The sequence below is a fragment of the Halococcus hamelinensis 100A6 genome (assembly GCF_000336675.1).
GTDB lineage: Archaea > Halobacteriota > Halobacteria > Halobacteriales > Halococcaceae > Halococcus > Halococcus hamelinensis.
Map to the genome: position 1 here is coordinate 1 of NZ_AOMB01000036.1, position 57,671 is coordinate 57,671.

At 57.8% G+C, this 57,671-nt stretch carries 41 protein-coding genes and 1 pseudogene; 23 read left to right on the forward strand and 19 right to left on the reverse strand.

Annotated features, from left to right (window positions below):
* Positions 1–576: mandelate racemase/muconate lactonizing enzyme family protein (locus C447_RS12925; RefSeq protein ID WP_007694571.1), on the forward strand; the 576-nt coding region annotated here is incomplete at its 5' end.
* Positions 577–789: 213 nt separating this feature from the next.
* On the opposite strand, the gene C447_RS12930 is transcribed toward C447_RS12925, so the two are convergent.
* Positions 790–1,554 (reverse strand): IclR family transcriptional regulator, encoded by a 765-nt coding sequence (locus C447_RS12930; protein WP_029601979.1) that lies wholly within the window; start codon positions 1,552–1,554, stop codon positions 790–792.
* A gap of 1,087 nt (positions 1,555–2,641) precedes the next feature.
* Positions 2,642–4,093, reverse strand: a complete 1,452-nt coding sequence (arcD, locus tag C447_RS12935; RefSeq protein WP_007694573.1) for an arginine/ornithine antiporter ArcD — start codon at positions 4,091–4,093, stop codon at positions 2,642–2,644.
* Between the two features lie 343 nt (positions 4,094–4,436).
* Here arcD and C447_RS12940 point away from each other — a divergent pair, with 343 nt between their 5' ends.
* Positions 4,437–5,834, forward strand: a complete 1,398-nt coding sequence (locus C447_RS12940) for a DUF402 domain-containing protein (RefSeq protein ID WP_007694574.1) — start codon at positions 4,437–4,439, stop codon at positions 5,832–5,834.
* A 28-nt stretch (positions 5,835–5,862) separates the two neighbouring features.
* On the opposite strand, the gene C447_RS12945 is transcribed toward C447_RS12940, so the two are convergent.
* Positions 5,863–6,519 (reverse strand): hypothetical protein, encoded by a 657-nt coding sequence (locus C447_RS12945; RefSeq protein WP_007694575.1) that lies wholly within the window; start codon positions 6,517–6,519, stop codon positions 5,863–5,865.
* On the opposite strand from C447_RS12945, the gene C447_RS18355 reads away from it, so the two are divergent.
* The gene (locus C447_RS18355; protein WP_193361384.1) at positions 6,512–7,090 is read left to right on the forward strand and encodes a hypothetical protein; all 579 of its coding nucleotides are present in this window, start codon (positions 6,512–6,514) and stop codon (positions 7,088–7,090) included. The two genes, C447_RS12945 and C447_RS18355, sit on opposite strands and share 8 nt — an antisense overlap.
* Before the next feature lie 342 nt (positions 7,091–7,432).
* On the opposite strand, the gene C447_RS12960 is transcribed toward C447_RS18355, so the two are convergent.
* Positions 7,433–7,621, reverse strand: coding sequence for a hypothetical protein (locus tag C447_RS12960; RefSeq protein WP_007694581.1), 189 nt, complete (start codon positions 7,619–7,621; stop codon positions 7,433–7,435).
* Between the two features lie 148 nt (positions 7,622–7,769).
* On the opposite strand from C447_RS12960, the gene C447_RS12965 reads away from it, so the two are divergent.
* Positions 7,770–8,501 (forward strand): SDR family NAD(P)-dependent oxidoreductase, encoded by a 732-nt coding sequence (locus tag C447_RS12965; protein ID WP_007694583.1) that lies wholly within the window; start codon positions 7,770–7,772, stop codon positions 8,499–8,501.
* A gap of 30 nt (positions 8,502–8,531) precedes the next feature.
* On the opposite strand, the gene C447_RS12970 is transcribed toward C447_RS12965, so the two are convergent.
* The gene (locus tag C447_RS12970; RefSeq protein WP_007694585.1) at positions 8,532–9,431 is read right to left on the reverse strand and encodes a polysaccharide deacetylase family protein; all 900 of its coding nucleotides are present in this window, start codon (positions 9,429–9,431) and stop codon (positions 8,532–8,534) included.
* Positions 9,432–9,531: 100 nt separating this feature from the next.
* Positions 9,532–10,518 (reverse strand): asparaginase, encoded by a 987-nt coding sequence (locus C447_RS12975; protein ID WP_007694587.1) that lies wholly within the window; start codon positions 10,516–10,518, stop codon positions 9,532–9,534.
* Between the two features lie 980 nt (positions 10,519–11,498).
* Between C447_RS12975 and C447_RS17340 the strand changes: the two genes are divergently transcribed.
* Entirely contained in the window at positions 11,499–12,950 is a 1,452-nt protein-coding gene (locus C447_RS17340; RefSeq protein WP_080505381.1) for a sulfatase family protein, read from the forward strand.
* A 157-nt stretch (positions 12,951–13,107) separates the two neighbouring features.
* On the opposite strand, the gene C447_RS12990 is transcribed toward C447_RS17340, so the two are convergent.
* Positions 13,108–14,469 (reverse strand): APC family permease, encoded by a 1,362-nt coding sequence (locus C447_RS12990; RefSeq protein ID WP_079255024.1) that lies wholly within the window; start codon positions 14,467–14,469, stop codon positions 13,108–13,110.
* A 291-nt stretch (positions 14,470–14,760) separates the two neighbouring features.
* Between C447_RS12990 and C447_RS12995 the strand changes: the two genes are divergently transcribed.
* The 3 genes from C447_RS12995 to C447_RS13005 all read left to right on the forward strand — a co-directional run bounded on the left by C447_RS12995 (position 14,761) and on the right by C447_RS13005 (position 19,412).
* Positions 14,761–16,416, forward strand: a complete 1,656-nt coding sequence (locus tag C447_RS12995) for a sulfatase-like hydrolase/transferase (protein ID WP_079255025.1) — start codon at positions 14,761–14,763, stop codon at positions 16,414–16,416.
* An 84-nt stretch (positions 16,417–16,500) separates the two neighbouring features.
* Positions 16,501–18,021 (forward strand): sulfatase family protein, encoded by a 1,521-nt coding sequence (locus C447_RS13000; RefSeq protein ID WP_079255026.1) that lies wholly within the window; start codon positions 16,501–16,503, stop codon positions 18,019–18,021.
* 86 nt (positions 18,022–18,107) lie between these two features.
* Positions 18,108–19,412, forward strand: a complete 1,305-nt coding sequence (locus C447_RS13005) for a sulfatase-like hydrolase/transferase (RefSeq protein WP_080505382.1) — start codon at positions 18,108–18,110, stop codon at positions 19,410–19,412.
* 140 nt (positions 19,413–19,552) lie between these two features.
* Here the strand turns inward: C447_RS13005 and C447_RS17345 are convergent, their stop codons facing one another.
* Both C447_RS17345 and C447_RS17350 read right to left on the reverse strand, forming a co-directional pair.
* Positions 19,553–21,670, reverse strand: coding sequence for a beta-glucosidase family protein (locus C447_RS17345; RefSeq protein WP_007694616.1), 2,118 nt, complete (start codon positions 21,668–21,670; stop codon positions 19,553–19,555).
* A gap of 272 nt (positions 21,671–21,942) precedes the next feature.
* Entirely contained in the window at positions 21,943–24,180 is a 2,238-nt protein-coding gene (locus tag C447_RS17350) for a glycoside hydrolase family 3 N-terminal domain-containing protein (protein ID WP_239639184.1), read from the reverse strand.
* Positions 24,181–24,337: 157 nt separating this feature from the next.
* Here C447_RS17350 and C447_RS13030 point away from each other — a divergent pair, with 157 nt between their 5' ends.
* The 9 genes from C447_RS13030 (at position 24,338) to C447_RS13070 (ending at position 37,252) form a co-directional block, all read left to right on the forward strand.
* On the forward strand, positions 24,338–24,700 hold the full coding sequence (locus tag C447_RS13030; RefSeq protein WP_007694621.1) for a hypothetical protein: 363 nt from the start codon (positions 24,338–24,340) through the stop codon (positions 24,698–24,700).
* Between the two features lie 600 nt (positions 24,701–25,300).
* Positions 25,301–27,088: an ABC transporter substrate-binding protein gene (locus C447_RS13035; RefSeq protein WP_080505384.1), complete on the forward strand. Its 1,788-nt coding sequence runs from the start codon at positions 25,301–25,303 to the stop codon at positions 27,086–27,088.
* 193 nt (positions 27,089–27,281) lie between these two features.
* Positions 27,282–29,282: an ABC transporter permease subunit gene (locus C447_RS13040; RefSeq protein WP_007694638.1), complete on the forward strand. Its 2,001-nt coding sequence runs from the start codon at positions 27,282–27,284 to the stop codon at positions 29,280–29,282.
* Positions 29,283–29,288: 6 nt separating this feature from the next.
* Positions 29,289–30,350: an ABC transporter ATP-binding protein gene (locus C447_RS13045; RefSeq protein WP_007694640.1), complete on the forward strand. Its 1,062-nt coding sequence runs from the start codon at positions 29,289–29,291 to the stop codon at positions 30,348–30,350.
* Between the two features lie 19 nt (positions 30,351–30,369).
* Positions 30,370–31,440 carry an oligopeptide/dipeptide ABC transporter ATP-binding protein gene (locus C447_RS13050; RefSeq protein WP_007694641.1) on the forward strand — a complete coding sequence of 357 codons (1,071 nt, stop codon included), beginning with the start codon at positions 30,370–30,372 and terminating at the stop codon, positions 31,438–31,440.
* A gap of 159 nt (positions 31,441–31,599) precedes the next feature.
* Positions 31,600–33,255: a sulfatase-like hydrolase/transferase gene (locus C447_RS13055; protein ID WP_080505385.1), complete on the forward strand. Its 1,656-nt coding sequence runs from the start codon at positions 31,600–31,602 to the stop codon at positions 33,253–33,255.
* Between the two features lie 1,156 nt (positions 33,256–34,411).
* Positions 34,412–35,617 carry a cytochrome P450 gene (locus C447_RS13060; RefSeq protein ID WP_152416163.1) on the forward strand — a complete coding sequence of 402 codons (1,206 nt, stop codon included), beginning with the start codon at positions 34,412–34,414 and terminating at the stop codon, positions 35,615–35,617.
* Between the two features lie 103 nt (positions 35,618–35,720).
* Positions 35,721–36,356 carry a TetR/AcrR family transcriptional regulator gene (locus C447_RS13065; RefSeq protein WP_007694644.1) on the forward strand — a complete coding sequence of 212 codons (636 nt, stop codon included), beginning with the start codon at positions 35,721–35,723 and terminating at the stop codon, positions 36,354–36,356.
* 122 nt (positions 36,357–36,478) lie between these two features.
* The gene (locus C447_RS13070; protein WP_007694646.1) at positions 36,479–37,252 is read left to right on the forward strand and encodes an SDR family NAD(P)-dependent oxidoreductase; all 774 of its coding nucleotides are present in this window, start codon (positions 36,479–36,481) and stop codon (positions 37,250–37,252) included.
* A gap of 162 nt (positions 37,253–37,414) precedes the next feature.
* Here C447_RS13070 and C447_RS13075 read toward each other — a convergent pair whose 3' ends face one another.
* From C447_RS13075 to C447_RS17735, 3 genes and pseudogenes are all read right to left on the reverse strand, one after another.
* A complete protein-coding gene (locus C447_RS13075) occupies positions 37,415–38,623 on the reverse strand; it encodes a cytochrome P450 (protein ID WP_007694648.1) in 1,209 nt (402 codons plus the stop codon).
* 85 nt (positions 38,624–38,708) lie between these two features.
* Positions 38,709–39,329, reverse strand: coding sequence for a TetR/AcrR family transcriptional regulator (locus C447_RS13080; protein ID WP_007694650.1), 621 nt, complete (start codon positions 39,327–39,329; stop codon positions 38,709–38,711).
* A 367-nt stretch (positions 39,330–39,696) separates the two neighbouring features.
* A pseudogene (locus tag C447_RS17735) lies at positions 39,697–39,822 on the reverse strand (SDR family oxidoreductase); the annotation flags it as partial.
* A 47-nt stretch (positions 39,823–39,869) separates the two neighbouring features.
* Between C447_RS17735 and C447_RS13085 the strand changes: the two are divergent.
* From C447_RS13085 to C447_RS13095, 3 genes are all read left to right on the forward strand, one after another.
* Positions 39,870–40,619 (forward strand): helix-turn-helix domain-containing protein, encoded by a 750-nt coding sequence (locus C447_RS13085; RefSeq protein WP_007694652.1) that lies wholly within the window; start codon positions 39,870–39,872, stop codon positions 40,617–40,619.
* Positions 40,620–40,684: 65 nt separating this feature from the next.
* Positions 40,685–43,000, forward strand: coding sequence for a heavy metal translocating P-type ATPase (locus C447_RS13090; RefSeq protein WP_029601652.1), 2,316 nt, complete (start codon positions 40,685–40,687; stop codon positions 42,998–43,000).
* A 351-nt stretch (positions 43,001–43,351) separates the two neighbouring features.
* Positions 43,352–44,923, forward strand: coding sequence for a TrkH family potassium uptake protein (locus C447_RS13095; protein ID WP_029601651.1), 1,572 nt, complete (start codon positions 43,352–43,354; stop codon positions 44,921–44,923).
* An 81-nt stretch (positions 44,924–45,004) separates the two neighbouring features.
* Here the strand turns inward: C447_RS13095 and C447_RS13100 are convergent, their stop codons facing one another.
* The gene (locus C447_RS13100) at positions 45,005–45,754 is read right to left on the reverse strand and encodes an Lrp/AsnC family transcriptional regulator (protein WP_007694659.1); all 750 of its coding nucleotides are present in this window, start codon (positions 45,752–45,754) and stop codon (positions 45,005–45,007) included.
* Positions 45,755–46,011: 257 nt separating this feature from the next.
* Here C447_RS13100 and C447_RS13105 point away from each other — a divergent pair, with 257 nt between their 5' ends.
* Together C447_RS13105 and C447_RS13110 are read left to right on the forward strand one after the other, a co-directional pair.
* The gene (locus C447_RS13105; protein ID WP_007694661.1) at positions 46,012–46,284 is read left to right on the forward strand and encodes an amphi-Trp domain-containing protein; all 273 of its coding nucleotides are present in this window, start codon (positions 46,012–46,014) and stop codon (positions 46,282–46,284) included.
* A 157-nt stretch (positions 46,285–46,441) separates the two neighbouring features.
* Positions 46,442–46,837: a hypothetical protein gene (locus tag C447_RS13110; protein ID WP_007694662.1), complete on the forward strand. Its 396-nt coding sequence runs from the start codon at positions 46,442–46,444 to the stop codon at positions 46,835–46,837.
* Between the two features lie 172 nt (positions 46,838–47,009).
* Here C447_RS13110 and C447_RS13115 read toward each other — a convergent pair whose 3' ends face one another.
* From C447_RS13115 to dhaK, 5 genes are all read right to left on the reverse strand, one after another.
* On the reverse strand, positions 47,010–48,371 hold the full coding sequence (locus C447_RS13115) for a GntP family permease (RefSeq protein ID WP_007694665.1): 1,362 nt from the start codon (positions 48,369–48,371) through the stop codon (positions 47,010–47,012).
* A 373-nt stretch (positions 48,372–48,744) separates the two neighbouring features.
* Positions 48,745–49,560: a DUF6544 family protein gene (locus C447_RS13120; protein ID WP_029601650.1), complete on the reverse strand. Its 816-nt coding sequence runs from the start codon at positions 49,558–49,560 to the stop codon at positions 48,745–48,747.
* A 212-nt stretch (positions 49,561–49,772) separates the two neighbouring features.
* The gene (gene dhaM / locus C447_RS13130; protein WP_007694671.1) at positions 49,773–50,153 is read right to left on the reverse strand and encodes a dihydroxyacetone kinase phosphoryl donor subunit DhaM; all 381 of its coding nucleotides are present in this window, start codon (positions 50,151–50,153) and stop codon (positions 49,773–49,775) included.
* On the reverse strand, positions 50,150–50,851 hold the full coding sequence (gene dhaL, locus C447_RS13135; RefSeq protein WP_007694673.1) for a dihydroxyacetone kinase subunit DhaL: 702 nt from the start codon (positions 50,849–50,851) through the stop codon (positions 50,150–50,152). Before dhaL ends, dhaM begins: the two co-directional genes overlap by 4 nt.
* On the reverse strand, positions 50,848–51,846 hold the full coding sequence (gene dhaK / locus C447_RS13140) for a dihydroxyacetone kinase subunit DhaK (RefSeq protein ID WP_007694675.1): 999 nt from the start codon (positions 51,844–51,846) through the stop codon (positions 50,848–50,850). Before dhaK ends, dhaL begins: the two co-directional genes overlap by 4 nt.
* Before the next feature lie 500 nt (positions 51,847–52,346).
* On the opposite strand from dhaK, the gene C447_RS13145 reads away from it, so the two are divergent.
* Positions 52,347–56,243, forward strand: a complete 3,897-nt coding sequence (locus C447_RS13145; protein ID WP_079254988.1) for a glycoside hydrolase family 97 catalytic domain-containing protein — start codon at positions 52,347–52,349, stop codon at positions 56,241–56,243.
* 271 nt (positions 56,244–56,514) lie between these two features.
* Here C447_RS13145 and C447_RS13150 read toward each other — a convergent pair whose 3' ends face one another.
* Entirely contained in the window at positions 56,515–57,243 is a 729-nt protein-coding gene (locus tag C447_RS13150; RefSeq protein WP_007694678.1) for an MBL fold metallo-hydrolase, read from the reverse strand.
* Positions 57,244–57,671 lie beyond the last annotated feature (428 nt).

Consider the following 57,671-nt stretch of genomic DNA (forward strand, 5'->3'; position numbering starts at 1 on the left):
GTCGGCGACCGTGCCGAGGTGGCCTTCGACTGTCACTGGTCGTACACCGCCGACGGGGCCAAACGTCTCGCGTACGCACTCGAAGACTATCCGATCTGGTGGCTCGAGGACCCGATCCCCCCCGAGAACCACGACGTCCAGCGGACGGTCACGCAGTCGACGACCACACCGATCGCGACGGGCGAGAACGTCTATCGGACCCACGGAAGCCGTCGCCTGATCGAGGAGGAGGCGGTCGACATCCTCGCGCCCGACATCCCCCGCGTTGGCGGGATGCGCGAGGGAATGAAGATCGCGAACATGGCCGACGATTACTACGTGCCGCTCGCGATGCACAACGTCTCCTCGCCGATCGGGACGATGGCGAGCGCCCAGCTCGGGGCGGCGATCCCGAACGTGCTCGCCGTGGAGTACCACTCCTACCAGCTCGGCTGGTGGGAGGACCTGGTCGAGGAGTCGGTGCTCGGGACGGGCCGACTCCCGATCCCCGACGAGCCCGGACTGGGGCTCACGCTCGACTTCGACACCGTCGGCGAGCACCTCGTCGCCGGCGAGACCCTCTTCGACGAGACGTAATCGAAACATCGAATATATCCTTAGTTCTCGCGGGTCGAACATAGACGAAACTGAGACGTTCTCCGAATCGCCGGAGACCACGACTGATCTCCATTGCTGCAACCGACAGCACCCAGATCGAACGACCGACAACCGATACTAACAGCGGAATTTTGAGCGAGTGATAGTCCGCGGGGCGTCGTGGTGGTTGTCCGATAGCTCCAGGGTAGCAGATCAGATACTGATGACATCCAACCGAACTTCGTTTGCGCTGTCGAGGACTTTTCTGGGGAAATCCCGAGTAAAACGTTCGTTCTGGATCCGATAGGACGGTCCCGAAACACCTACCGCACCGAGGACTTGGTCGTCTCCGTCGAGAATTGGCGCTGCAACGCACCGCAGTCCTGCCCGTTCCTTTTCGTCATCGAAGGCAACCCCTCGTTCCCGTATTCCCGCTAATTCCCGAGTGAGGTCATCGTACTGGGTAGAGACTGAACCAGCCTCGGCAGCTGTCGTTGGTTTGTCGATGATGTCGACCACACTCTCCTCGGGAAGATGAGCTAAGATAGATCTGCCAAGGGCCGTGGTGACAAGCGGAAGCCGTGTGCCATCGACGAACCTGGGAGCGATCGCGTTCTCTCCCTCTACGCGGTATAGATACGTTCCGTGACCATCGTCTTCTATCATAAGACTTGCAAGCTCACCCGTAGAGTGTGCCAGGCCATCGATTTTTGGCTTTGCGACGTTGTAGAGTTCGATCTGTCGCTTCGCGTAGGTACCGTACTCGAGAAATCGAATACCGATCCCGTAAGAGGTCCCGTCTTTGACGACGTACCCTTCTTGGACCAGCGTGCTGAGATAGTTGTGTAGCGTGCTTTCGGGAATATCCAAGTGATCAGCCAACTCGGAGGCCGTCCCACCATCCATCTCCTTGAGCGCCCGAATGACGCTGAAGAGAGTCCCCACTGATCGTATCGCGTACTGCGTTCGGTCTCCCACGTTCGGTTGTCTCCCCGAACCATAATGAATAATTCGGCGTTTTCCGGCATCGCTCAAATACGATGAGATGGTTTCGTTCGAATCGCTTGCTACCCAGTGCTACTGATTAGGATATCGATATTTCAGTCGCGTTGGTCCTGCCGATGCTACCGGGCCTCGACTGCCTGAGCCGAATCTCGTGCTCTGCTCCTCGTAGGAGCAGTTGTGTCGCTACTCACGAATCGATTCTTATCGGGAGTCTTCTCGCCACCTATCGGTTATAAGTTATTACATACTCGACTGGAGATGATTGCATCGAGTTCGGGGTACGTTGCACCTCTGAGTTCGACGAAGTCATCGGACGAACGACTCCCGAGCAATCACTCGAATCGCCGTCAACGTTCATCGGACGGATTAGACCACCAAAACGACTCGGAAGGTAGATCCGTTCCATTAGGGTGGCTGTTGTGAGTTCCGTCCGACAGTATCCCTTGATAGTCGCCTGAGCTGTTCGCCGAAGTATCTGTTGAGTTGATACGACTGGTATAGAGCTTCTTTTGGACGAGAATGCGCATTTCGGCTACCCTCTGCTAAGCGAGCTAGCCTTGTTTGTGAGTACAATCATGGCTCGCTGCGTCGCCGACTTTCCTCTGACTCCCCTCAGTACTTGGTCGACCTCTTTCGTAGTGACAGTCGCCAAATTGAGTGCAATGCTGTAAGCGAAAATCAGTAAAGATATTTTGCTGAATATGGTCGTTGAAGGGCTATCGATCGACAGGCGCTTCTAGTTTCTATCCTGATAATGAGCTTGCTGTCGAAGTCAACAACCCCATCAACCGTTCCGGTGATCGTGAGACTAGATTCCAGTGTCGACCTGATCGTGAGAGGGCCGCTTTTGTCGAAGACCCGCACCGACTCCTTCCATGCGGGTTCGGTTCGGCACTTCTCGGGATGGTGGGCACTCATCGAGTTGGTCTCGCAGGTATCCGGACGTGACCGGAGGTCTCCAGAGGGATCTACAGTATAGAAGAAGACGATGATTAACTATTGCGCCTCGAAACATTCCATACGCCGCCAAGATTCCCGTAGTAGTACGGCAGTGAGTTTCTCAGTCGTCCGCTGTCGATACGGTGTCGAGCGATTCGCCGTCTTTGGTCGCTATCCCACGCCCGGTTACCGCCATCACGAAGAGAATGAGCGGCGAGAGATAGCCGAAGAAGTAGTACGGTGCGTACTGGAGCGTTGCCACACCGAGTACGCTCGCCATGTACACACCACCGGCGTGCCACGGTATCAGCGCGCCAGTCGGCGTGCCAGCGGATTCGATGGCCTGTGAGAGTGCCGAACTGTCGAGTCCGTACTCGTCGTAGAGATTTCGGAGACTCATGCCGGGTACGGCGATGCTCATGTACTGTTGCGCCGAGAAGAGATTCACGACGATAGCCGAGATACCGGTGGCGGCGACGAGACTGCTTGCGCCCCGGATCGACCGTTCGAGCGAGCGCGCGAGCACCGCGAGGATGCCGGTTCGCTCCAGAAGTCCGCCGAGCGAGAGTGCAGCGACCACGACAGCGATCGTCCACGCGGAGCCGGTAAGTCCCCCGCTCGCAAGCAACGAGTTCACCGCTTCACTCCCCGTCTCGGGGTTCGTACCGTTCAGAAATACCTCCCATGCAGTAGTGAACGACGGGTCTTGAAGGAAGATTGTCGTTCCCACCCCCGCAAAGACACCGGCGATAAGCGACGAGAGAGCCGGATAGCCGTACACCGCGAACCCGAACGTCACGAACAGCGGGAAGAACACGAGTACCGAGATATCGTACGTACTGGCGAGCGTACTCCGAATTTCACTGACCCGCCCAACTGGAATAGTTCCGATCGTCTGTAGTCCGAGGTAGGCGAAGACGACGACCGAGACCCCGAGGGCGAGGGCTGTCCCGAGACGCATCGCTCGGATATGGTCGTAGAGGTCGGTGTTCGTCACACCCGCTGCGAGGTTCGTCGTATCCGATAGCGGCGACTGCTTGTCCCCTGCGTACGCACCCGAGAGGATAGCCCCCGCAGTCATCGGCGCTGGAATCCCGAGTCCGGAACCGATGCCGACGAACGCGATACCGAGCGTGCCTGCAGTCGTCCACGAGGACCCGATAGAGAACGCGACGATAGCCGAAAGGAGGACTGTCGTTGGGAGGAAGACGGTCGGCGTGAGGACTGAAAGCCCGTAGTACATCATCCCCGGAATCGTCCCTGCACTCACCCAGGTGGCGATGAGCGCATAGATAACGAAGATGATCAGGATGGCCTGTAACCCCATCTTGAGACTGCTCTCGACACCATCGTAGAGACCTTCGAACGAGATATCCATCCAGTACCGACCGACCAACCCAGTCAGAACGATGCTCCAGAGCAGTGGTCCGTGTGGTGCGAGTCCCAGTACACCGGAGCCGATGCCGAGGAAGACGACGACACCGACCAGTGGAACGAGTGCCTGTAGGATCGACGGCTGCTGTCCGCCGAAACGGGACTCATCAGTCAGGAAGTCTGCGTCGAACGAACCCATCTACCTCAACACAATTACTGGCGGGTATTAAGCGGCACGATAATATTCCCATAGGGAATCATGCTCGATCACCACAGATCCGTTCGCTTCCCTAGCTCGACTGAGTGAGAGGCGAGCCAAACGACGTATCGACCTGCGTCGTTTCCGGTATCGAGTACGTGGCCCTAGTCTGGATACTTCGAATTCGACCTTCGATCGGGGCTACTCGTTCACTCCAATCGAAACGTTGCTGGGGACGAGGCAGTTCCATGCTGAATATGGGCGAAGACGAGACTCCCGCGGATCTCGAGAACCGGTTCCCGGACAGATCCCCTCATCAGCATACTAACGTGTATGGCGCGCTATGAAGGCTCGAATTCGTGGCATCTACGCCACTGCACTGACTCGCCTCTTCCGCGAGGCCGACCACGCGGTCGTACAGGCGTCCCCCACTATTCGGGAGCGCTTCGACGGTGCGTTCGCCGTCGAGGAACCCGACGTCGCGATCGAGACGACCGATGATCGACAGGGCATCGGCGTCCACGGCGACTCCACGGCGGTGAACACTGCAGCGACCTCTCTCGCCAGCCTCGAAACGGATACGTTCAGCTGGTCCGCGAATATGCCGCGTGAGGCAGTGTTCACGGGGAAGGTCACGGAGACGGTCAGGGGCGGTGCTGTTGTGGACTGTGGCAGTGGTTCGGGATTCCTTCCCGATTCGAATACGGAGCACCAAATCGAGGAAGGTGACCGACTCAGGGTACAGGTTGTCGACCCTGTGCCGCCGTGGAGCGACGACCGGCCAGTGCTCGATACGCACCTCGAAGTGGGTGGCAGCTTAGTCCAGCTTGTGCGCGATGGGTCCGTAGATACGTCCGCACAGCCGGGTATGGCTGCGAATCTAACTGGTCTCCTCCCGAACGACCCACCGGATGGCTGGCAGGCACGCTGGATGGACGCGAGCGACGACGCGGAGTTCGCCGCGCTCTCGGACGCACTCGCGTCCGCGAGCGACCGGGCTACAGCTATCGATGCGGCGCTCTCCGACGCACCCGAGAATCAGGACGAACCCGGTGTCGTCTGGGACGAGAGTGCGACGACGTGGATCTGGTTCGGCCGTGCATCGCGCTTCGCGCTCGACGACGCTCGCCGGGCAGTCTGCTCGACGATGGCTGGCCACCACCGTATCAAAGCCGGGAGTACGGATGCAAGCGCTGCTGTCGAGCTTGTGGAGGCGGTATGCGATTTGAATGACAGTGCGGAATCCGAGTTCCCGTTCGCAACGATCGCTCGGCAGTTCGGGCCACACGAGGACGATGAGATCCGGATCGTCCACGGCAAGCCGGACGGCCGTCGAATCACGTTGGGTGACGGCATCGTAACCGACCGCGACGAATCGAGTGTTACTATTCGACGGGAGATGACGCCCGGGGGAACCTACGACGCGTTGGGAACCGAACGCCGTGCTGGCGATACTGCGACGACGAAGTTCACCGAGGGGAAGTGGTGGTATCCAACCGTCTATCGGGATGCGAACGGAGAGCGTCGGGGGACGTACGTCAACATCTGTACGCCGGTCGAGGTCTTCCCTACTGCTGCTCGCTATATCGACCTCCACGTCGACGTCGTGAAGCACGCCGACGGCCGGATCGAGCGAGTGGACGACGCCGAGCTCGACAGTGCTGCTTCGGAGGGTCACGTTTCCGAGCCGCTCGCTGAGACGGCTCGCGAGGTTGCGAGCACCATCGAGAACGCGCTCTGACTCCCGATCGTAAGCTATCGAAGGGGCCCTACTCGTACGAGGGCTCTTTCGTCTCCCCCGGTTGGACGGTCGCCCAGACCTCGCCGTTCTGATAGACTTTCAGCGTTGCCGACCCCTCGTTTTCGATGCTGTAGAGTGCACCATCCGTCGAGTACGTATCGACGCCACCCGCGCCGACGAACCCGTACGCCCCTGACACCATGCCCGTGTAATCGGGGTTCTCGGCCGTGGTTCCCGGGTTCGCCTCGCTTTCGTAGTAGAACGGCATCGTGCCGGCTTCCCCGGCCATGAGCGTGTAATTCGAGGCCCCATCACCGACTGCCTCGACCGTGATGAAGTTCTCACCGCTCGACGGGGCGTCGGGGTCGACTCGTTCGCCATCCGTTCCTTGACCCGGTTCGACCGTCTCGTACAGTTCGCCGTTCAGGTACACCTCGAGCGGAACGTCGCCATCGTTGACGAAGCCGAGGGAGGGCTCGCCCGCAATAGTCGGTTCGTACTGGTAGCTATCGACCCCGTTGTCCCCGACGAACCCTTCGGCGTAGTAGGGGTCATCGAGGATCACTCGGTCCTCGTAGCTGGCGGAATCCTCGGTGTCGGCTTCCGCCCCCAGTTCGATGTTCGGGCCCGTTCCCCCGTACATTCGATAGTACGAGCCACCCGAGCCGTCCGCGACGATGGTCACGTTGTACCAGCCTTCGCGGGACGAGTCCGCTTCCGCTGCTGTCTCCGTCCGTGTCGGGGTAGCAGTCGACGTCGGCGTCGATGTCGACGTTTCAGTCGGTGTCGATGTCGGGGTCGCTGTTTCGGTTGCCGTCGGTGTCGGACTCGGCGTCGCTGTTTCTGTTGCTGTCGGTGTCGATGTTGCCGTTTCGGTCGGAGTCGGCGTTTCGGTTGGTGTTGGGGTTGGCGTTGCCGTCTCAGTCGGTGTCGCCGTTGGAGTCGGCGTCGCCGTAGGGGTTGCCGTGTCGGTCGGTGTTTCCGTGGATGTCGACGTTGGTGTAGCCGTATCCGTCGGTGTCGACGTCGCCGTTTCCGTTGTCGGGAGAGCCGTGTCCGTCTCGGTCGATGGGGGTGTGAGCGTCGACGTGCCGTTCGGCTCCGGAGTTGCCGTGCTGATCGATGTCGACGTGGAGGTGGACGTTGCTACTGGTGTTGAGGTTGATGTCTCCGTAGCGGAAGCCATGGAGTCGTTCGATACCATACTCGTGTTGTTCGTTGCTGGGACCGCCGTCGAGGTGCCCTCGGGTGCCTGAGAGAGGAAGCTACAGCCGGTCAGTAGCATCGACACGACCACCAAGACGACGAGGAGAGAGCGGGAGTTCACACTCAGCTCGTCCGTTGCTGTGGGTTGTGCTGGGTGTGCAACCCAGAACTTGCTTCTCCAGTGGTGGGATGCAGGGCGCAAATCATTTGCTTCTGCATTGAACCCACCTCGTATTAGCACTTGGGACTGGGATTTGAACGGCCGATGAACTCCGGGGGCCGACTACCGGTTCGAGACGGCCTCGGTCGTCGAAGACTACTCCTTGGCGAACACGGTTATAGAACGGTTCTCGGGGCGAACGGTTTCGATGCTGGAGATGGCGAGAAGTGGATCAGACGGACTCCTCCTCGTTCTTCGTCGGTACAACCTCCTCCGACCCGCAGTTCGGGCACCGCTCTCTGTTCGTCGCGAACCGCGCCTTACACTCTTTGCACCCGTAGTCCGCGTTCTCCTCCGTATCGTCCATATTCTGTTTGAACCGCTCGGCCTCTCGTCCGAGTTTTCTGAATACATCCCTCATCGCTTCCGAAAGGCGACGGAGTGTGATAACCGTTCGCCGGTGACGAACGAAGAGATCACGCCTGATCGATCCGCTCTTCGTCCAAACCTATCCGCTGGAGGGAGATCGCGAACCGTTTAACCACTCGGTAGTACAATGGGGGTATCAGATGGTCGTGCTCATCACCGGTGCAAGCCGTGGTATCGGGCGCTCGATAGCGTACTCACTCGCGCCGGACTACGATATCGCGGTCAACTATCGAACCGCTGAGGAAGCCGCCACTGGGGTCGTCGACGACATCGAAAGCGGTGGGGGAAACGCGATCGCGGTGAGTGCCGACGTCAGCAACTCGGAGGACGTCGAATCCATGGTCGCGAACGTCGTCGATACCTTCGGCGATCTCGACGCGGTTGTCAACAACGCTGGCATCGTCGACCCGGACCTCGCAACTGATATCGACGACGAGCAGTGGAATCGCGTCCTTGAAACGAATCTTTCGGGGGCATTCTACGTTGCACGGGCTGCGATCCCGCATCTCGAGCCCGACGGAGACGTCGTATTTCTCTCCAGCATTGGGGGAACCGGCGGGACAGTTGATGCGAGTTACGCGGCGAGTAAGGCCGGTCTTCATGGCCTTACACGATCGCTGGCCCGCGAATACGGTGGGGAAGGCCTCCAAGTCAACGCCGTCGCGCCCGGCCCCGTCGAAACCGGTCTCAATGATGCTATCCTCGAGCATCTGGAGGCGATCGAATTCCGCGGGCACGGGAACCTCGACACCCATCTCCCTCAGTACGCCTGCCAACCGGAAGACGTCGCCCACACTGTCGAGTACGTCTTGGAAAACGAGTACCTCCAAGGCGAGATAGTCAACGTCAACGGTGGAATGCAGTTCCAGTGACGCTCTCCCCCTGAGGGAGTCGGCCCTCGCTCAGATATATTCGCCGTGCGCTTCGTAGACGGACGGGTCGTCGTCGTACTTTCGAGCGACCTCCTCTAGCGTGACGAAGTCGGCGTTCTCGTGGCCTTTGATGTAGGTGATGAAATCCTCGAGATGGGAAATCATGTGCGGCAGGCCATGCAGATCGGGGTGGATAGTGAACGTGTAGACTCCAGCACCCCGACGGTTGTAGAGGTAGTCGAACTGCCGCTTGTAGTACTGCTCGTACATCATCTCGGGGTCCTTGTACCCAGCATGGTAGAGCGGCTGTTTGATGAAGAGCATCGCTGGAATGTCGTCGCGATACCAACTGATCGGGATCTCCACGACGTCCGTCTCCTCACCGTACTCGTATGGTGTCGTCCACGTATCGGGGTCCTGGTCGTATTTGATCGGCTCCCAGCTATCGCCTTTCCGCATATAGCCCGGCTCGAACTCCCGTTCCATGAGGCTGCTATCGTAGAGGAAGTCGTACTTCTCGACGAGGTCCGGCGTGTTCTCGCTGAACTCCCACCAGCTTGCTCGGTGACCGACCGGTTTCTCACCGGTCACCTCCTCGACGAGGTCGATCGAGAGCTGGAGGATCTCGTCTTCCTGCTCGCGTGAGAGATCCGTCGGGTTCTCGTGGGAGTAGCCGTGAACGCCGATCTCGTGACCGGCATCGGCAACCGCTTGGATCTCTTCGCGGAACGTCTCGATAGTGTGCCCGGGCACGTACCACGAGGTATCGATGTCCTCGTCTTCGAAAAGCTGGAGCATCCGTGGGATGCCTTCGTTCCCGGCCGAGAGCCCGCGCGAAAGGTCCGCGGGCGAATCCGCACCCCCGTACGATCCGAGCCAGCCAGCGACACAATCCGCGTCAACGCCGATCGCTACGTCGATATCACCCATCGTGGATCGTTTTTCATCTCGTGGGCTGAGCCGATAGCCGTGGTCCTCCTCGCAAATGTTGCTGATATCTGCGCGCTCGACCGGTTGATGCGCCGCGCGTTCAAGCCCCCCTCTCGAAAGCCTCGCGGAGAGCATCGATATCGTCGGTCCCGAGCGCTTCGATGAGCAACAGTAGCTTCAGGCGTGCTTTGTGTGCCGGGAGGTCACCACCCTCGATAGCTCCGTGTGATCGGAGCGTCTCGCCGCCGCCGGCCGTTCCGTACACCGGGGCGACGGCACCATCCTGACACCGAGAGGTGATTACAACGGGAACGTCCGCTTCGATGGCGTCAGCGATGGCATCGCCGAGTGCGCTCGTCGTATTGCCGAGACCAGTTCCTTCGACGACGATACCGTCAGCATCCATTCGAAGAGCGTCGGTTACCTGCTGTGCGTCGACACCGACCCCGGTCTTCACCATCGGAACGGTGGCTGTCGGCCTGCGCGCGTCGACCGAGATCGACCGACTGCCAGGCTCACGGAGAACTCGGATCCCCTCACGAGTCGAGCGCGCAACCGGGCATTTTTCGGGTGAAACGAACGCCGAGAGCTTGCTCGTGTGCCGTTTCGTCACGTCGCGGGCAGCGTGGAGTTCCTCATCGAAGGCGATATAGACACCACCCGTCCCCTGGAATCGCTCGTGACTCGCCATCCGCACTGCCGTGAGTAGGTTGCTCGGTCCATCGGGGCTCACCTCATCCGGCCGCCGCTGAGCCCCTGTGAGGACGACTGGCGCGTCGAGATCGAGCACGAGGTCGAGGTAGTAGGCCGACTCCTCCATCGTGTCAGTCCCGTGAGTGACGATGACCCCTTCCGCTCCGTTCCCGACAGTCGTTCGAATTCGCTTTGCTATCGTCGCGAGGGACCCGCTATCCATATCGAAGCTGGGCGTCTGTACTACTTCCACGACCTCGATGTCCGCATACGAGGTGAGTTCCGGAACGGCCGCAACGAGGTCGTCACCGCTTTTGCTCGGCGTCGCGCCAGCTTCGCCGGACGTACTCGCGATCGTCCCTCCAGTACTGAGGATGGTGAGTGGCACGGACATTGAACTTCGTTCTATCTGGCGGTGCTGATATAATAGCACTTCTGGAAAATCAGGGAACGGATCCTCCGTCTCGCTGGTGTTCGTCTTGTCTGATTCTAAGATAGCGCTTTGGAGATTCGTTCCCCTCTTCGATGAACCTCAGGAGGCTAGTATCGTATAACTCACTGGCACCGCAACTGGTCCATGAAACATGCTTATTCAACAACTAAATGACCTCTCGCAACAGCCTGTCACGTTCTTCAAATCCACTGAGCGAAACCGATCATATGACGAATTTGAACCATACATCGGCCGCTTCAAGTATGATTTCGCCGTGAATAGTCGGAAAGCTTCACCCCATGACATAAGAGTTGGTAGCACGATATCATGTTCGCAATGGCTTGACTGGGAATCGATCAATAAAAAACACTCATCTCAATTGGTTCAAGCCATTCGACCATTCGCTCTCCTCTGTTTTACCCTTTTTCTTACTTATTTTATCTGTATAGAAATCTTATTTGCTTCATGAGTTGAAGTCCAAGTGAATTCCAATTGAATAGGATTCGAGGTCTATTTTCACATGTAACACAAAAGAGCGAGTTTAGCGAAGAATATCGTATCTTTCCTGCTACTGCAGGCAGCGTGGTCTGTTGGGAGGTGAATCGGAGAGCAATCGAAGATATGCGGTCAATCTCGAACGCAGATACGAGTCAACAGCCAGCACCAGAGTTGGGAAAATTATATTGATTGTAAGAGTCTCCTGCAACCGAGATGGATATATCGCGGTTGATACGATACTGTTCGCTCGCAGAACGCCAATAGCCAATTACCGCCGCACGGATCATCGCGCTTAGATGCTCAAAGCTATCGTGTCCGTCGGCACAGATACTCAGGCGACGGTAGGCGTTCATCGGATGGTGCAACGCATCAGGTCAGGTATCATTGGGTTTTGATCTGATATTCAGTATACTCATATTACACCAGCCACAACATCAGATCGAATGCCTGAGCAACCAAATGTGCTGGTCGTACTGTGCGACCAGATGCGGCGTCAAGCGATGAGTTGTGCGGGAGATCCGAACGTTTCTACACCGAACCTTGACCGCCTTGCAGGAAACGGTGTGAGGTTCACGAACGCTAACTCAACGACCCCGATATGCGTACCAGCACGGTTCTCACTGTTTACGGGCAAACATGCACATACTCGCAACGCACATCACCACTGGCGAATGTCACCCGCGGAAGAGACGTTCGCCCATAGGTTCGCCGAGGATGGATACGAGACCGGCTACATCGGTAAGTGGCATCTCGCGGACGTCGGAAGGGATAGACCGGTACCCGAACACTCTCAGGGAGGATTCGAATACTGGCGGGGATTCGAACTCAAGAATGAGCCGTTTAATACGGCCTACTACGAAGATGGCGATACGAAACCACACTCCCTTGACGGTTATCAGACCGACGGGTTGTTCGACCTCGGTGTTGAATTTCTTGACTCCCATGGATCGGAAAACGAACCGTTCTGTCTCACGATCTCGGTAGAACCTCCACATCCCCCGTTCACTGCTCCTGAGGAATTTCTTGAAGAGTGGGAAGATAAGCCACTGGAACTCAGACCTAACGTACCTTATGGGGACTCTGAACCTCCACTCAATATCATTGGCGAACCGTATTCACGATGGGGCGACTTGGAAGCATCTTCGGCCGAACTGTATGAACGATACGACTACCACGGAGAGACGTTTACCGAGGAGATGCGCAAATACTACGCTATGGTCGAAAATCTCGACGAGAACGTCGGTCGATTAATTGAAGAACTCGAACAACGCGGGATTCGCGACGAAACGGCGCTCGTGTTCACCTCCGACCATGGCGAGCTGCTCGGCTCGCACGGATTCATGGCAAAGCAGCATCCATATGAAGAGTCAGTCGGTGTTCCCCTGATCGTCTCGTACCCGAACGGCGACATAGACACGGGTCGAACGATCGATGCCCCCACATGTCTAGAGGACCTCCTACCGACACTTCTCGGTTTGGGAAGCGTCGACTGTGAGGAGGAGTACCCCGGTGTAGACCTAACACGTATCATGCAAGATGAGGAGGAAACACTCGACCGCGATGGTGTTCTGCTGGAATTCGTTCGCGAGGTCAGGCCGATGATGCCATATCACGACGAAACTTGGCGTGGGTTCCGGAGTGAGAGGTACAAGTACACAGTCAAAGGATACGACAACATGAATCCCGGAGCATTTACTGAGTGGGGGGAACCCTGGCAACTGTACGACCTAGAGGAAGATCCATACGAACAAAACAATTTGATCGACGATCCGGACTCTCGGGACATCGCTCAGGAGATGCACGGCCGACTACGAAATGCATTCATCGAGTACGAGGACGACTATGCGCTTGATGCAGCATTTGGGTATGATGAGCTAAATACACCGGATATTTAGCCACAAGCAAGGCTAAACACAGCGGCACGACGCGACACCATCGCGAGATTTTTCCTGAATTGCTGCATAATATCCATCCGTAAACTCTCTTCAAGAATTTCAGGAAGGAAGAGGAGGGTGCGGCTCTAAGGCATCGACACTGGCAGGGCGATCCCGCTCAATCACTACCTGAGACGGATCCTGCTTCCCCGACGCTCTCCGCATCGACATCCACACTCCCCCGCAGTTTCTGTACAGCGTAGATAACAACTCCGGACGAGACGAAGAGCAGGTACCACTGCAACCCAGTCGGACTCTCTATTGCTATGGAGACGACTAATGACCCCAGTACTACTGCCGCTATTCGGGAAAACCACCGGACAGTGGTCCGCGACAAGTACTTCGACTCGGATAGCGGGCCTGTTTCGAAGACCTCGGGTCGAGTAGAAGGTAATCGCGACGCTGTCACGCACGTAACTGTGACGAGAGTGAGGTTCCCCATAGCGGAACCCTGTATCATATCGTTCAAAGGGATGTTGAGGAAAACACCAACGATGGAGGCGGCTCCAACAATGAGGAGGACATACTTCGGTTCGCCGTGTTTGTTCTCCTCACCCAGCCACTTTGGAAGGATACCGTCGTTGGCTGTGGCCTTCATGTATCTGGTGACCATCGAAAGAATAGCGATGTTTGATGTTACTCCCGCAACCATCGCCGCAACTGCGGATACTACGATCAGCTCCGGGCTGAGGTATTCGGAGGTAACGACACGGAGCGTTCGGTTAGCTAATTGGTCGGAAGGGACGATTCCGACGCTTACGAGTATGACGCCGATTCCGATCAACGCAACAGCACCTGTATTCAAGAACAGAATTTTGCCGAATGCCTTCCCAGGGTCTTCGATGTCACCACCGAAGTCAATGATATATAGACCCGAGATGAACGTCGTGAGCATGACGCCCATGACTGAGAGTGTTGGAACCGGGCCCGATGGGAAGACGGGAGTCAGTTGGTTGGGATCGATGTTCAGCACGCCCAATGCGAGGATCGTGCCGATCGCTATAAGGAGAAATGCAGACAAAACTATTTCGAGCCTTCCGACAGCTTGGATCCCGAACCAGACAACACCGACTGTTATTAGCAGTAACAAAACGGTGAATATCTGCGTTGAAACTGCTGGGAAGAAGGTGTTCAGATACGAAGCACCTGCGATAACTAGCACCTGAAGAATCACAAACCCGGACATCAATATCGATGGCCAGAGCACACCCCACCCCGCAAAGTGACTCACCTCCTCATGTTCAGGTAATAGTAATCTCGAATTGTAGAAATAATGACCTGGAGACGCTGACCAGAATTTCGTGAGAGCGAGGTATCCAGGTGCGGCCAATGCGACAACCCCCAGACCCAACAGTGTTACAACGGCGGTCCCCGGTCCCCCAATCGACGCAGCGGCAACTGGTTTTGACCAGAGAGCGCCACCAATGTTCAAACCAAGCATTACAGCTAGACCGCCGATCCAACCCAGCTTATTATCCATTATCGCAATGGAGAACGATGAGAGACCACTATAAATAATTTTGGATGCCGAGGCGCAGGTCACTTCACCAAAGCGTCTAACTCGGGTTCTCGCCTGATTTCATGGTACCTCCCACCATAGTTCGTAATACGATCCGCAAAAAACATCGACCTATCCTACAATCACAATGTTCCGCTAAGAACCAGACGAAGCTACGATGACTGGCTGTGAAGGGCGACTGACGGTATTCGGAGACCCAGAAAGCCTTGGCGGACGAAGGAATTAACCGATACCGAGATAGATCTCTTAATCATGAAGTCGAATCAACCAACAAACATTCTCTGGATATCACTCGAAGACACGAGTCCACGGTTTGGGTGCTACGGCGACGAGCTGGCGGAGACGCCAACCATTGACGAACTTGCGAGCGGCGGCCGGCGCTATACCAATGCATGTAGCACAGCGGGTGTCTGCGCTCCGTCCCGTGCCGCGGTGATCACTGGCCGATATCAAACAACGATAGGCGCTCATCACATGCGGACGAAACATACGAACGAGGACACGCCAAGAATCCCGACGCCGTACTCCGCCGTTCCACCCCACTTCGTCACTGCGTTCCCCGAGTATCTCCGCGCGGCGGGTTACTACTGTACGAACAACGAGAAGACCGACTACCAGTTCGATAATCAGGGCGACGATCCCCACGACTTCCAACCGCCGGCGTCGATTTGGGACGAATGCAACGAGGACGCTCACTGGCGGAATCGCCCGGATGACGACCAACCGTTCTTCGCCGTGTTTAATCCCACACGAACGCATGAGAGCGGGATGTGGGAGGACGCACTTCTGAGTGTTGGCGGCGAGCCGGAGACGGATCCTGACCGAGTAACAGTCCCACCATACCTCCCGGATTCCGACGGAGTTAGGGAGTCGATTGCCCGACAGTACGACAACATCACGCGGTCGGATGAGGAGATCGGTTGCCTTCTTTCCCAACTGGAGGAGGACGGTCTCGCGGAGAATACAGCCGTGTTTGTTTGGAGCGACCATGGGGAAGGACTCCCGCGCGCGAAGCGAAGTCTTTACGAATCAGGGGTGAACGTCCCGCTGATCGTTCGCTGGCCAGGTGAGGTTGAGGGCGGGGAGCAGAGCGACCGCCTCGTTAGCCTCGTTGACTTGGGTCCGACCGTGCTGTCGATCGCTGGGATCGACATACCCCAGTGGATGCATGGTCGTCCGTTCTTGGGGCAGGCAGAGCGTGAGTCACGCAACTACGTGATGGCCGCGCGCGACCGTATCGACGAGAGCTACGACATGGTCCGCTCAATACGGAACCATCGCTACAAGTATATCAGGAACTACGACCAGTCGAACCCACCGTTAGTATGGGTGCCGTTCCGCGCCCGAGGGGATGCGATGCGAGACCTGCTCCGTCTCCACGCGGAAGGCAAGCTGCCGGAGCGTCAGGCTCGTCTCCTCTCCGGCGGACGACCCGGAGAGGAGCTCTACGATCTCCACAACGACCCGCATGAAATCGAGAATTTGGCTGATGACACCGACCACCTCGATGTGCTCGCGGGACTCCGTACCGCGATGGACGAGTGGCGCAAGCGATGCGGCGACGAGGGTATGGTCGACGAATCACGGATGGTCGAACGGATGTGGCCGGATGGCGAGCAGCCGACAACGGCTACTCCAACGTTCGTGCCGAACGCACCGGAGAACCCCATGACGGAAGCGACGCCGGACGGAGATACGTTCACCGCGCCGGCAACGCTGACGCTTCACTGCGACACGCAGGGAGCTTCGATAGTCCATACTACTGACGGCGGATCGGAATCGCGATGGAAACTCTACAACGACGTTATCTCACTTCCAACCGGTGAGACGACAGTGCAGGCGAAAGCGATTCGATACGGCTACCGTGAGAGCAGTGTTCGCAGTGCGACATTCACTGTCACCGACTGACAACTCATCGACCGGTGCCGTTCTCTTTTCTCGCGCCGAGTATCAGATACATTTATGTCCTTTCGGAAACGCCTTCGGTCTTGTATGCGAATTCTGTACATAGACATCGATTCGCTTCGTCCGGATCACTTGGGTTGTTACGGATACGAGCGTGACACCTCGCCCAACATCGACCGGATCGCAGCGAATGCCCGACGATTCACGAACTACTACGTCTCCGATGCACCATGCCTTCCCTCTCGTACAGCCTACTTTACAGGTCGATTCGGGATCCACACGGGTGTTGTCGGTCACGCCAATATCAACGCAGATATTCGCCATCGCGGTGCCGCACGAGGACACTCGAACCGTGGTACGTATCGAACGCTTCCAACTGCATTACGCCAAGAAGGACACCGGACGGCGTTCATCAGTCCGTTTCCACAGCGCCACGGGGCTTGGCACGTTATCGATGGCTTCGAAGAATGGGTCGATACAGGTGAGTTCGGTGTCGAACGCGCTGACGTCGTCTACCCCCACGTGGAGAAATGGCTGGAAGCGCACGCTTCGGAAGAGGACTGGTACCTCCATGTCAACTTCTGGGACCCGCACACCCCCTACGACACGCCGGAAGAATACGGGAACCCGTTCGTCGACGAGCCTGCCCCGAGATGGCTTACTGAGGATTTGATCGAAGAGCAGTATGAGAGCTACGGCCCTCACAGTGCTCACGACCTGCACCATGGTTACTTGACCGGCGACGGTCCCGACGACCTCGAACGGACACCGAACGAGATCGCGAATCGGGAGGATTTTCGTCGCTGGGTCGATGGATACGATGTCGGTATCCGCTATCTCGACGGCTACATTGGCAAGATGGTTGATCTCCTCCGGGCACAGGGTGTCTACGAGAACACCGTAATCGTGATATCAGCAGACCATGGGGAGAACCAAGGCGAGCTCAACGTGTACGGCGACCATCAGACTGCCGACGATATCACATGTCGGGTTCCCCTGCTCGTCAGGGGACCTGGGATCGAGTCCGGCGTCGACAACAATCTCTACTACCATCTCGACTTCTCGGCGACACTTGTGGACTTGATTGGGGGTGATGTTCCGAGCAGTTGGGATGGCCGTTCGTTCCTTCCATCGCTCACCGACGGCGAGACGGTGGGTCGGAGCTTCCTCGTCACTAGTCAAGGTGCATGGGCGTGCCAGCGCGGCGTCCGGTGGAATGACTGGCTCCTGCTCCGAACATATCATGACGGCTGGCGAGACTTCGAATCCGTCGAACTCTACAACCTCACCACGGACCCACACGAAGTAGAGAACGTTGCTACAGACAATCCGGAAGTGGTTGACCATGGAATGGCGCTGTTAAACCGGTGGCATGGACAACGGAGGATCGACGCAGCAATCGGATCCGACGGTGGGAACCCGGACGCTCCGCGTGGACTTATTGACCCGCTTTTCGAGGTGATTCGTAGTGGCGGGTCGTTCTATCTTCAGGGAAACATGGAGGCGTACACGGATCGTCTACGCGAAACCGGTCGCGAGGCACATGCCGAGAAAATCGAGACCTACGACGGAATCACCCACCAAGTCCGAAGCGAACAGCCCCGCTAGCTATATCCATCACGACCGACACTTAACGAACATCTGATGGGTAGATCACCATCGTTATTACGTGACCTACATATACGACACTATCGATGGCAGGAAATAGACCAAACGTTTTCCTCATCCTTACTGACCAGCATCAGGCCCAAGCTCTCGGCGCGGTGGACGGTTCGTTCCACACACCCGCACTCGACGGCCTTGCAGCCGACGGTGCCCGTTTTGAGAACGCCTACTGTACCCAGCCACAATGCTCACCGTCGCGTTCCTCGATCGTCACTGGCCAGTTTCCACATCAAACGGGTGTCCAAGCTCTCTCTAACTGGGGGCCGCATGAACTTGATACAGCATCGAACAGCGTCGGCCGTACACTCCAAGACGCAGGCTACGAAACACTCTGGTCCGGTCGCTGGGATCTCGGTGTTGAGAATGCCACTGAGCTCGGGTGGAAGTACACCCGGAACCTTGACATTACCGGCACTGATGGGACATCGAGCCTCGAATGCGACCGTACAACAGCGACCGAAGTGTCGCGGTATCTACGAGAGTACGACGGTGACACGCCCTTTTTCGCAACGGCGTCCTTCAACCTCCCCCACCCTCCATACTTCGAGGATGAGTGTTTCCAGCAGTACTACGACCGGGAGGAGGTTTCACTCCCGACGAACTTCAACGACGATCTCTCCACGAAACCTGCGTTCCACCGAGAACGCGCGAAAGCCGAAGAATGTGATCTCTCAGAGGATGAGTACCGCGAAGTCGCCTATCGGTACCGAACAATGGTCTCGCGTGTCGACGCTTACATCGGGGTGGTATTGGACACACTTCGCAGCGAAGGACTCTACGACGACACGGTAATCGTGTTCACTGCCGACCATGGCGACATGCAGGCCGCGCATGGTCTCAACAAAAAGGGTGTCCTCGCGTACGAGGAAATCCTCCGTGTACCACTCGTTGTTCATCACCCTCAACTCGACATCGAACGGAACGTGATCCCGGACTTCGTCTCTACCGCCGCCGTCCCAGGAACGATCGTTGAGGCAGCGGGCGAATCAGTTTCACAAGCGTTTACCGGTGGAAGTCTGCTGCCAACGATGGAGCGCTCTTCGCCGCCCGACGATGATCGGGTTTTCTTCGAGCACAACGTCGCCTACTGGGGGCATCACCCCTACCGGGGGGTCCGTACCCCAGATTGGAAGCTCGTAGAGTATCCGAAAGATGGCGAGGGTGAGCTCTATGATATGCAAACGGATGCTGACGAACTAACGAATCGATACAACGACCCCGACTACATAACGGTCAGGGAGGCGCTCGAAAATACCATCGAGAGGTGGTGGAATGCGACTGACGGCGACATGGATGATTGGATTACTGAGCCGGACCTATCGTTCAGTCCCTGACTCGGGCGTACGGCCTGCGATGTTCCGTGACACAACGCGTCCATTCATGGCCATCGGGACTCGTCTTATCGTCTCCCCATAGCTTAGCCCTCTCCACCCCCGACGACCGATACCGAGCAAAGAAGTGGAAGCAAAAACGCCTATTCGGAATACAACTCAGTTACGAGGCGTATATCTCGCGCCGAACGACCGACGACGAGTTCGAATTGGCCTTCGAGAGGCATCCATCCATTGGTCTCATCATAACGTTCGAACGGGAGAAGATCAAGATCGATATCAACTGTCATCGTTTCATTGGCAGGAATAGCAACCGAAGAAAAGCCCGCCAATTCCTGAACCGGTCGATTTACTCCATCGGATTTCTCTGAACGGGCGTAGATCTGTACTACTTCGTTCCCGTCTCGATTGCTTGTGTTCTCGAGAGTGATACGTATCTGCCGTTCCTCAACAACCTCAATTGAATGATACGAAAAAGTTGCATACGAGAGACCATGACCGAAGGGATAAATCGGCTCAATATCGTTTGCATCGAAGTGTCGATATCCAATAAACAGATCCTCCGCGTATTGGACTGTTCCATCCGTTCCGGGAAACGTAGAGGGATCCGCTGTTGGGTAGTCCGACTCGTTTGCGAACGTCACCGGAAGACGCCCGGATGGGTCGACATCGCCAAAGAGAACCGCTGCGAGGGCATCGCCATCGGATTGACCAGGATACCAATTCTCGACTACCGCACTCACATCGTCCTGCCAAGGGAGCTCGACCGGTCCGCTTGATTGAACGACGACGACAGTCCGGTCGTTGACTCCAGCGACTGCTTCGATGAGCTCGTCCTGTTTCCCTGGAAGCCGGAGACTATCCCGATCGAGCGCTTCTGCTGCTGCATCCTGGACGACGACGACAGCGACATCAGCTGTAGATGCGACGTCAATCGCATCTTCGAGACGAGGTTCGGACGATCCGCCGTTTTCGTTTTCATCTCCACCACCGAAGAACGAGACTTGTTCGACTTCCGGTACGCCACGTGCGACGCTAACGTCACCTGTCGCACGCTCGCGAATCCCGTCTGCTGTTGGAACCTCATCAAGTGGTTCGATTTCAGATGAGCCCCCACCACCGGATTTCGCCTCGTGAACACTGGGACCAACCACCGCAATACTCGTATCGTCCGCTAGCGGTAAGATCCCGTCGTTCTGTAGGAGAACTGTTCCACGTGTCGCGATCGTCTCAGAAAGTCCACCATGTTCGGTATCCTCTCGGATGTCTTCACTGCGGTCATCCTCGAAGAGCCCGACTCGTTTCATCTGACGAAGGATTCGGCTCACCATGTCATCGATTCGGGATTCCGGAACATCGCCCTCTTTCACTGCATCGAAGAGAGGCTCCGCGAAAAGTCCCGTGTTCGATGGGTCCGGCATTCCATCCGAAACATCTGTGTTCTCTCCGAAGACGGCATCACTACCGCCATCACTCTCGATCCCGAACGCTTCCCACATCTCATCGCGGTCGATGCCTGGCATCTCCAGATCAAGTCCGGCGTTCGTTGAACCGACAGTACTCTTCGTACCGAACCAGTCAGAGACGACGTATCCCTCGAATCCCCACTCTTCCTTCAGCACGTCCATCAGGAGCCTACGTTTCTCACTCATAGGTTCTCCATTCACACCGTTGTACCCGGACATTACCGAACCTGCGCCGGCATCGACTGCAGCTTTGAATCCTGGCAGATAGCACTCACGTAAGGCAGTCTCACTAACGTCGACGTTCACAGACGCGCGCTTCGTCTCCTGGTTGTTTGCAACGTAATGCTTTGGCGTCGCAACGATGTCCTCCGATTGAATGCCATCGACCATGGCGGCAGCGAAAGCGGCGGTGAGAACCGGATCTTCCGCATAGTATTCGAAATTCCGACCACAGTGTGGAACTCGAATCAAATTGACACCGGGTCCAAGTAGAGCATCCTGACCACGCGATTTTGTCTCTTGGCCCATAGCCGCCCCCTGTCTGCGGGCTAGCTCCGGATCAAATGTCGCGGCCAACGCAATCGATGAAGGAAACGCAGTCGCAGGCTTCCCGTGTGCCCGGACACCCATTGGTCCGTCAGTAAGTCTAAACTCCGGGATTCCAAGCCGCTCAACACCTGGGAGATAACCCGTCGCCAGCCCTTCTGGGTCGGCTGCTCCATGGACAAGTCGAATTTTTTCTTCGAGAGTGAGCTCTTGTAGTTGCTCTCGCACCTCTGTACGGTCGTTTACCATCTCTGAGTACTACTTCGTGCGGTCTCATAAATATAGCTAGGATCATGTCCATATCACTTTTACTGTAACGAGTGGAAATACAGTGATCATCCGGTTGTATATGTATCCAAACGGAACTCACTCGTGTATAACTGTATTGAGCGGCCTGTTCGTATCGACTCTCATCGAATCGACCACGTGTCTGGGACAGACAACAGCCAAACAGGTGACGTAGTGGACCATCGGAACGGAGAGTAGTGCTTTAAAACCGCCGACCGAACATATAAACGTACTCACCTAATTGTGATCTCTCTGGATAGCTCGTTTACGTACAGTTCGAATGGAACTGATTCAACGACCCGTGACCCATCAGGACGCACTACCGCAAGGTCCTCAGAGTCCAGCTCGAACAGTGCGGTCTCGGTTTCGCCAGGCGCTATATCTATCTTCGTGAACGCCAGTAATTCACGAACAGGCGTCACGACCGAACTTTGAAGATGTTGCCCGAAAAGCTGAACCGTCTCGGTTCCGCTCCGATTTCCCGTGTTCGTGACAGTCACTTCAACGGATAGCCCATCGTCGGCCAAAACTCTCCGATCAGACACTTCGAGGGACTTGTACGTGAACTCCGTGTAGCTTAGACCGTATCCAAATTCGAACAGTGGGTTGTAGGATGGGAGATGCTCTTGGCTTCCGATCGGACTTGGGTGGGGGAGCCAGTCATGCCGAACGGGTAGGTCACCGATCGTACGCGGAAAAGAGATTGGAAGGCGTCCAGATGGATTCGTCCGTCCCAAGAGAATGTCCGCGATCGCCCCTCCACCCTCAATACCTGGGAAGAAACCGACCAGCAGACCACTGACCTGATCGACGACGTCTGTTAGGACAAGTGGACGACCCGTGATAACGAGGAGAACGACCGGTGTTCCAGTCTCGCAAACTGTTTCTAGGAGCTCTTTCTGTACGTCTGGGAGTTTGAGCTGATTGCGTGTTGGAAACCCACTTGACGAATCAGTTATCGATTTGGGGCCAAATTCGTGGAGGTACCAAGGCTCACCCAGAACCACGATGGCTGTGTCTGCTGCAGCGGCGCGTTCCGCGATCTCGTCTGGCTGCAGTGTGACATCGCTGACGATCCCGGTTTCGTAGTCGACAGTCATTTCCGGACCCGAGGCACTCACCAATCCTCCATAGATCGTTTGTCCCTGTGAATCGTCCACCCCGTACACAGTCCATCCACCGAGCAAATTATCGATTGAGTCCGCGTTCGGTCCCGTGACGAAGACGTCATCCTCACCGTTCAGCGGGAGTACGTCGTTTCGGTTTTGAAGCAACGTCACAGATTCGCTCGCGGCATCTCGCGCAACCGCTCGGTGCTCGCTTGATCCAACGGTCTCCGAGGCAAGCTTCGGTGGAACGTAGGGGTCGTCAAACAACCCTAGCTCGAATTTGAGCTCAAGAACGCGATAGGTGCTCTCATCGAGACGCTCTTCACTAACAGTTCCTTTCTCAACCAGATCATAGAGCAGTTGTGCATGCTCCGGTCCACCAACAGACGCGATGTCCAAACTAGCGTCCGTGGCTAAATCGACAGCGTCCCGGAGCGATGCGGCAACTTGGTGCCGGTCGGCCAGCATTCGTATACCCAGCCAATCCGAGCACACCACACCACCGAATTTTAGTTGCTTCCGCAGTACTTCATCGAGATAATATTTGGAGCTGTGTGCGGGTTGGTTTCCAATAGCATTGTACGCCGGCATTACTCCGGCTACCCCCTCGCTGACCGCACGCTCGAAGGGCGGGAGATACACTCGCCAAAGCGTTTCTGGAGAGACATCGATCGGGGCCGTATCCTCCCCACGTGTCGGACCGCTACTCGCGGGATAGTGTTTTACCGTCGCCGCAACTGCTGTTGGATCGTCCAGATCGTCACCTTGAAGCCCCCTAATCTCTGCGCTGACAAACTCCTCCACCAGCGTTGTCGATTCGCCGTACGTCTCGTATGTTCGTCCCCAGCGTGGGTCGCGAGCGATATCAGCGGTCGGTGAGTAGTTTTGGTTCGCACCCGTTGCGGACATTTCTGCCGCTGTAACTCGAGCCGCGCGTTTGACGATGTCTGGGTTCCACGTTGCCGCCATACCCAAATTCTGAGGGAAAACCGTGCTGCGCTCAATATTCGCGTGCCCGTGTATCGCATCAACAGCAACCAGTAGCGGAATACCAAGCCGGGTTTCGTTCATAGCAACCCGCTGTAATCGGTTTGCGATCCGCCCTGCCACAGAGACCTGGTTGTACTTCGAAATCCCCGTCCCAAAGGGGCTTACTGAGCCAATGTAGTAGTCACGAATGGCGACTTCGACGTCCGTTATCGCTGTTGTTTCTGTAGCTCGCTTCCTTGTATCCGTGAACGAACCAACATGCATTCCGACGAGTTGACCGACTTTTTCCCGACGGGTCATTCGTTCTAGAAGGTCTACTGTGCGAACTCTTGTAGACTCGTTTGGATCTTTGTATGGAGGTTTGCTGGGCATGTCGAGACATGGGGCAATGTCCATATTAAACTGGGGGGCATCGTGCGAAGCATTTTTGTTCTCTCGTAGATGAGCATTATTGGTAATACCGAAATGAAAAACAAACAGATGGCTGTCCGAAGTCGTTCTTGGAACCATTCGTCGGGGGAAAAAGCGGATGAGTGACGAGACGACAGAACACACGGAAAGCGGAGCACTGGACCACGGCGATTCAAGTGGAGACTACGCGAAACACTGGACCAACAAAGCAGATAACAGGGAGGATCTCCCGGCTGAGAATGTCGATGTGAAATCGGATTGGGTTGGGTTGACGGTCTACCTTCCGGAACCACTCCGGGACGAATTGGAGTTGGTCTTCCGCGAGCATAGCTTAGAATGCAAGCGCTCAACGGACATAGACCTCAAGAAACTTCGTCATTTCTATCCGAGCGTAGTTGCTCTCGGAATAGAACGCCTCGAGAGTATGAATACAGAGGAGCTCACCCCTCTCCTCACGTACCTTTCAGAGGAGTACGAATGATCACACATGGTGACGGGCTGCTCCGGTAGTATTACTAGTAATTTTCTCACTATGCGGAAGAGTTCTGAGCGCAGCCGGTCGTTATCAGAAAAGATTTGTAACACCAATACGCACATTACTACCAACAGAGTATGCACTTATACAGTTGTATAGAACCTTCATGATGTCTCGAAATTGTTAGAAAGAGAGTCATCAGAAAAATACTAGTAAATCTAGTATTACTGGTATCGACCACTACCGGACAGCCACCCTTAGATTGAGGCTGGAGCGAGAGAGTTTCCATAGGGCGGGGTGAAGATCACAGTACAATACATATGTGAATCTCTGATAGCGCTGTTTAGTTGGGATCGAGAAGGCAGAAGAGTTGGTTCCTCATACCACTCAACAGTCTTCCCGGTGAGGTATTTGAAACGGGGGATACTGGCTGTTGGGACCGTGAACGGACTCCTAATCTCGGCCCTCAGATCGTAGCACCGCTGTTCCACCGGATTGGGACTCGCCGCCCCATTGTATGTGATGTCGTGATGCGCTATCCCTGGGGTTTGGTATTGTGAAGGAAAGTTTTAAATATACCATCGACTACTGTGATGGTGGACCTCAATGGTAGATAATAGCAATGGCCGGGCATCCCGGAGGAAGTGGCTGAGAGCCCTGGGAGCAGGGTCAGCAGCACTGCTAGCCGGTTGCTCAGGTGATACACCCGAACCCGGTGGACAGGGGGGCGGTTCCACAGGGAACGGACAGGGAGAAGGCTCCACAGAAAACTCGGTTGACCAAACGTTTTACAATGCGACATGGGCCATCCCGACACAAGCACAGTACAATCAGCAGAACCCGACTAACCAGACGGAGTTCCCTAACTACGTGTTGTTTGGGCGACTCGCTCAGTACAATCAGACGAGCGCGGAATGGGTCCCCCATCTAGCAGAAGAGTGGAACATATCCGGGACATCGGTCACGCTCAACCTCAACGATTCGTTCGTCTGGCACGACGGCGACCCGGTTACGGCCAAAGACGTTGCAACGAAACTGCGTGTAGAATACGCAATGGAAACAACGTTAGCCAACTTTCTCAGCGGGGTTGAAGTGCCAGACGAGACGACGATTGAGATCGAACTACAAGGCGAAACGAACCGGAATCTCCTCTATCAGAACCTGCTATCGCTCATGATTGACACCCCGACAAGCGTTTGGGGGGAGTACGTCTCTGACGTCCAGTTCGACGATTCGGACTATTCGAGCGTACAAGAGGAGATAGTACAGTTCAGTTGGCAAGATCCCATCGGGTGGGGGCCGTTCCAGCTCGACGACCAGACCGGCCAGCAGATCCAACTGACGAAATTTGACGACCATCCACAGGCAGACCAAATCAATTTCTCGACGATGGCCTTCCGGTACGTTGAGAACAAACAGCAGAAAATGCAGGGCTACCTCTCCGAACGCATCAGCGGTGGAGGGATGATCCCAACGAAGTCAGTCTATGACCAAATGCCGAGTGCGTTCCAGAACTGGAACTTCAATCGCGGCGTCGGGTTCGCTCTACACTTCAACCAGAATCGCAAGGTATTCCAGGACGTGCGAGTTCGGAAGGCACTCTCGCACGTACTTGACCGAGGACCAATGGTCGAGAACACGAGCATTGTCGGTCCCAAAACGCTCGAGTTCGACACGGGGTTTCACGGCAACAAGAAGTTTCAGCGTCGGTATATCGGCGACACCCTGAACGAATTTACGCTCTACAACGACACGAAGCGGGCCACAGCGCTGCTAAAGGAGGCCGGATTCACCAAGAACGGCGAGAAATGGACGAAACCCAACGGTGACCCGTTCCAGCTGACACTCAAATCCGCATCCGGCTTCAGTGCATGGCGCGTCGGCACGAACGAGGCGACACGACAGTTGAACGAATTTGGGATCGATGCTGAGTTCACACCGGTCCAAAACAGTACGTACCTCTCGAACACGTTATCGAACGGCGACTTTGACATCGGTGCCTCTTTCGTTGGCCAACAGATCCTACACCCGCTCACGGACCTAGAAACCTCGTTCTATGGATACCCTAGCTTCGCTCCCGATATAGGAACTCCAGACGAGTTCTCGGTCCCGATGCCGGTCGCCAACCCGTCCGGGTCCACGAAGACAGTGAATGTGCGGGATCTGATCTCCCGGATCACGTCCACCTCTGGCCAGAAGAGCCAGGACCTGATAAAGCGACTCTCGTGGGTCTACAATCAGACCATGCCGACCTACGTCGTGTTTACGAGCTACGGGTACAGCTTCCTCAATACGGACAACTGGACTGTTCCCCCGGAGGACGCGGCAACAAACGGTGTGAGTTATCCAGTCGCGCTCATGATGCATAAAGGACAGGTTCGGGCAAAGCAATGACTCCGTTCCTAGATACACCAGACATGCTGGTGATTCGGACACAGATAAGCATATGGAGAAGACATAGCGAACGAAAATCATGGTTTCACGTTCAGTAAAGAAACACGCGGGGCGACTTGCCCAAGCGTTGTTCAGTATTTGGTTCGTACTTACGTTCACGTTTGGTCTCGTTCGGCTGCTACCTGGGGGGCCGATGGCGTACCTCCAAGCGCAACTTGTAGAACAGAACATAGATACTTCGGCCTTACAAGCCCAAGTCAAGGCATATACGAACATCGCTCCCGATGAGCCGCTCACGATACAGTACATCCAGTATGTATCATCAGCCCTCCAAGGGGATTTCGGTCGTTCTATCTGGTACGACCAGTCGGTAGGTTCGATCGTTGCAGGCGCACTACCCTGGAGTCTGCTGCTGGTTGGCGTCTCGATAGCCCTGATATATTTCATCGGCATCGGCGGCGGCGCACTCATGGCCTACAGTGAAGGAAGTCGATTCGATCAGGTTACATCGACGGCTGCGATCGTCTTGAATTCGATCCCCTCATACGTGGCTGGAGTTGTCTTTCTATACTTTCTCGGATATCGCTGGCGTCTCTTCCCAATTGGCGGTCGGATGAACGACGCCACTCAAGTCGGACTGAACTGGCCGTTCGTCGCCGGCGTGATCGAACACCTTGCGCTACCCGTGGCCGCGTTCGTCCTCACCGCATTCGGGTTCCGGGCGCTCACGATGCGCAGCAACAGCATCAGCGTTTTGGGCGAGGAATTCGTTCGCGTCGCACAGCTTCGGGGCCTTCCCGGACGACATATCGCGCTCCAGTACGTCGGACGGAACGCAGTCCTACCGCTTTACACCGGTCTCCTGATCTCGATCGGGCGGCTACTCGGAGCGACCGTGATTATCGAGCAGATCTTCCGCTATCGTGGGATCGGCTACTATATGTTGGAGGCGATCAATGCCCGAGACTACCCGCTCATGATGGGGTGTTTCATCGTGATCACCGTCACGGTCGTTCTCGGGGTGTACATCGCCGACCTCACTTACCGGCTGATCGATCCACGAGCTGACACCCGAAGCGAGACCGCAAACATCACCATGGGTAGCCTCTGGGATCGGCTCACCATTTGGATCAACCAGCGGCTCTCGGGCCAGTCAGGCGGCGCTGACACTACACATTCGGACAGACAAGCGAAGTTGGCGAAGACGGAGTTCGGCACGGTCGCCGACTCCACCGACCCGACCACCACGTCCAGAGGCGGTAGCTTCTATCAGTTCGTGGTCGTGCCGCTCAAGATCATCTGGGACGACTGGCGCACTCGGGTCGGGCTCGCTATTGTCCTCCTATACGTGGCCATTGGACTGTTCGGTCCGTTCGTTATCGCCCCGCCAAATTCCGGACAGGCCCCGCGCGCGCTGCAGGCGTTCCAAAACTTCTCTCACCCCCTCGGTACCGACCAAGCCGGGCGGGACCTCCTCTCGTTGCTCGTTCACGCCACGAGACCGATGCTCGAGATGATCCTCGTCGGTGCCGTCTTCGCGACGACCGTCGCGTCGCTCATCGGGATCGTCGCCGGTTACGCGGGCGGGCTGATCGACCAGTTACTAATGACACTCTCGGACGTTACCATCGCGATCCCAGGCATCCCGCTCGCGATCGTGCTCGCCTTCATCTTCCAGCCGACCGATCCCGCCGTCATCGGGCTTCTCCTCACCGTCAACGCTTGGGGGGGCATCGCTCGCCAGATCCGCTCGGAGACGATTACGATCCGCAAGAACCACTACGTGGAAGCCTCCCAAGTGCTGGGGATTTCATCACCGCGGATCCTATACAAGGAGGTCTTACCGAACGTTCTCTCGTTCATCATGATCAAGTTCGTCGCCAGCGCCCGGCGCGTCATCTTCGCGTCCGTGGGGCTATACTTCATCGGCGCACTTCCCTACACGCTCAACCACTGGGGGGTGATCATGCAGATCGCCTACGAGGGTGGGGCTCTCCTCACGGCTGATCTGGCCTACTGGCTGTTCATCCCCATGGCAACGATCGTCGTTCTGAACTACGGGTTCATCCTGTTTGCACAGGGGACCGACCGACTGCTGAACCCACGGATCAGAGCGAAACACAAACGGAAAAACCGCCAGCCTGAGAGCCAATCCCGGAGCGAAAGCGCTTCTCAGACAGCTACTCGTAACTAACGACCAATGAACCTCGAAAAGACTAACCGACAATCGAATCGGAACGACCGGCGGAAGATCATCAGCGCGCGTGACGTCGCGGTCACGTTCGAAATGGATCGCGGTACTTCACGCGTGCTGAACGACGTCAATATGGACATCTACGACGGCGAGATCGTCGGGATCGTCGGCGAAAGCGGGAGCGGGAAGTCGATGTTCGCCGACGCGCTGTTGAACGCGGTCGTCGACCCTGGCGTGGCTTCCGGCGAAATTCGCTATACCCCTGAGGAGGGTGAATCCCTCGATGTGCTCGGTCTCGAAGGGAAGGCACTTCGAGAGTTTCGCTGGAACGACGTCTCGATGGTATTTCAGGGCGCTCTGAGCGCGTTCAACCCGACGATACGAGTTGGCGCTCACTTCAAAGAGACGCTGAGCGCCCACGGTGTCGAGAAGCGCGAGGGGATGGAGTGGGCGCGCCAGCTACTCGCCGACCTCTACCTCGACCCGAACCGGGTGCTTGAGTCCTATCCTCACGAACTGAGTGGCGGGATGAAGCAACGGGCGCTGATCGCGTTGAGTCTCCTGCTCGAACCAGATATGCTGGTGATGGACGAGCCAACTGCTGCGCTCGACCTGCTGATGCAGCGATCGATCATCAGACTACTGCGGGAGGTCAGGGACAAGTACAACCTGACGATGGTGTTCATTACGCACGATCTACCTCTCGTTGCCCGGCTTGCGGACCGTCTCGCGGTCATGTACGCCTTTGAGTTCGTCGAGACCGGGCCGACCGAGAAGATCCTTACCGAACCGTCACATCCGTACACGCGGGAGCTATTGAATGCGACGCCGGACATCAGCGCGCCGATCGATCAGATGAAACCAGTAGAAGGGGCAGCCCCCGACCCGGTTACCCCCCCTGCAGGCTGCTCGTACCACCCGCGCTGTCCGCTCGCCGACGAACGATGCGAAGCCGAAGCGCCCCCGTTCCAGTCGGTATCCCAGAACCACGAAGCAGCCTGTTTCCACTGGGAGCAGGCGGTCGAAGAGATTCCGATGGCCAGCCAAGGAGGGAACAGCGATGAGTGACACTGCCGATCGGCCAGTTGTGACACTCAACGACGTAAGCGTCGAGTTCGCGAAGAACTCGGGACTGTTCGACCTATTCTCCGAACGGGAAGTCGTAAAGGCCGTCGACGGGGTCTCGATTGAGATCCCAGAAAACCAGGTCGTAGTACTGGTTGGCGAAAGCGGCTGTGGGAAGACCACCCTCGGGAAGACGACGATCGGTTTACAGGAACCGACTGCTGGGAGCGTCGAGTATCGGGGCCACGATATCTGGGCCGCAAAGAAGGGCAAGGGTGAGATGCCGTACCGGGAGATCCGGCGTTCCCTGCAGATAATCCACCAGGACCCGGGAAGCTCCCTTAACCCGAACCGGACGGTCATGGCGAGCCTCATGGAGCCGCTTCGTCGGTGGTACCCCGAACTCGACACCCAAGACAAACGTGCCCGGATCCTCTCGATGATCGAACGCGTTGGTATGTCCCCTGCACAGGATTACGCCGACCGATATCCCCACCAGCTGAGCGGTGGGGAAAAACAACGGGTCGCACTCGTTCGTGCGCTGATCATGAATCCGGAGCTGATCTTGGCTGACGAGGCAATCAGCGCCCTCGACGTTTCGCTTCGGGTCGAGATGATGAACCTGATGATCGAGCTTCAGGACCTCATCGGAACGTCGTATCTCATGATCTCTCATGACCTCTCCAACGCCCGCTATATGGCGAAGAAGACCGGCGGCTACATCGGGATCATGTATTTAGGAGAGATAGTTGAGTTCGGCCCGGCGTCGGAGGTCATCGAAGATCCGAGTCATCCCTACACGAAGGCACTCAAGTGGGCGACACCCGAACTCAGTACGTTCAGCGAGAGCGGTGAGCGAATGCCGATTCGGAGTATCGACATCCCTGATGCGGTCAATCCCCCATCCGGCTGTCGGTTCCACACGCGGTGTCCGAAGGCTCGTGAGGTGTGTACCCAGGAGCACCCCGAACTCGCCGTCGATCCGGCGGATGACCTGTATCAAGCGGCTTGTTTCCGTGATTACGAGGACCACCCTTACTGGGAGAGTAGCGATATCACCGATGGAGGCGAGGAGCCTATGTCCAAGATATGAGACTCTGAGGGGTATCCGATCCGTCGTCGCCGATTCGAATGTGGCTCGGCCGCATACGGGTTTCGAACGCCATCGACTGCCCAAAAACACGACACAACGACCGATTCCGACGCATCAACCTATGACCCAAGTACACAAAACGGCAACGACCATACGACGATGACTGATACACCGAACGTCCTATTCCTGATGACCGATGAGCATAGCTATCGCGGGCTCGGACATCTCAACGACGACGACGACGGCCGCGGCGAGCCGGTGACTACGCCGACTTTGGATGAGATGGCCGCCTCAAGTGCGGTATTTGACCAAGCATACTGTCAAATGCCGCTTTGTACTCCGTCACGACTATCGATGCTTACTGGGCGTGAGGTACCAGGTGCGGGTGCTTGGGATAATTGGAGTACGTTGCTGCCCGACAGACGAACGATGCCCGAGGCATTCAGCGAGGCCGGTTACGCAACATCGCTCGTCGGCAAGATGCACTTCGGTGGGAACCGTCAGTTCTGTGGCTTTGAGGACCGTCCCTACGGGGATCTGACGGGAGAGGTGGGCCACCAACCGGATCCGATCAGACCGATCGAAGAGAATCGTGGGCTTGGCAGGCCACCATTTAGAACGCGCACTGCCGATGCCGGTGTTACTGAGATTCCCGAGAGCCAGCTTCAGGAACGTACTGTTCTCACCGAGAGCCTCTCTTGGGTTCGGGAACAGGCGCACGCAAATTCAGACCAACCGTGGTTCCTCTGTGCATCGTTTTCGCGGCCTCATTTCCCACTGACGGTTCCGAAGCGGTTCCTAGATCGATACTGGCCCGAAGGCGTTACGGAACCAAAGGTAGGACGCGAGGGCGACACGATGAACCACCCAGTCGTCGAACATCTCGTAGAGTACTTACGAATAGACGACATCCCTGAGGAGGAGTCGCAAAAAGCTCGTGCGGCGTATCTCGCCTGCATCGACTTTGTCGACGAGGTGATCGGGGACTTCCTCTCACTCATGGACCAAGGTGGTTTCCTCGAAGATACGATCGTCGTATATGCGTCCGACCATGGTGAACTGGCCGGGGAGCACGGGCTTTGGTGGAAAAGTACTTGGCACGAAGCTTCGGCGCGAGTTCCTCTCATGATACAGACACCCGACCACCGATCCGGAGAACGGGAGGCTGCTCGGTTGGAGACGCCAGTCGGACTGGTGGATCTCTTCCCGACACTGTGTGGACTCTGCGACATCGACACATTGGGAGAGATAGATGGTGTCGATTTATCCGAAGCCGTTCGCGAGGGAACTGAACCGGACCACGGACCCGTCGTTTGCGATATGCTCAACGAGCGGTGGGGTAAGGGCACCCAGTATCGAATGGTCCGGGATGGGCACTACAAGTATATCAGGTTCAGGGGGGACTTTCAGGACCTCTTGTTCGATCTCAAGACGGATCCACTGGAGCAGGTAAACGTAGCGCTCAAGCCAAGCGGCGACGACGCGGTGGCACTCGGCCAACTCCGAACCTACGTTGAGGAGACGCTTGACTTCGAGAAAGTCGACAAGAAACGCCACACGGACCAGCGACGGGCCGCAGAGAACCACGTCCTCACTGCCGACGGCCACACTGATATCGACACCTCCGAGTTCCGATCCGATCTCATGAAATTAAATATTCCGGACACGACCGATGGCAACCTGTATCACCTCCCGGATGGTCGGATCGTAGATGGGGGACTGACGATCTACAAACCCAAGGAGATAATCGAGAACCCAGCGGATGCCTACGACGATTGGCCCGGTAACGACATCCAGCCGGATGATGATATCTGATCATTGAGGGAATATAGATTCGTTCACCAGATGGAGAGCACACCCAAATCACCCATCGAGGAGGTGCTCGTGCGCAAAATAATTTTGTGAATATTTTCTTATAATACCACAGTTTCCCATACAAATTGGTATCTGACCTTCTAGATTTTTGATTTGGCTCAATTGGCTTGAAGAAGTAGAATCGCACGAGCTCGGCTTGTCCGCGGGCAAGCGTAGAACAGTGTTCAGTACTACTTTTCGAGCAAATACTTTTGATTTTCGAAGAAATGAGAGTGGAGGCTATCAGCGATAGCAGAGATAGAGGGGTTGGTATATTTGAGAACCATAGACATCTATTTATAGGGGCCGCATGGTATTTAGTACTGGCAAAGAGCCTGAAACCAAATCATCCGAGAACGACGCGCAGAACGGGTCAGATGTTCTGAAATTTGGTAATGGTACTGTGGCTGGTATCATAGGTAGAGAACTCAATTTTTGTTACAAACACACCAATAGGATTGGACTCCCCTTTTCTAGCTAACCAAGTGTCATAGTATTGCGAGTGGTATATTGACAAGCAGCAAAAAAGTTTGAAAGACTATAATTCAGAAGTAATAGCTCACAACAAGGAGTACACTATAATCAGATTCCGGGAGGCGTTACTATTGAATTTGCGATCGAACAGAGCTCTATCGACGTGAGCGGGACCTCTCGCCTTACTAAACGGACCCTCAATTCTCTCGAGGCGGATATCTCCCCTTTTTTGATGTGCAAGGCGTCTATCAAGAGAAGGACTGTGTTCTCCACCAGTTGTACTGTCGCCCACTGAGAGACGTACTCGCCGATCTTCTCCTTCGTATCAATGACCTCGTCCTCGTAGCCCTCTCGGTCACCAGCGATAGGTTCTCTTCAGTGATATCGATAGCGACCATCCCAGCGTGATGAAATGCGTTCTTCGCCAACACTTCGATTTGTTCGGTCTCAAGTGGAAACACCGGTGTCATGCCCTCCACGGTACCGGCTGGTTAGGTATGCTCTCGAAACCAAAACGACCTCCGACTGGCGAGATCCCTTGGAGTAGAATCGGTCGCTCCTAGAATCACACTTTTGACTAAGAACGGTATCAGAGAAGCGATTGAGCAGAAGGCCTATTAATTGACCGTTCAATAAACTGCGTGTGGCAACGCAAAACCCCGAGCTCGATATGAAGCTCCCGAGCGGTCTCGAACCATCACAGCGGCGGGTGGACCCGTTCACCTGGTACGAGACGATGCGCAGCACTGAGCCCGTCCGATACGACGAGGAACGCGAGCGGTGGGACGTCTTCCGCTACGACGACGTCAGACGGGTGCTCTCGGACTACGAAACCTTCTCCTCGGCGGGGTTGTCGGATTTCGATTCGTTCGACGTTCTCGGAACGGTTCTCGTGGATGAGAACCCGCCGGAACACGACCGGCTTCGCGGCGTCGTCGACGAGTTCTTCCAGCCAGGAAACCTCGAATCGCTGCGTTCGTCGGTTCGCTCCATCGTCGATGAGCAACTCGACCGGACGCTCGAGGACGGCCCCGCTATCGATGCTATCGGACAACTTACGGCTCCGGTCACCGTTCTCACGATCTCCCGATTACTTGGCATACCACGTGAGGACTGGGATACGGTCAAGCAGTGGAGTGACGTCATGGGCGGTGGTGGTGCGTCGGAATCAGAGGACTGGAAGGATGCTCAACGAACATTCAAAGAGATACGCGAGTACATCGGCACGCTCCTCGAAGAGCGTCGAGGCGAAGACCGTGACGACGTGATTTCGGCGATCACGAGCACCGAAGCGTCCGAGAACGCCCTTTCGAAGGAGGAGCAGATCTCGTTTTGCATCTTCCTCTTCCTCGCCGGCCACTCGACCACGACTCATGCGGCCGGAAGCGTGCTCTGGACGCTCGCGGAGGAGAATCAGTACGAGAACTTGCGTGATGGCAAGCTCGACAGGGAATTGACGTTCGAGGAGTCGCTTCGCTACCGAGGACCCGTTCAGTCGCTCTCCGGTCGTCACACGACCGAAGAAGTGGAGCTGAGTGGTGTGACGATCCCAGCCGGCGAGCAGGTCACCTCGTGGATCGGGTCAGCCAATCGGGACCCGGAGGTGTTCGACGACCCGGAACAGTTCCAACCGGACCGACGGGCGAATCGCCACATTGCCTTCGGGTTCGGCCCGCACGTCTGTCTGGGGGCACCGCTCGCGAGACTGGAAGGTGACACCATCCTCGATGCCGTCACTGACCGGATTCAGGACATCGAACTCGCGGAGGAATCCTTCGATCCGGAACCCATGTCCTGGCCGCTCACCTACGGGCTCGATAGCCTTCCGATGCGGTTCTACGGGATGTAACGAGCGGCCACTCACCGCTTCTCGAAGGAGAAACGTATAGAAGAGCGGTCCCAAAACAGTATACAATGCCGCTCAGACAGCCGACATACGTTGTGATCGGTATATGAGTCACAGGGAAGGGACCGAATGGCGAATCAGGGTCGCTGCGATCCGTGCGCTGGCCAAGCACGGGTATGCCGACCTGTCCATCAAACGGATCGGGGAGGAGCTGGGCCAGAGCTCGTCGCTCCTGTATCACTATTTCGACGACAAGGACGACCTGTTGCTCTCGACGCTCGATCTGGTCGAGGAGGAGTTCGTCGACCAACGAGGCCGTGATGAACCGTCCAATCCGAAAGAAGACCTGGCCGACCTGATCGATGCGTTCTTCGACCCGTTCTCGGTCACGACGGACGACGTTACCACGGCGGACGAGATCGAGTTCGACGTCGTTCTCGTCTACGTCTACGCGGAACTCTGGGCACAGGCGACCCGAGACGAGCGGTATCGAGCGAAGATCACCGAACTGGAAACCCGGTTCGTCGACGAGATCACACGGACGCTCGAAAGGGGAATCGAGGAGGGACAGTTCCGCGAGACGCCACCGACGAAGACCGCTGAACACATCTTCGCACTCTTTCTGCACGAACTCCACACGAAGACGGCCGTCGACCGCGACGAAGCAACCGAGATGACACGTACCAACCTGTATGATCTCACGGAGCGAGAGCTCTCGGTCGACCTGCGTAACCCCGAATAGCGCGAGCGCAGGGTTTTCGTTGGGGGCCGAAGCGCTGTACGGTCCAGACTGAGACCGGGTTCGCATCCGAGGTCGGCCGATAGCAACGCTTATTTGATTGATCGATCAATCTACTAGTTGCTATGCAAGGGATCAGCGACAAAACCGCGGTCGTCACGGGAGCCGGATCCGGTATCGGGCGGGCATCGGCCGAGCGTTTCGCTGCAGAGGGAGCAAACGTCGTGATCGCGGACGTCGTAGCGGATACCGGGCGGGAAACGGTCGACATCATCGAGGACGCTGGAGGGGATGCGGTCTTCGTCGAAGTGGACGTCAGTGACCCGGACTCCGTCGAGGAGATGGTCGACACCGCTGTCGAAACCTACGGCGGGCTCGATTTCGCCCACAACAACGCCGGGATACTGACCGGATTCGCGCGAGTGACCGATATCGAGGACGGCCAGTGGGACCGGTTGCTCGACATCAATCTCAAGGGGATCTGGAACTGCATGAAGGCCGAACTCCCGGTGATGGCAGACGAAGGCGGTGCAGCCATCGTCAACACCGCCTCCGAGGCGGGTCTCGTCGGGATGGGCGGTCTCGCGAGTTATTCGGCGAGCAAGCACGGCGTCGTCGGACTCACGAAGACGGTGGCCCTCGAGTACGCCAGTCGCGGAGTGCGTGTCAACGCGATCGCACCCGGTCCGACGGAGACAAACATTCAAGCCAACTCCGGAGGTGGGAACACCGATCCGACGGAGTTCGAGTTCGACACGTCGGCGATGGTCGACGTTCCGATGGGCCGTGGCGCGACTGCCGACGAGATGGCCGGTGTCGTGGCGTTCCTCTGCTCTGACGATGCGTCGTACATCACCGGCCACACGCTCCCCGTCGACGGCGGTCAGGCCGCTGATTGAAGAGAAAAGAATCGGATAGCGATCGTAATCGATACTCGATTCAAACCAAGTGAAGCTGGTTCTCCCCGCTTCTGCCGGAACGAGGTGACTGAGAGGATTATCTCTGGATCATCGGCGATAGATCGCTCGGCAGGATATTCCTTCCACGAGATCAGTACCGGTCTACGCTATCCGACAGGGAAGAGAGCGAAGACCGTAGTGACTGGATATCGGTCGTAGTTCCGATAGGTCCCCATCGAGTCGGTCGAAACGCGTGAGGAGACGGTCGAGCGCGATATCCGCTTCGAGACGTGCGAGCGGCGCGCCCAGACAGTAGTGAATGCCCTTTCCGAACGCGAGGTGTTGGTTGGGACTCCGCTCCGGACGGAACGCCTCCGGTTCGTCGAAGACGTCCGGGTCACGGTTCGCAGCGCCAACCCAGACGTTCACGATCTCCCCGGCCTCGATCTCGTGCCCACTGAGTTCGACGTTCTCGGTCGTCACCCGCTGTATCTCCTGGATCGGGGAGCGATAGCGAAGCACCTCCTCGATGGCTCGCTTGCGGTCGATATCACCCGACTGGACGGCATCCATGACGCCCTGTTCCTCGAAAGACCAGATGGCGTTCGTCAGGAGGTTCGTGGTCGTGATGTTGCCCGCGAGGAGGAGGATCATACAGAAGCCGATCTTCTCCTGTTGGTTCAGTTCGTCCGCCGTCGCCGCCAGTGTGACGAGGTCGTCCCCCTCTCCCGCTCGTCGTTCCTCGAGAAGCTTCGCGAAGTACTGACCCATCTCCCTTTGCGCCGTCTCGCGCTGTCGTCTCATGCGCTGAACGGCTTCCTCGCTCGGGTCGTCTGGACGGGCGATGAGCGCGTTCGACCACTCCCTGAACTGGTCACGACGCTCGGCGGGGATACCCAGCAGTTCCGCGATGACCGTCACCGGGAACGGAACGGCGAACTCCTCGACGAAATCGAATCGATCGGTGTCCTCGAATCCATCGATCAGCTCGTCGGTGAGTTCTTCGAGCCGGGGTCGATAGTCGCGAAGTATCCCGGGTTGGAAACGCTCGTTGACGAACCCTCGCAGACGCTCGTGCTCCGGGGGGTCCGTACTGATCATCGTCTTGAGAACGGTCATATCACTCCCAGCATCGTCCGAGGGGTCGTCGCCCCTATCGGAGCGGTCCGCCGAGAACTGCTCGTAGTTGCGAAGAACGTGATCGACGTCCTCGTAGCGGAAGACGTCCCACGTCTTGCGGTGTTCGTCGTAATGGACGGGGGCCTCACTCCGCATCTCGGCGTACCACTCGAAGGGTGCGAGATGGGCGTCGCGGCTCTGGAGGGCGGCCGGATGCTGCCGGGCACTGTCGACCGAATCTGTGGACTGCACGAATTAATTGACCGATTAGTTAATTGTAAGCCTTTCGGGCACCATTCTCGGTTGGGGTCGTCCCTCTGATGGGGCGGGATCCTCGTCAGTCGCGTCTGGAGATGTCGTCGATGATGTCGTCGGTGATCCGTTCGACGCGGTCGGTTGCGGTCCCCGAATCCGTTGTCGCACGGGTGTGGAGGCCCTGCTTGAGGAGGAAGAAGACGTGGTCGGCCGTCAGCTCGGGGTCTACCGAGACGAAACACCCACGCTCGATGCCGACACGAAGGATTCGGGCGATCGTCTCGTGGACGCGTGCTTCGATGGCCGTGGTCTCCGCACGGAACTCGTCGTCCCACGTCGCGTGTGCCCAGAGTTCGACGAACACCCGTGAGAGAGCCGTCTCGATGTCGGCCGGCGGCGATTCCATTACTTCCTCCACTCGTGTCGGGTCCGGATGGAGGAGCTGCGATACGAATCCCCGGAGGTCCGCTTCCGGATCGTCGATCGGCTCCTCCGCCCGCCGTCCGACGAAGAGTTCGACGAAGACGTCGAGCATCGAAAGCAACAGCTCGTCTTTGCTACTGAAATAGTGGTAGATCAGCGACGGGTTCTGACCGAGTTCGTCCCCGATGTCCACGAGCGTGAGGTCCGTGTAGCCGTGTTCGGCGAGCGCACGGAACGCGGCTTCCCGAATCCGTTGTTCGGTTTTCGGTGCGTTGCTCATTGTACTGTGCTATATCGCATATGAGGATGGTCCTTTTGTTTCATCCCTTCCGAGCGATCACCTCAGCACGTACTCCAGCCAGAAAGTTGCTAGCTTCGGTTCACGAGTTACTCCGAACCCGATGCTTAGTCAGTTAGTCGACGATGTCTCCATTTCGTTCGGCGAGTAGTGCGGTTCGTCATCTCGCCTAAGCCGTTCGTAGCTTCGCCGATAACCGACCGTTCCGCATCCCCAAGTGACCAACTCGACCGGGCTATTTTTGCGTAGGTCCATGAACTGATTACTGAGCCCTTCGTACTCCGCCTCTATGCACCTCAGTGGGTGGGAAACGCTACCCCATACACCAGTACTGAGGATCGACCACCAGTTAGTCGGCAGATTGCCCTCCATCAACGGGAAGCGTATGACCGGTGATGTACGAGCCGTCGGATGAGCAGAGGAACGCCACCGCACTGGCTATCTCCTCGGGTTCGGCCATCCGATCCAGTGGGACGTTTACTATCGACACCTGTTATGAACTTGTAGCGGCTATCTCGGCCCATGCGCGAACTCGTCTTCGCCCTCGAATACGAACCCGGCTGCAATCGGGTAGCCGATACGCTGGCTGGCCACCCGGGGGCCTCGATCCGCTCGCTCTCGCTGCACGTCACTCAGGACCGACTCTGGCGCGTCGACCATGCGACGGGAACGCCCGATGCCCTCGCTGACATCGAAGACGCGTTTCTCAACGGCGACTACTACGCCGACTGTCTCGCCACCGAGGACTGCAACGCGACGCAGACCACACAGGTTCTCGACCGGACCGCTGAAACGCTCGTCCTCTATTCGTACTGGGAACGGACCCCGCTTTGTGCCTCGATTCCCCACATCGCTCGTGACCATCTCGGTGACGGGTTGCTGTTCGATACGCGCCACGAGAGCCGCCACTACACCTGGCGGATCATCCACTCCGGCGAAGGTGCCGTGAGCGACTTCTTCGACGAACTCGAAACAGCGGTCGGTGATTGCGCCCGGATGGAGATGCTTCGAACCGCGGTCGCCTCCCCATCGATGGGTGATACCGCCACCGGCCTCGACGAACTCCCATCCGAACAGCAGGCGGCGATTCAAGCCGCCGTCGAACACGGCTACTACGAGTCCCCTCGGGAAATCGACGTCGGTGAGCTGGCCGAGCATCTCCACGTACCCCGCTCGACGCTCACCTACCGACTCAGACGGGCCGAAGAACACCTCGCAAAGCGACACATCGCCCGCGAGCAGCTCCCGGACGAGCCATCGCCAACGCCCTGACCACGAACTCTAGTTTGGAATATTCCAACGAAGTCTTATCGAACTATCCGACCTACTTTGAGAGGATGACCGAACGTATGGACACCGGGGATCAAGCAAGCAGTTCCGAGCAGGGGCGACAGCTATCTGTTCGTCTCGCCGTTCCGGAGATGGACTGTCCATCCTGTGCACGAAAAGTCGACAAGAGCCTCCACCGTGTCGACGGGGTTGTTGAAACGACGCTCCAGCCGACGACCGGGACAGCTACCGTCACCTACGACCCAAACCGTACCACCGAGGTTGACGTGATTGCAGCTATCGAAGGAGCGGGCTACGAGGTAGTCGGCGACGAAAACGACCCCAACGAGAGCTCAGGAGGTGAGACGAATATCGCACCGCCGTCGGAGATCTGGACGAGTTCCCGCGCGATCAAGACGTGGATCGGTGCGGGATTCCTCGTGTTCGGTCTTCTCTTCGAATTCGTTCTCGCCGGGCAGAACCTAGAGATGGCGACCCTTCTCAGTTCATCGTTCAGCCTTTCGGATGGACTCTTTCTCGTCGCGGTCGCTGTCAGCGGCTATCCGGTCGTTCGTGATGGATACTACTCGGCGCGAAACCTGAGTCTCGATATCGACTTGCTGATGGGGACGGCGATCATCGCGGCTACCGGTATCGGCTACTTCGTCGAGGCGGCGACGCTTGCGGTTCTCTTCAGTATCGCGGAACTCCTCGAGGATTACGCGATGGACCGGGCACGGAACTCGCTTCGTGAACTGATGGAGCTTTCCCCGGACGAGGCCACGGTTCGCCGGGACGGCGACGAGGTGACCGTACCGACCGACGACGTGGCGGTGGGAGAAACGGTCATCGTCCGCCCCGGCGAGAAGGTCCCGCTCGATGGAACGGTCCTCGAGGGCGAGAGCGCGGTCGATGAGTCACCGATCACCGGGGAGAGCGTCCCCGTCGATAAGTCCGAAGGTGCGGATGTATATGCTGGGAGTATCACCGCGGAGGGGTATCTCGAAGTGGAAGTCACCTCGACGGCGGGCGATTCGACGCTCTCACGCATCATCGAGATGGTACAGGTGGCCCAGGAGAACAGAACCGACCAAGAGCAGTTCGTCGACCGGTTTTCGGGATACTATACGCCCTTGGTCGTCGTCCTGGCGCTCCTCACAGCAACAGTACCACCACTCGCACTCGGATGGCCCTGGGAGACGTGGTTCGTCCGTGGGTTGACCCTGCTCGTCATCGCATGTCCGTGTGCGTTCGTCATCTCGACACCTGTTTCGGTCGTCTCCGGGATCACGAGCGCTGCGAAGAACGGCGTACTGATCAAGGGCGGCAATCACCTCGAAACGATGGGTGCAGTCGACGCCGTCGCGCTGGACAAGACGGGAACGCTCACCAAGGGTGAACTCACGGTCACCGACATCGTTCCACTGGGAGACCACACCGAGATGGACGTTCTCCGATACGGTGCAGGCTTGGAACGGCGAAGCGAACACCCCATCGCCGAGGCGATCCTCGCTCGGACGGACGAAGCTGAACTCACCGGCCTCCCTACGCCATCTGAGTTCGAGAGTTTGACTGGAAAAGGGATTCGAGCCGAAATCGATGGCGAAACGTACTACGCAGGCAAGCCGGCGCTGTTCGAGGAACTCGGTTTCGACCTCTCCCGAACTCGCGGCGTGACCGACGGGGGAACCATCTCGGATGGTGTTTCTCGAAGGGGTCCGTCGGAGCGGGAAGTGTTCGATGCGGACGTGTTCGCCGAACTCCAAGACGAGGGACGAACAGTGGTTCTCGTTGGCACGGGAGCCGAGTTGGTCGGGGCGATCGCGATCGCTGACGAAGTCCGTCCGACCTCGCAGCGTGCGGTCGAGCGCCTGCACGAACGTGGCGTCGACCACGTCGTGATGCTCACCGGCGACAACGAAGAGACAGCGCGGGCTATCGCCGAGCAGGTCGGTGTCGACGAGTACCGTGCGGGACTGCTCCCGGACGAGAAGGTGGACGCTATCGAGGAGCTGCAGGCGGCACATGGCGACGTCGCGATGGTCGGCGACGGCATCAACGACGCACCCGCACTCGCCACCGCCGACGTCGGGATCGCGATGGGCGCAGCAGGGACGGACACGGCACTCGAAACCGCCGATATCGCTCTGATGGGGGATGACATCGGGAAACTCCCGTATCTCTACAGGCTCTCACGGACGGCGAACGAAGTGATCCGCCAGAACATCTGGATGAGTCTCGGTGTGAAGGCACTGCTGGCCGTCGGCGTCCCGCTGGGATACGTGAGTGTTGCACTCGCAGTCGTGGTCGGCGATATGGGGATGAGCCTCGGGGTAACGGGCAACGCGATGCGACTCTCACGCCTGAAACCAAACGACGACTGAGCGTATGGCTTCGCTCGGGTCGACGTTTCGTGTTTAGCACTGAGGTGGTGCGGCGATCGAGATGACGGAGAGCACCTCGAATACATGCCATACATCGGATACGCGTTGAGGAAGACTGAACCCTTTTATGTGTCGAATGTGGATCCGCGGTATCGTATCGGTGAATCCCGACACATGGCGAAGGAATCGGAAGACTGTGAACGTGAGATGGGAATCCGTATATCAGATACTAGTGAGTGCTGATGGAGACGAGGGGTCGGTCGGGCGTATCCGAAAGCCGAAGAGGGGGAGTTCCGCCTCTTCTCGCGACGCTCGCTTCGCTGTCCGGCTCAACAGGCGAATCCTCTACGCATGAATACGGGCCGAACGCGTTCGGTACGGGACCGAGTACCAAGAACCTACGTCGATTACCGTAGTAGTCTCAGTTTCACCGGTTCGGTGATAAAGTACCTCGCTCTGACACCGCTGTTCCCCGCTGTTTGCGCCCTCTATTACAGTGAGGACATCCTCCCGTTTCTGGTGACGACCGTCGTGATGGGCGGCGTCGGGATCGGTCTCGAACGACTGAAGCGAGACCCCGAACTCGGTCACCGAGAAGGGTTCCTCCTGGTGAGTCTCACGTGGCTGGTGGTCCCGGTCCTCGGAACGCTCCCGTATCTGGTGGCGGGTGAAGGGACGGTCGCCTATCCAGTGAACGCGCTCTTCGAGAGCATGAGTGGGTTCACTACGACGGGGTCCACCCTACTGGGGGAGATATCCTTCGCGGAGCACTCGCATTCGATACTACTCTGGCGACAGCTCACGCAGTGGCTCGGCGGGATGGGTATCCTGGTTCTCATGGTTGCACTCTTGCCACAGTTATCGGTTGGTGGTGCGCAGATCATGAGCCACGAATCGCCCGGCCCCACCATCCAAAAGCTCAGACCACATATACAGGACACCGCCCGAGCCCTCTGGAAGATCTACTTCGCCTTTACACTCGCCGCGATCGGTGTCTACTACGGCCTCCATCTGATCGGAGTCGCACCGAACATGGGCCTCTACAACGCCATTTCGCACGCACTGACCACGTTGCCAACCGGCGGGTTCTCACCGGAAGCGAGAAGTATCGAAGCGTTCAGTCCCGCGATTCAGTGGGCGGTTATCGTGTTCATGGTCGTAGCGGGAACGAACTTCACGCTCTTCTGGTACGTGCTCCAGAACAAACCCCGAAAGCTGACCCACAACTCCGAATTTCGCTCGTATTTGTTCGCCATGGGGATCGTTGGTGCACTCCTCACAGTCCTCTTGTTCGCTGGCGTAGGGCTCTCGCGGATTCCAACCCATATCCCCCCGTTAGTGGGCGACGTCGAACACGCAACTCGGCAAGCGCTCTTCCAAACGGTTGCGGTCGTGACCACGACCGGCTACGCCAGCATGGACTTCAATACGTGGCACGAATCCTCGCAGGTAGTCCTTCTTTTCGCGATGTTTCTCGGGGGGTCGGCGGGTTCGGCAGCAGGCTCGATCAAGATCGTTCGGTGGAACCTGGTTTGGAACGCAGCTACCAGCGAACTATACACGACAGTGCATCCCGACACCGTCCACCCGATCCGGAATTCGGGTGGACCAGTCGACGAGGATACCCTCCGGAGCGTCTTCGTCTTCATCTTCATCTTTATCGGGATATTCGGCGTTTCGACGGTCCTCCTCTACTTCGATAGCCTTCGGATCGGCCTCGACCTCACCGGGCTCGAAGCGATCAGCGCGACGATCGCCACGCTTGGGAACGTCGGCCCAGGGGTCGGCATCGTGGGCCCGATGAACGGCTTTCTGCCCTTCTCACCGATGTCGAAGCTCTATATGGTCTTCTTGATGTGGATCGGACGCCTCGAAATCCTCTCGGTGCTGGTGATCTTCACGCCTTCGTTCTGGGAGCGGTAGCCGTAGCGGGCCCGGTCTCGGCTCACGAAGACCGCGTTTCGAGCGAAAGAGAGCGAGTATCCGATCTCGGGATATCCTTCCTCAATTCCCTGCAGAGCCGGTGAACTGACCGAGAAAATCGTCGGTGATACCGGTTCGGCCGAAGACGGTGACGAGGTCACCTGCCTGGATAGTCGTATGCCCTTTCGGGGTGATGATGGACTCGCCGCGCTCTATCGCTACGACGAGTATTTCATCACCGAGGAGCCCGTCTTCGTTCGCTTCCCGAAGCGTCAACCCAGCAATGGCTGCGTTCTCCGCGATAGTGAGGTCGACGACTTCTGCCTCGCCGCTGAGGTTCAGGAAGTCGGTCATCGACGGCTCCATGGGGTCCTCTTCGGGCCCGTAGGGCTGGTACGACCGTGTCCGCTCGCTCTGAACGAGGTCCTCTCCCTGGATGTCCACCCCGAGTGAGGAGAGCTCGTGTGAAATTCGGGAGAGGTCCTCGGTATCCGCACCGACTGCCGTGACGTGGAGATTGCCGCGACCACTCATGAGCTCACGCACGTTTACTACTCCGGGGATCGCGAGCGCTTGTGTCGCGAGATGGGCCCGCTCGGTGACCGAAACATCGCAGACGAATAGGTTTCTGAGGCTATCGTCAGCACGCTCGTAGTCGATGGCCGCGTGATAGCCCGTCAGTATTCCGTCTTCTTCCAGCTGGTCGATGCGATTTCGGATCGTGCCGGCGGAGACGTTGACCTCTTCGGCGATCGTCGGTGCGGATGTACCGCGTGCGTCTTCAGCGAGCCGATAGAGGATTCGGCGGTCGATTTCGTCGAGTCTCGCCATCTGTCTATGAGTGTGGGACTTCGACCAGTCCCTTTTCACTGTCGCTTCTCCAGCTCCTCCCCACACCCTTGCTACTCTCGAGAGGTATCTGAAGGGATAACGCGTTTCGAAACAAGAGAGCCCGTGTTCTGCTACGACGAAAATGCGGTCGGTCGATTCGTGTCTCATGGACGATGACGTCCGGGAGAGTGAGAGATATCGTCGTTGAAGATAGTGAACCGATTACTTATACAATTCCCGAGCGTATCGGTAGCTGTATGCCAGAAGAAGTGCTGTTCGAATCCGAGAGTGCACAGAGCAGGAACGATATCGCTGCGATGCTGCGAAGGGTCGCGGACAATCTCGAAGCCGGGGACGCGATCACGCTCAGAGCCGGGGACGAATCCGTGACGATGGATCCACCCGACCGTCCGACGTTCGAAGTCAAAGCCGAGCGTGAAGGACCGGCGGACGGGCCCGGTGAGTTGAGTGTCGAATTCGAGATCGAGTGGGACGAAAACGGCGAGAGTGGTTCCTTAGAGATCGAGTAGCGGAGAGGGATCGGTTGTCGAATGCGAACGGGACAACGGACACCCTCGACACATCCGCGAAAGCATCGTCCTGGGCCGTCGCGCGTGAAAACAGCTCTCGTCCCTCGTTTACCGACCGAGAGCGAGGGACTATCTTCCTCGCCGACGAAAGGAAGGTATGTGGTCACGAAAGATCCCCGCGCGTGGCAGGCTTCTCATCGTCGGTCTTACGTTACTCATCGCTCCAGCAGTGCTGCTCGGAGTGACGCTGCTCATTCTAATGCTCGGACGGAACATCCTGGTCAGTAACCTCTCGCCCGTGCGTATCATCGAACTCTACGTTACCAAACTCGTGCTGTTCGCCATCCTTGGCGTGTTACTGTATCGATACGTCGAGCGAGCGATCGAACGACAGCTCCCGGCAGCAGTCGACGACGTAAATCGCGAACGACGCGAACGCGAACGGACTGAGCCTGAGCGAAAGGAAGCAGAGACACCGACGGAAAGCGGAAGCAATCAGAAAAACAGGCGCGGGTCGGGGCGACGGAGGGATCGCCGCCACGACGATAGGTGACATCCTCTCCGCCGCTTGGTCGGGTCAATAACGCTTGGAGTGCCAGCGTAACGATCCCTCGTTGAGTCGAGGAGGACGATGAATCCGGCCACGTGACCTGCTACTTACGACCGATACGGCTCAGGGTGGGTCGCGATACGTTCGGTGCGTTCTCCTGCGATCAGGGTGGCGATCAGCCGAGTATGCCGACGATGTTCTGAAGAACGACGATCCAAATGATGCTCGAGAGACCGAGGACGAGCGTCCCGAGCGTCCAAGCCTGGTAAGCGGTCGCGGTTTCCATGTCGGAGAACTCAGTGATGATCCAAAAGTACGAATCGTTGGCATGGCTGACCGTCATGCTCCCGGCACCGATGGCGAGGACGGCGAAGACACGTCCCCACTGAGACGCGAGCCCGAGCGAACCGAGAAGCGGCGCAACGAGCCCCGCAGTGGTGAGGATCGCGACCGTCGAGGATCCGAGCGCGGTCTTCAGGGCCGCAGCGGTGACGAACGCAGCGATGAGACCGATACCGAGTCCACCGAACGTGTTGCCGATGAACCCCTGGAGCGGGAGTTCCGAGAGGACGTTGCCGAAAGCGCCGCCAGCCCCGGTGACCCCAATGATGACGGCAGCGTCGGTGAGACCGTCACTTACCCACTCATCAGTGACCGTGTCGGTAATCTCGGGGACGACTGTGAAGCTCGTGAAAGCACCGATGATAAGCGCGACGGACGGGTCACCGAAGAACAGCAGCCAATCCTGAAGCGCACCGGCGACAAAGGCCGGGTCGTCCGCGTTGGGATACGAAGCGATGCTTCCGATCGCAATGAGGAGGATAGGGAGGAGGATGGGAGCGAACGACCTCGTCGTCGATGGGAGGGTACCGTACTCCGCTTTGACGTCGTCCATCGTTGTCTCCGGATTCGGGTCGATGTGGTAGCGAGAGGCGACGGTCGTCGCCCACTTCGCCCCGACGAACGTGATGGGGAGACTCACGACGATCCCGGCGAGGATGACGAGGCCGATATCGGCACCGAGAATACCGGCGGCAGCGATGGGGCCGGGTGTCGGTGGGACGAAAACGTGAGTTACGTACAAACCGCTGGCCAGAGCGACGCTGAGCGTCGCGAGCGAGAGGTTCGAGCGCTCGGCGAGTGACCGTGCCAGGCCGGAGAGAATGACGTACCCCGAGTCACAGAAGACGGGGATGCTGACGAGGCTGCCGGTGATGGCCATGACCTCCGCAGTTCGCTCCTCGCCAATGAGGTTTAGAATGCTGTCCGCAATGACGATAGCGGCACCGGAGCGTTCGAGTGCCTTTCCGATGATGGTACCGGCGAAGATGACGATGCCGATGGAGCCGAGAACGCTCCCGAAGCCATCCGTGACGAGTGTGGCTGCGTTCGTTGGATCGAGACCAGCGATGAGACCGGTCGCGTACGCAGCGATGAGGAGCGTGAGGAAGGCATGGAGGTCGAGTTTCGCCGTTGCGAAAACGATGAACGCGACTGCAGCGAGCAACAACAGTATCAGTGGTATTCCCGTGAGCATTACCCAATCCAGCACCGATTGGGATGTATATGAGTATTATGGGTCTCCCGTTCCATCCACATCGTCGGGNACAACAGTATCAGTGGTATTCCCGTGAGCATTACCCAATCCAGCACCGATTGGGATGTATATGAGTATTATGGGTCTCCCGTTCCATCCACATCGTCGGGTGGATCCGCCAACAGTACCCATGTTCCTTTTAGAATGTTACAGATCGGTGTCGATTCCATCGCATACTTTTCCATCTGTTTCCGCGATCGAGTATCGGACCACCAGAGGTTGGGGATTCAAAAACGGCCCTCGGACAGGTCGGACGTACTTTACCAAAGTCGAGGTGAGGTGATCGCTTTCGAGAGCGATGCCAGTAGTCGAGTCAATGAAAGGAGGCCTCTCGAAGTTTCGCTCGAAAGAACGGCTCATACGCATCGGTTCCGAACCCCCAGCCCACCTCTACTCGGGAAGGGATAGTGAATCCGTTGACGGTTCGTTCACGCTTTACGATCGCCCCGAACGGGCGCATCTCGCCGGTATCGCCATCCAGACGGAGCGTTTCGATGGATTCGACCGCACCCTGCCCGTCGACGGTTACCGTGAGCGATTCCTCGACGGTGGGAAGTGTCACGCGTGCCCGGCGATCGTCGATCCCGTCCCACTCAGCCCCCATCATCGGAAGGAAACTCGTGGGGAGCCAGACCGACTCGGCGAGAAACCGGCCGGCCGACGAACGGTCGATGGCCTCCCCGCTGGAACGAACGATGGGGACGAGACCAGCGAGGGCAAATCGCTGCCCACCGGTGCCGTCGACGGAGAAGTCGGCTCCCGAAAACCCGAGGCCGAGACCGGAGTGAACGTTCGGTTGCCAGACGAACCCGCGGCGTGCGGCCAGTGTCTTCTCGGCGTCGAATGACAGCCAGCGGTCGCCGAGACGGAGTTGCCCATCCATCACAAGCTCGACCCGACGCGCGAGTGGCGTGGCTGGTGCGATAGCGTGACGAAGATAGCGCCGGGCTGCTTTCGGGAGCTCGCCAATAGAATCGGGGTCGAACACGTCATCGGTCGTTCGTTCGGTCCTGAGCGCTCGTTGATGTTTCTGGAGCTTCCACCGGTCGCGGAGCTGGAGAGCGCCCAAGATGCCACCGGCCCCGGCAAACGCGAGTACGACACGACGTGGGACAGTCACGTCAAGCATATGCAGACGATTCGATTGCTATCGGGTATATTCTAGGGCTGGAGGAGAAGCAGCTACCACAGGTCGCGAGGATGGTTTGTCGGAGGCACGAAGTTCGAGCCGACGACACCGGAAGTACGTGATGACGCTGTCTGATCAGGGAAATAGCGATGAACAGTTCGATCCGATGGGTCGGGATCGATGGGAGTCAGCGATATGCGTAGGATAGGTGCTCATAGTTTGTCGATGTCACGTGCGGCCTCGGCTTGCTCTCGAACCGATTCGAGCGTTGCATTCGGGCCGGTGGCCGCGATGGCTGCGTTGACCGCTCCTTCGAGTACCGGTCCATCCGCGATCACGGCCTCGACGTCGCTCATCTCGATGGCGACGTCGGCGTTCATCACCGCACTCCCGAGGTCGACGAGGACCACGCATCCATCCCCGTCGTCGGCGGTGGTGAGCGCATTCTCGATATCGTCGGGAACGGTACCGATACCGCTGTCACCGTTGCCGCCGACCGGTTCGATGGTGACCTCCTCGGCCATCTCCGCTGCGACCTCGGCGATCCCCTGAGCGGCCTGCTCGCTATGGGAGACGACGACGAGCCCGATCATGCCTCCGGATCCTCCTCGGGGGTGACCGGTGAAGTGGCGTCGACCGACGACGCGAGGTCGGCATCGAGCCGTTCCCGTGTAGTTGCTAGGAGCGTTTCGAGGATGAACAACGTGCTCGTCGCCCCGGGATCTTGGTGGCCGACGGACCGCCAGCCGAGATACGATGCTCGGCCCTTCGATGCCCGGATGGGAACCGTGAACGCGACACCGCGTTCGGCGGCATCGACGGCTTTCGCGAGCGCCTCTATCGCCGGGAGGTCGTCCACTTCGATCGACTTCTTGAACGTGTGGACGGCCGGAACCAGCGCGTCGACCATGGTCTGGTCGCCGACCGCGGCATCACCGCGGTCGGTCACTTTCTCCAGATACGTCTCGGCGAACGCGACGAGCGTCTCGTCGGTGAGCCCGTCATCGAGTTCCGCGCTGGCGAACACGAGCGATCCGCCGTACAGCGGGCCCGAAGCCCCGCCGACTTCGGACATGAGCGTCCTGCCGGCCGTTTTAACGACCGTCGCGACGTCGGTGTCGTCGAGGTCCTCGACCGCGGTAGCGGCTTCCGCCCAGCCACGCGCCATGTTTCCACCGTGGTCCGCATCGCCGATGGCCGAATCGAGGTCAGTCAGGTGCTCGCGTTCGGCTTCGAGGCGCTCCGCGATGGCTCGGACAACCGCTTTGACCGCCGCCGTTTGCTCGGTCATGGCTTCACCAGGGCGGGCGTATCGACTGGCTCGTCGAGGAGCTCCTTCAGTTCGTCATCGACCGAACAGATAGTGATCGAACAGCCCGCCATGTCGAGCGAGGTCATATACTCACCGACCCAGGTATCCCACGTCTCGATGGCCTGCTCGCCCAGAAGTTCCTGTAGCCGGCGGTTGACGACGTAGAGCTCCATGAGCGGCGTTCCACCCATCCCGTTGACGATGGTGAGGACTTCCGCCCCCTCGTCGAGATCGAGGTCGTGTAGCACCGCATCGGTCAGTTCGTCGGTGATCGCGTCGGCGCTCGTGTGAGTCGTTCGCTCGACGCCGGGCTCCCCATGGATACCGATCCCGACCTCGATTTCGTCCTCGCCGAGGTCGAAGGTCGGGTCGCCCTTTTCGGGGGTGGTACAGGAAGTGAGTGCCACTCCCATCGTTCCGACGTTGTCGATAACTTTCTGGGCCACCCGCTGGACCTCATCGAGGTCAGCGCCCATCGCCGCCTTCGCCCCTGCGACCCTGTGGACTAAGACCGTGCCACAGACGCCTCTGCGACCGGATGTGTACTCGGAGTCCTCCACGGCGACGTCGTCGTTGACGACGACCGTCGCGACGTCCGTCCCCTCCATCTCGACCAGTTCGGCCGCGGTGTCGAAGTTCATCACGTCGCCCTCGTAGTTCTTGACGACGGCGAGGACGCCTTCGCCGCTGTCGCACGCCGTGATCAGGTCCTCGAACTCGTTGGCGGTCGGCGAGGAGAACACCTCACCCGCAGCCGCGCCATCGAGCATTCCGTCGCCGATGTAGCCGGCATGAGCCGGTTCGTGGCCGCTTCCACCACCGCTGACGACGCCGACTTTTCCATCGACCGGTGCGTCGTCACGAACGAGGACGCCCGTCCCCGAAAGCCGACGAATACGCTCGGGATGCGCCGCCACTATCCCATCGAGCATCTCATCGACAACGTCTTCGGGATCGTTGATGAGTTTCTTCATGATCGATATGTACTCGTGGGCGGGACGATAAAGAGTATTCTCTCCGTCGACGAAGCTTCGTCCCACAACGAACATGGTCGCCGCTCATGCGCCCCGGTTGAGGGATCCGACGGTACGTACGCCGCAGTGGCACCGGTAGTTAGCTCATCTGTTCCGCTACGACGGTTGCTGAGTTCGCTACGCTATTCGTCCTACAAGTTTCCAGAGTCCTGAGTACTAGACGGAATATCCTGCGCTCAGTTGGGTGACTGAAGCCCTACGAGGTGGAATCCTCCGTTGTAAAGACGGAATAAATGTCGATAGCCGCTCAGTTTACCGTCAACATCCCGGTTCTCGATCAGACGAGATGGCTACTTAGCATCACCGTGAGAAATGCAGACTTAAACTACCCACGAAATCGCAATTACACTTATAATCTCGGTATTCGTAGGCATCGATCTGGATAAAATACGATGTCAGACAACGAGAACACGGATTCAGACGAGCGTTCGACGCAGCGAATGAATGACAATATCCCGGTCACTCACGAGTATTGCGCGAATCGTCGGCGATTCCTTGGCGGGGTGACGGCGGCAATGGCCGCAGCAGCATATACCGGGTCGATACCCGAGACAGTAGCCGGACAAGTCACCAATGATGAGGATGGCCCGACTCACCGGGTCGAGTCACCCGACGGGTCGATTGTGGTTACGGTCGATGTCTCCGATGGGGTTCCGGTCTACGCCGTCGAGTACGGCGGGACGACGTATCTCGATGAATCAGCGCTCGGATTCGACTTTCGAAATCAGCCGACGTTCGGTCGCTCAGCCGATGGAGCGACCGGGAGCGCGATTGAGGTTACGGGCAGCGAACGGGGACGAGCGACCGAACACTGGGATCCGGTCTGGGGCGAGTTCGAACGGGTTTCCGCCGAGTACACATCACTAGTTCTCGGCCTGGCCGAAACGGACGGAGAGGGACGGTCCGCCAATCTGGAGTTCCGGGTGTTCGACGAAGGCGTGGGATTCCGGTTCGTCCTGAGTGATGATTTCGCGAGCAATAGCGAGCGGGCCGTCATTACCACCGAAAACACCGAATTCAATTTCGCCGGCGACTACACTTCCTGGTGGATCCGAAACGAGGTCACCAATCCTCGTTTCGAGCAGGAATACAGCGAGACCCCGCTTAGCGAGATCCCGAGTGGGACCCGAGAGACACGGCCAACGAGCACGCTGCTTCGAAATGGTGCCCACACGCCGCTAACGGTGCAAGCGGCCGACGACGCCTACCTCTCCATCCACGAATCAAACCTCGAGGACTACGCGGCTGCAACGATCGCACCTCGGTCCGAAAACGGCGGAACCGAGTTCAGCATCGAGCTCACTCCGCTGCCGGACCGAACGAAGGTTTCGTTCGAACTCCCGAACAAGACGCCCTGGCGCACGATCGGGGTCGGGTCGACGCCGGGTGCACTCGTCGAATCACAGCTCATCCCCCTTTTGAGCGACCCGCTCGACGAATCGGCGTTTCCCTCGGCTGACAGCGGGATCGATACCGACTGGGTCACGCCGCGAAAGTACGTCGGGATCTGGTGGATCATGATCGCAGGCGGGAACAACTGGGAGTACCGGCCGGACGATTCGTTCGATTCGCAGGAGGCGGCCGCGAGCTACATCCACGGGGCGCGAACCGAACGAATGAAGCGGTACATGACGTTCGCGAGCGAGAACGGAATGGATAGCGTGCTCGCGGAGGGTTGGAACAAAGGCTGGGATACTTACCCCGGCAATGGACTCGGCTTCGAGTTCGGCGTCGACGATTCCTACCCCGATTTCGACGTCCGGGAGGTCACGTCGTTCGGCCAGAGTCTCGACGAGGAAGTCGAGATGACCATGCACAACGAGACCGCCGGCAACCTCCCGAACTACGAAGAGGAGATCCAGGACGACGACATCTTCGAGGAGTACGAAGAGGTCGGAATTCGGTCGATAAAGAACGGCTACGTCTCCGACCCGGGGCTCGGCATCGACGGCAACGGTGCCGAACCAACCCACAACCACCACAACCAGCTCGCGGTCAACCACCACCGGCTGGTCATGCAAAACGCGGCAGCGAATCGGCAGATGCTCGAGATCCACGAAGGGATCAAGCCAACCGGGGAGATCCGGACGTATCCGAACGTCGGCGCTCGTGAGGTCGTCAAGGCTCAGGAGTACGACGGCTTCACCTATCTCGATTCCGACGTCGACCGCGACCATCACGTCACGCTGCCGTTCACCCGAATGCTCGCGGGACCAACGAGCTATCAACCAGGGATCTTCGACATCACGTTCAACGACGACCGGGGAGGTCAGATCCAGACCACGCGGGCCAAACAGCTCGCGATGTATCCCAACTACCTTGGCGGCCTCCAGATGGCCGCCGACCGTATCGAGGCGTACGTCAACAACGAACTCGAGGTCGGCCAGCTCGTTCAAGCGCCGTCGGGCGAACTCGATGGTCTCACCACGCTCAACGACTGGCGGAACGCGTTCGGCGCGCATTTCGTCCCGCTGGACCCCTCGAAATCTCCGTCGGGGTCGTCGGTCGAGTTCGTCGTGAAGAACGTCGAAGCCGCCGGCCAGTACGACCTCCATCTCCGGTACGCGGCCGATGCGGAACAAAATGCGAGTCAGGTACTCGACGCCGGGAAGACACAGGCCACCCTGCGAGTCAACGGCTCGGCGACGACCATCAGTCCCTCGTTTACCGACTACTGGGACGAATGGGACGTATTCACAACGACCGTCGACCTCGAAGCGGGCGAGAATACGGTCGCACTCGAACTGAACTACGAGGATACCGACGACGGATTCACCGGTGACGTCGGTGGGTTCAATCTCAACACGGTTGCAGTGAGTGAAGCAGGTTCCGGATCGCCCGTCCCCGCATCGTACGAGGGCTATACGCCCGAGAACGAGAACTTCGAGACGAAGCCCGAGTTCGCGTTCATCGAGGACGTTCCCGCCGCCGGGTGGGACGAGACGCGTGTTATCGATTCGGCGGTCGCCGACTACATCGTCACTGCCCGACAGAAGGACGAAGAGTGGTATCTGGGCGCGATGACCGACGAGAACGGGCGTGCGATCGATGTACCGCTTGACTTCCTCGCGCCCGGTCAATCAGGGGACGACCACCATCCAGGGCGCGGAAAGGGACGAGAACGAGGTCGTGAAAAGGGTGAACATGGCGAGCACGGCCGAGGCAAAGACAAGGGGCGACCGCCTAACGGACCGAAGTACGTCGCGGAGATCTACTCCGATGACGTCGGCGCCGGGGTCGATACGGACCCAACGGCGGTCCGGATCGACGAGGCGATCGTCACGTCGCGAACGACGTTGCTCGCATCGATGGCGCAAAGCGGTGGGACGGCGGTCAGGATCCGACGGGCGCGCGGCAAGGAAATCGGCGATCTACCCACCTACGAGTATCCGAACCAGGACATCGAGGTCTCGATCGAGAGCGACGCGCAGTTCGGCGAACCGTTCATCTCCGCGACGGGGTCGAACGATGCGGCGTTTGTCGGCGGAACGCCGGTCAAAATCGAGGTGGATGGGGACCTCGAAGCCAGCGACATCGTTCGATTGCCGCCAAATGCAACGGACGAGACGATTGCATTAGGGTACTCCCTCAGTAGGGCGGGTGAGTACGATGTCGTGGTTCGTGGCTCGGACGGGACAGTGCTCGCATCAGCGACCGTGGCGGTCGCCCCAGGTGAGGAGATCGCGACGTTCAGCGATCCGTCGGGCGACGACACCGGTCCAGGTGAGTACGTCTATCCGACGGATGGAGCCTTCGAGGATGGTGCGTTCGATCTTCTCTCGTTCGGTGCATACGAGACGGATACCGAGTATCTGTTCTCGTTCGAGGTGGCGAACCTCTACGATACGTTTGGCGGGTCGTTCTCGCCACACTACTTCATCGTCTATCTCCGCGACCCCACGGTCTCGGGTGGCCGCACGACGACGCTCGATGACCTGAACGTGACCGCCGAGTTCGAGTCCCCATGGCAGTATCGGGTCGATGCAAGCGGGTTCGGAGCGGGAGTAACCGACGCGAGCGGGACGACACTGGGAACGCCGGAGACGTTCGTCGATTTCGCGACCAATACCGTCACCGTTCGGGTCGCAAAGAACCAACTGAGCGGGTTGAACACCTCGAACCTCGAAGTCGTGCCGGTAGTTGGGTCCGAAGCCACCGGTAGCTTCCGCGCCATCGAAGTCGAGGCGGGACAGTACGTGTTCGGCGGGGCGAAAGAGGGAGCGGTTGAAAACGCGCCTCGGATCATCGATCTCCTTACACCGTCGGATGCCAGTCAAACCGATGTACTTGCGTACGACGAAACCTCGCGGGCGGTACTCCCGTTCACGCCACTCTGAGCAGGGGTTTACCTAAATCCAGGTGCTAAGGCCCCTCCCTCAAGGAGCGCGACCGAAGGGAGCGCGAGTAGGGAGGGGATACAGCGCCGTCATCATTTCATCACCCAGGTAATTCCCTACAAATGCTCTCGATTGGGAACGTCGCTCTCATCCACGGATAGTATATTGGCCAATAGTGATCTGTCTTGACACTCGCCACTCAGCCTTCCATCCGATGTAGTGTTCTTGGATTTTCTCAGAAACGACCCAGAAGCGCTGTCAGCCCTCTGGGTCAGACCGAACGAAGCTCAACGGTCTCACCGTCTGCGGGGATCATCACGTTATCAACGGCCTCACGGAGCTCATCGCGGGTAAGGAGACAGTGGTTGATCGACTCCATGTGAACGGCGAGAACCGGCGTCTCCGCATCGACGTGCTGGCGAACGCGGTCGACGTCGGTCTCGTCCATCGTGATCGGCTCGCCTTCGAGGAACTGCGCCGCGCCTGCGTTCAGGACGACCGCATCCGGCTCGCTGGTGTCGATGGTCTCGGGAATCGGAGGATACCAGACCGTATCTCCCGCGAGATAGAGGGTTTCGTCTCCTTCGAACACGAACCCACAGACGGGTGCCATCGCCTCAGCGAGTTCACCATGGCCGTGTCGTGCAGGTGTCCGCCGAATCGTAATGTCCTCGAACGACTGCGACTCCTCGACTGGCCGAACATCCTCGAAACCCTCTTCTATGAACGCGTCCGCTTCCGCTGGATTGCAGAACAGCGGTGTGTCGGTGTCGATGGCTTCCTGCCAGTCGTTCCAGTGGTCGGGATGGCGGTGGGTGACGACTACTGCATCGTGATCCAAGGGAACGTCCGGAAGGTCGACGAGCGGGTTCCGCTGCTGGTTGGGCGTGTTCTCGACCGGTGGGTTCGCACCGGACTCCGACAGCATCGGGTCGACGAGGAATCGTGTGCCTTCGATGTCGACGACCAGGGTCGCGTGCCGAACGAGTGTCAGATCCATATCGGAGCTAGTGCCTTCGACGTCATTAATGCTCTCGGAGACGGAGGTCGAGACCAGTTCTCGATCTCTACCGGAGATCAAGCACGCTTAGAGCGGTTCTTTTCTCCTCTGAGACGAGGATGGTGTCAGTGACGATCCCCGAGATGAGTGAACGATCGCCCTGCTTGGAAAGTATCTGGTGATGAACGGAGATGATGGCGTGTGTACGACTGCAGTGGTCCTGTCGACGATCGGGAAACCCAGACGTATTTATGGATTTGATTCGAGAAAAAACATAGTTCGATGAGTATGTCTAACGTCTCGGAAGAGGAGATGAGTCGAGCCCGGTCACCCGGTATAATCGAGATACTGCGCGAAGGTGTCTCGATCGCGATCAGCATCCCGTTGGCGTTCGGCCTCTACATTATTCCTGCTATTGCAAACGTTTT

Bases quoted from the DNA above. Each gene is read 5' to 3' on its own strand.
- arcD (WP_007694573.1), bottom strand. From the start codon at position 4,093: ATGGGTTCGTTCGACGCAGACTTCCTGACTGATGAGTCCCGTTTCGGC.
- C447_RS12940 (WP_007694574.1), top strand. From the start codon at position 4,437: ATGAAGGCTCGAATTCGTGGCATCTACGCCACTGCACTGACTCGCCTC.
- C447_RS18355 (WP_193361384.1), top strand. From the start codon at position 6,512: ATGGTCACGTTGTACCAGCCTTCGCGGGACGAGTCCGCTTCCGCTGCT.
- C447_RS12960 (WP_007694581.1), bottom strand. From the start codon at position 7,621: ATGAGGGATGTATTCAGAAAACTCGGACGAGAGGCCGAGCGGTTCAAA.
- C447_RS12965 (WP_007694583.1), top strand. From the start codon at position 7,770: ATGGTCGTGCTCATCACCGGTGCAAGCCGTGGTATCGGGCGCTCGATA.
- C447_RS12970 (WP_007694585.1), bottom strand. From the start codon at position 9,431: ATGGGTGATATCGACGTAGCGATCGGCGTTGACGCGGATTGTGTCGCT.
- C447_RS12975 (WP_007694587.1), bottom strand. From the start codon at position 10,518: ATGTCCGTGCCACTCACCATCCTCAGTACTGGAGGGACGATCGCGAGT.
- C447_RS17340 (WP_080505381.1), top strand. From the start codon at position 11,499: ATGCCTGAGCAACCAAATGTGCTGGTCGTACTGTGCGACCAGATGCGG.
- C447_RS12990 (WP_079255024.1), bottom strand. From the start codon at position 14,469: ATGGATAATAAGCTGGGTTGGATCGGCGGTCTAGCTGTAATGCTTGGT.
- C447_RS12995 (WP_079255025.1), top strand. From the start codon at position 14,761: ATGAAGTCGAATCAACCAACAAACATTCTCTGGATATCACTCGAAGAC.
- C447_RS13000 (WP_079255026.1), top strand. From the start codon at position 16,501: ATGCGAATTCTGTACATAGACATCGATTCGCTTCGTCCGGATCACTTG.
- C447_RS13005 (WP_080505382.1), top strand. From the start codon at position 18,108: ATGGCAGGAAATAGACCAAACGTTTTCCTCATCCTTACTGACCAGCAT.
- C447_RS17345 (WP_007694616.1), bottom strand. From the start codon at position 21,670: ATGGTAAACGACCGTACAGAGGTGCGAGAGCAACTACAAGAGCTCACT.
- C447_RS17350 (WP_239639184.1), bottom strand. From the start codon at position 24,180: ATGCCCAGCAAACCTCCATACAAAGATCCAAACGAGTCTACAAGAGTT.
- C447_RS13030 (WP_007694621.1), top strand. From the start codon at position 24,338: ATGAGTGACGAGACGACAGAACACACGGAAAGCGGAGCACTGGACCAC.
- C447_RS13035 (WP_080505384.1), top strand. From the start codon at position 25,301: ATGGTAGATAATAGCAATGGCCGGGCATCCCGGAGGAAGTGGCTGAGA.
- C447_RS13040 (WP_007694638.1), top strand. From the start codon at position 27,282: ATGGCGTACCTCCAAGCGCAACTTGTAGAACAGAACATAGATACTTCG.
- C447_RS13045 (WP_007694640.1), top strand. From the start codon at position 29,289: ATGAACCTCGAAAAGACTAACCGACAATCGAATCGGAACGACCGGCGG.
- C447_RS13055 (WP_080505385.1), top strand. From the start codon at position 31,600: ATGACTGATACACCGAACGTCCTATTCCTGATGACCGATGAGCATAGC.
- C447_RS13065 (WP_007694644.1), top strand. From the start codon at position 35,721: ATGAGTCACAGGGAAGGGACCGAATGGCGAATCAGGGTCGCTGCGATC.
- C447_RS13070 (WP_007694646.1), top strand. From the start codon at position 36,479: ATGCAAGGGATCAGCGACAAAACCGCGGTCGTCACGGGAGCCGGATCC.
- C447_RS13080 (WP_007694650.1), bottom strand. From the start codon at position 39,329: ATGAGCAACGCACCGAAAACCGAACAACGGATTCGGGAAGCCGCGTTC.
- C447_RS13085 (WP_007694652.1), top strand. From the start codon at position 39,870: ATGCGCGAACTCGTCTTCGCCCTCGAATACGAACCCGGCTGCAATCGG.
- C447_RS13090 (WP_029601652.1), top strand. From the start codon at position 40,685: ATGACCGAACGTATGGACACCGGGGATCAAGCAAGCAGTTCCGAGCAG.
- C447_RS13095 (WP_029601651.1), top strand. From the start codon at position 43,352: ATGAATACGGGCCGAACGCGTTCGGTACGGGACCGAGTACCAAGAACC.
- C447_RS13100 (WP_007694659.1), bottom strand. From the start codon at position 45,754: ATGGCGAGACTCGACGAAATCGACCGCCGAATCCTCTATCGGCTCGCT.
- C447_RS13105 (WP_007694661.1), top strand. From the start codon at position 46,012: ATGCCAGAAGAAGTGCTGTTCGAATCCGAGAGTGCACAGAGCAGGAAC.
- C447_RS13110 (WP_007694662.1), top strand. From the start codon at position 46,442: ATGTGGTCACGAAAGATCCCCGCGCGTGGCAGGCTTCTCATCGTCGGT.
- C447_RS13115 (WP_007694665.1), bottom strand. From the start codon at position 48,371: ATGCTCACGGGAATACCACTGATACTGTTGTTGCTCGCTGCAGTCGCG.
- C447_RS13120 (WP_029601650.1), bottom strand. From the start codon at position 49,560: ATGCTTGACGTGACTGTCCCACGTCGTGTCGTACTCGCGTTTGCCGGG.
- dhaM (WP_007694671.1), bottom strand. From the start codon at position 50,153: ATGATCGGGCTCGTCGTCGTCTCCCATAGCGAGCAGGCCGCTCAGGGG.
- dhaL (WP_007694673.1), bottom strand. From the start codon at position 50,851: ATGACCGAGCAAACGGCGGCGGTCAAAGCGGTTGTCCGAGCCATCGCG.
- dhaK (WP_007694675.1), bottom strand. From the start codon at position 51,846: ATGAAGAAACTCATCAACGATCCCGAAGACGTTGTCGATGAGATGCTC.
- C447_RS13145 (WP_079254988.1), top strand. From the start codon at position 52,347: ATGAATGACAATATCCCGGTCACTCACGAGTATTGCGCGAATCGTCGG.
- C447_RS13150 (WP_007694678.1), bottom strand. From the start codon at position 57,243: ATGGATCTGACACTCGTTCGGCACGCGACCCTGGTCGTCGACATCGAA.